Source organism: Lamprobacter modestohalophilus (assembly GCF_016583905.1).
GTDB lineage: Bacteria > Pseudomonadota > Gammaproteobacteria > Chromatiales > Chromatiaceae > Lamprobacter > Lamprobacter modestohalophilus.
This window is the reverse complement of the sequence record NZ_NRRY01000035.1, coordinates 1-54,299: the sequence shown is the minus strand read 5'-3', so window position 1 is coordinate 54,299 and position 54,299 is coordinate 1. Positions and strand designations below refer to the sequence as shown.

Below are 54,299 nucleotides of genomic sequence, written 5' to 3'. Positions count from 1 at the left end.
GCGGCTGGATCACCGACGAGCTGGTCGGCCCGTTCAAGGGCGAGCCGGGGACCGGGCATTGGTAGCCGACCAACGCCGTGCGGAGATCCTCACCTCGCTGACAGCGATCGAGGCAGAAAAGGGGGTATGCATCCTCTTCGCCTGCGAATCCGGCAGCCGCGGTTGGGGCTTTGCCTCGCCGGATAGTGATTACGATGTCCGTTTCCTCTATGTCCATCCCCTGCCCTGGTACTTGCGGGTGCGGCCACAGCGCGACGTCATCGAGCAACCGATCACGGGTGATCTCGACATCAACGGTTGGGAGCTGCGCAAGGCCCTGGGGCTGCTCGGCAAGGGCAACGCGACGCTGATCGAGTGGCTGGACTCGCCGATCGTCTACCGTGCTGATGCGGTGTTTCTGCAGCGGTTGCGCGCACTCGCTGAGTCTGTCTATCAGCCAGAGCGGGCGTTTCATCATTATGTGCACATGGCGCGTGACAACTACCGGGACTTTCTGACCCGCGAGCGGGTGCGATTGAAGAAGTACCTCTATGTGCTGCGACCGTTGTTGGCAACGCTCTGGATCGAGCAGGACCGTGGACCCGTGCCGATGCGTTTTGAAACCTTGGTCGAGACCTTGATCGATGCGCCCAAGCTACGCGCAGCCATTGATCAGTTGCTGGTGATCAAGCGCTCGGTTGGGGAAGCGGAGGTCGGCGCACCGCTGCCGCTCCTCAATGCCTTCATCAACCGCGAGCTGACACGGCTGGCGTCCGTGGCACCACCCCTGGCGCGGCCCGTTGATGAGGCGGCGCTGGATCAGTTGCTGTTGGACACCCTGCTTGGGCCAGGCTAGCGCGTTCGTGCACGGACACCCATGAGGACGCGTCTTCAGTCAGCGCCGACTCAGCAGACGTGTTCGGCCCGTAGCTGTTCAGCACCGGGGCTCAGGCTGGGCTTGTGCCGATCGGGCGTCTGCGCGAAGCTGCCCATCATCGCTGACACGACGCCTGCCAACACCGGTTCAGGCGTCGCCACCAAGAGGAGGATCTGAGCGTTGTCGATGCCTTGCCCCTGCGGCTCCGGACACACCCTTGCCGACTGTTGCGAGCCATTCCTGGCTGGCACGACAGTGCCGCCAACCGCTGAGGCGCTGATGCGCTCGCGCTACACGGCCTTCACCCAAGGTGCTGTCGAGTATCTGCGCAGCACCTGGCACGCCAGCACGCGACCCGCCGAGATCGTATTGGACCCGGCGCCGACCTGGATGGGCCTCAAGATCCTAAGCACCAAGGCGGGTGGTGCCGACGACAGCGAAGGCTGGGTGGAGTTCGTCGCGCGCTACAAGATCGGCCGACGTCCGTTGCGGCTGCATGAGCGCAGCCGCTTTCTGCGCGAGGATGGGGTCTGGCGCTATGTCGATGGGGTGTTGGACCCGCTGCGTTAGTCGGTCTCGGCGGTGATGAATGCGGCGATGGCTTGCACACGCTCTTTGGCCGGGCTATTGAGCGTCTTGCCGTAACCTGGAGCATCCCGCTCAAGTTGGCCTGCCCGAGAACTCCAACGATCGGTTTGCTTGGCGCGCAACTAGGCTTGGCAGTGCGGGCCTCAGGCCTCGGCATCAACCGCAACAACGGCATCACCGACGCGCAGCAGCCCACCCTGAATCACCCGCACGCAAAGTCCGCCATGACCACGCATGGCATTGTAGCCGCCTGGCCCCAAGACCTCTTCCATGCGTGAGCAGGGATGCGCAAAGCCGGTGCCCTCCAGCACCACCTCGCCGATCTGAAAGCGCTGCCCCTTGAGCGCAGACAGGTTGATGTCGGACACCAGCAGGTTGCGGCGCAGCGTTGCCGGCGCTATCTCCTCGACTCCGGTCAGCGCGGCGATCACCGGCAGATGCTCGGCCTGCAGCAGGGTGATGCCGCGATTGCCCGTGCGGCCGCTATAGTGATCGCCCTCGAGACCCGCGCCGGTGATGGCCTGCGCGGCCTCGACGCGGATCAACGCCACGCGCTTCGCCGGCCGCAGGCCGATCCAGTCCAGACGGCCAGGCCGTAGAAAGGTCTGCATCAGTGACGCCAATGGGCTGTTCTTGGAGAGGATCATGGCTTCCATCATACAAACGCTGTGGGCACGCAGGCTGAATCTGGCCCTTGTGCTCGGACTCAGCATGGCGAGCACACTGATCAGGGCCGAGCCACTCGATCAGGGCGCCGATCGACCACTCGGAGCGCTTGCCTCGCTGCGCTGGCAATACCGGATCATTTTAGTGGATGCGCAGATCCCGGATGCGGTTGCATGCCTGCGCGCCGAGCAGCCGGCGATCGATGAGCGTGACATCCTCTGGTTTGTGCGCGATCAGGAGCAGTTGCAGACCAACTATCCTGGGCCGCTCGATGCTCGACTCAAGCAGGAGCTTGAGCAGCGATTTTTCAGCCGATCCGATGCCGTTGTCTTCCTGATCGGCAAGGATGGCGGTCTCAAAGCCAGTGCCGGCGAACTGGATCTGCCAGCGCTCTTCGCACGCATCGATGCGATGCCGATGCGTCGTCGGGAGATGGAGAGCGGAGAATGAGCGATACGCTCGTCACACGGTCGCGATCAGTCGCGGCCTGGAACGGCCCGGCGAATCGCCTCATGTTTCAGGCGATCGTACCCCAATCCATTCAACCGTTTACATAGCCCCAGCGCTCGATCATGCCCCAGCCAACCACTTCATCGCTGCACCCGCTCATCGGTCAACAGCCCCCGAGCGTGCTCGGGCTTGGACTCGCCGCTCTGGGTCGTCCCGGTTACATCAACCTCGGCCATGGCGAGGATACCGGCACCGGCCGCAGCATCGAGGCGATGCGCGAACGCGCCTTCGCGGTGCTCGATGCTGCCCGGCGTGCTGGGATAGGCTATTTCGACACCGCCCGCTCCTATGGTCGCGGCGAGGCCTTCCTTGGTGAGTGGCTGCGCTCGCGGGAGGTTCCCGGCGATGGTGTGACGATCGCCTCGAAGTGGGGCTATACCTACACCGCCGATTGGCGGATCGAGGCCGAGCAGCATGAGGTCAAGGACCATTCGCTCGCGGTGCTGCAGCGGCAATGGCAGGAGACCCACAGCAAATTGGGTGGCTACCTGGACCTCTATCAGATCCATTCCGCCACCCTGGACAGCGGGGTGCTCAATGATCGGGCCGTGCACGCCGAGCTTGCGCGACTGAAGGCTACTGGCACGCGGATCGGGCTGACCCTGAGCGGCCCTCAGCAGGCCGTCACGCTGGAGAACGCGCTGACCCTGCAGGTCAATGGCATGCGCTTGTTCGATGCCGTGCAAGCGACCTGGAACCTGCTCGAGCGCTCAGCCGAAGTTGCTTTGGACGCGGCACATCGAGCAGGACTGACCGTCATCATCAAAGAAGCGCTGGCCAATGGGCGCCTGACCGCGCGTAATCAGGCGGCAACCTTCCAGGCCCGGCGGCAGCGGCTCGAGACCCTCGCCGGTCGGTTCAATGCCTCAGTCGACGCCGTGGCGCTGGCTGCAGCCCTCGCCCGGCCCTGGGCTTCGGTCGTGCTCAGCGGGGCGGCGACCGAGGCGCAGCTGCAGTCGAATCTGAACGCTGTGGCCATCGCTTGGGATGATGAGGCTGAGGCGTTGATCGGGGCGCTTGCTGAGGACCCTGCTGCATACTGGCAGACGCGCGCCCAGATGGTCTGGAACTGAATCTCGGTGTGATAGGTCTCGCCCTGTCTGCTTTCGGCTGCCTGCCAGAACCAAGCTTAGCGCTCGGCGAGCCGACCCAGAAAGCCCTGCACCGCAGCCCGATAAGCCGCCGGCGCTTCAACGTGCGCCAGATGCGAGCAGCCATCAAGTAGCGTCCACTCGGCCAGGGGCAGACCCTCAAGCAGGACTTGGTTGATCCTGGGCGTCGACTCGTCGAACTCGCCGGAGATCAGCAAAGCCGGAACCTGAATCTCACTGAGCCGCGCGGTGCGATCCCAGTCCTTGAGATTGCCGGTGATATGAAACTCGCTCGGCCCCCACATGACGCCGTAGGGCTGACCGATCTGCTCGAACGCACGCTGGACGGACGCGGGCCAAGTCTCGAGCCGAATCACGTGGCGGCAGTAGAAGGCCATCATCGCCTCCTGGTAGGCCGCGCTGTCGGTGCTACCGGCGGCTTCGTGCTGATCGAGCACCGCCCGCACCTCAGCGCTGAGCTGCAGGCGCAGGCGCTGGGTCTCCTCGCCCCAGAGCGGCGCGCTCGGGGTGCTGTTGGCGAGGATCAGCCCTTGCAGACCAAGGGGCTGGGTGAGCGCGTACTCGATCGCCAGCATGCCACCCCAGGATTGGCCGAGGATGACGACCCGGTCCAATCCGAGTGCGGATCGCACCGTATCGATCTCGGCGACGAAGCGCGGCAGTTGCCAACGCGCGGGATCATCGGGCTGATCCGAGCGCCCGCAGCCGAGCTGATCGTAGAAGATCACCTGCTGCTGCCGAGAGGCTAAAGCCTCGAGGTTCTCCAGGTAGTCGTGCGGTACGCCGGGACCTCCATGGAGGATCAACAGCGGGGTGCTCTCGGCTGCGGCACCGCCGCCGATGGTGCAGGACCAGACCTGGTCGCCCTGCTCGACGGTGATCTGATGCGATTGTCTCAGCAGTGAGGTTTGGGTGTTGGTGTTTGCCATCGGTTCGGTTGGCCTCTCGATGCAGGCGATGCCTGGTGGTGGCCAAGGATAACCTTGACGGACCGGGGCAAAGAGCGATCGGCTCAGAGGCGGCCCGAGAACCGAGCTGAGACCGGACCATCGGACGCGCCGCCTGGGGGCACTAGCGGTCGCGGATGCGCTCGACGCCCTATTGGGTAAAGCTCACCGCCGGCCCATCGGCGAGTAACTCGCGAATCCGCCAGGGTCGGCCGTCCGCGTCCAACTCCACCAGGCCGATGCCGCTGCCATTGAGCAGCCGCCGACCGCTCGCCGCCCCCTCGGGTTTGCGCGGCAGGATGCGCAGGCGCCGTCGACGGGTGAAGACATTCAGCGGTGAACTGGAGGCAAAGAGCCAATGATCGAGCCGATCGAGCACGGCGAGCAGGCGCTCCGGGAAGGCATTGCGCACGCCGCTACTGGTGATCTGCCAGACCTCCGGTCCTTGGCTGCGTCCGCGCAGCTCGACGTCGTAGACGAAGGAGTAATGCACATCGCCCGAGAGGATGACGAAGTGCTCTGGCGTCTGCGGATGGCGGAAGATGTTCAACAAAGTGTGCGCCGCGCCCGGATGCGCCATCCAGTTCTCGGCATCGACCATCAACGGATAACCGAGCCAGGTAAAGACGCGCTGGATGCTCTCGATCAGCTTGACGCCGAAGATCGGCGCCGGCGAGACCAGCAGCACCGCCGGCAGGCCGCGCAGGCGCTGCTGCAGATCGGTCAGCGCCTCCCAGTCGAGCAGACCCGAGGGCTTGCTCGCCGCCGACTCCGAGCGCCAGCGATGGGTGCGGCTGTCGATCACGACCAGTGGGGGCGTCGTCGGCCAGTCATAATGCCAATCGCCGAAGCGTAACAGGCGCTGCACGCAGGCCTCGTGCTCGGCGCTGCCGGGATCATCGAGGCTGCGTTGCAGGCCTGCGAGCAAGTCATCGCTGAAGGCCTCGGGGCGATTGCCCCAGCCTTGATGGATCAAATAGCCGATCAGGGCATTGCCGATCACCCGCCGCGAGAGCGCATGACCATAGGCCACCTCCTCCCAGGCGCGGCTCAGGTTCCAGTCATCGGTGACGTCGTGATCATCGAAGATCATCGCTACTGGGAGATGGGCGAGCAGCCGACGCACGGCCGGCAGCGCGGCGATGAAGGCGTCGAGCGTGGCACGCTCCTGCGCGAACCGTGCCCGTTGCGCCTTGGTCAGGCTGGCGGGTGGATCAAGATCGAGCCCTTGCCAGGGCGCGGGCGAGAACACCAGCAGGTACATCGCCAGCATCTCGCCGAGGCTGATCAGATGATTGTGGGCATTGGCGCTGGTGAAGATGGGCTTCTCGACGCCACCGAACAGCACCTCGAGCAAGGCCGCGTTGTGACGCTGCCGCGGTAGCAGCCGCTCGCGACGGTAGTAGCCATCTCGGTGCGCATAGAGCGAGCGGGCATCGACGACGCCGCTCTGCGTCAGCTCCGGCAGCGCCTCGTCCGGCAGGCCAAGGCGTTCGATCAGCGCATGGATCGCGCGCAGCTTTGGGCCGGCGACATCGTCCATGTAGACCTGATCGCCGGAGAGCATCAGTAGCGATGGCCAGGCCGGCATGGTATCTGCGTCCTGCGCGCTGGCGGTTGCTTGATTCGGTGTGGTCGGGCTTGGCGACCCAGCCAGCAGATCGGCAAGCAACTGGTCAGCCCGCGCCAGTCCATCCCCGCCGGGATGATGCGGCTTGCGGCAGGAGCCATGCAGCAGCGAGTGGACCTGGGCCGGCACCTTGAAGCCTGGCGAAGACTGGCCCGGATAGCAGAGATCAGGCGCCCAGGCGGCGCTGTCCTGCCAGGGTTGCTCGGGCTCCGCGAGCGGCTGCAGGGCCAAGCTATAGGCAATCCAGTGCTCGGCTGGCAGCGGTTGCGTCAGCCTCAGATCGATGAGGACATAGTACAGCGCGCTGCCGGCGCGCAGCAGTCGGCAGGATGGATCGCCAGGCTCTAGGATGTAGGTCTGTGCTGAAGGCTGGCGATGATTGGGTTCCAGAAGCGATTCCAGTGGTGGTTGTGGCTCCCAAACCAGTTCCAGGCGCACACGCACCGTCTCGCGCACCGCGAGCCAGAGACTGACCCGGTCACGGAGCACACGACGCAGGATGGGGCCGGCCCAAACCAGCGGTAATGCGACAGTATTCGGCATGAGCGGCACGTCATTCGATCGGCGCCCGGCGGATGTGCGTTGGCGCTATCGGAGTCACGAAGAGACAGCATTGGTCGCTGACGGGCGTGCACCGTGCCAACCATCACCGTCCTAAGGCGGAGTCATGCACGCTAGTCTGGAAGACGCCGCCGGATGGGTCAAATGGCCTGATGAACAGTCTCCATGCCAGCTCACACGCGCTTCTGCGTTTGCGTGAGCAACACGGCGAGCGCGGTGGCGGCGATCACTGCCAGCACTGGCACCGCCAAAGGCGGCACCGGCAAGGGCAACAGTAACCCGAATCCAACCAGGAAACCCAAGCCAAGCAGCACCCGCACCGCCAGCCGATGCGCCAACGGGCTCGGATAGTCGAACCCGGCCAGGCGGATGCGCCGGCGGATGAGTCCGTCACCCACCGCGCCGATCAGGACGAAGCCGATGAACGGCCACCAGGCGAACAACACGACCAGGCGCTGAATGGCCAGATAGATCGCGAACCAGATCAGATCGAGCCGGGTCTTGACCCATGGCCAGATCGGCACGGCGGCCAGCTTATTGAGTTCGGGCGTCTCATTGACAACGGCAGCATCCGGCAGCAACAGATCATAGCTGGCATCAACCAGGCCGGAGCGCAAGAAGATCATGCCGTACCAGTGCTGCGCCGAGGCGAAGACGGCGGTTGCCGTGCCCTCCCCCAACTGGCTCGAGACCCAGCGCACCTCCTGATCGCGCATCCGAGTAGACCAATCGGCTGGGATCAGCGCCGAGAGCAGCACGAATTCCATGATCAACAGCATGACAGCGACCGTCATCGCCCAGAGCCAGCTGGTCTTGGTTTGGGTGTCAGTCGCCATCGGTTCGGGCATTCCCTGGACGAGGCTGTGCAGTCTCGGGCTGTGCGGCAGGCGCAACATCATGCCCTGGCAAAGGAGCAGAGACAGACTCAGCTGTTGGCCATGGCAGGCCGCTCTCATCGCTGACCAAGATCGCCTTCCCTAACTCCGGCCGGGTCTGCGTGTCAGCCTCGGCCGCTGGCGGAGTCTCGGCCTTGAGTCCAGCCACAGCGTCCTCGGCCAACACGTCAGGCGCCACCAGGATCGGCAACCGCCCCTTAATCGTCCGTCCCCCAGCCAAGCGACCGATGTACTCCAGATTCGGCAGATGCCCCAGCAGCGCCGGCGGCAGCAGTTCGCCCTCCTCCTCGATCAGGCGCTCACCGGCATTGCCACTGTAGAGCAGCGGATTGTCGGACTGGGTGCTGCTGGCCTGGGTGCGCATCACGGTCTGAAGACGAATCTTCGGCAGGCTGTCGGTGATGTAGGTCTGGGTCTCGGCATCGAGCACCCGCAGCGCAATCAGGTTGTTCAGATTCGCCAGCACCTGGGTGGCCTTATCCTTGCTCCCGGTGCGTGCCGCAAAGTCAGCAAAGCTCTGAGTCGCAACCGTCAGCCGCAGCCCAGCACCACGCCCCTTGTTCAGCAGCTGCACGAAGGGATCGTTCATCACCTCAGCGGCCTCGTCGATGAAGACGCTGACCGGCTTGTTGTTGACGCCATAGTTGTAGCGATCCCCGGCGATCGAGGTCAGCTCGGCGATCAGCAGCGAGCCGATGGCGCTGCCGACCATGCCATCGGAGAGCGAATCCAGGCCGATGTAGGCGACATAGCCATCGTTGATCAGATCGGTCATGCGCATCAGATCGCGCGGGTCGTCCGGGTCGCTCGGATTGGGCGAGAGCAAGGGACCGAGCGGCCCGGAGGTCAGCATCACCAGCACCGGCATCAGGCTCGCGACCATCTTGGAGAAATGCACACGCTCGTGCTCGTGCATGTTGACCAGGCCATCGATCACCGATGAGGGACGCTCGGGGGCGATGCGGCTGCGGTAATGGCGGATCAACGCCTGCACCCGTCCGTGGCTATCACGGGCCTTGCTGAGCAGTGCGTCGCGATCGAAGCCTGGATCGACCTGGGTGCAATAGGTCACCAGCGCGCGCTCGACCAGGGCATCGACACCGCCTTCCAGGTAATGGCGCAGCTTGAGCAGGTTCGGGCGCTCCTCGACCAGCAAGAGGCCCGCAATGATGTGGCTCATCGCCATCTGACCGAAGGCCTTGAACGGATCGGCGCCGGTCTCCGAGGGCATCAGTGCGGCGATGCGGCTGGCCAGCTCGGTGTGGCGGCCAAAGGTGGCCATTGGATCGATGCGGCAGGAGTGTTCCGGGAAGGCGGGATGGAAGGCGGCGAACTTCTCCGGGCGCCCCGCCAGGCTGCAGGCGCGCTCGGCATTGTCGCGCAGCTCGCGATCGCCCTTGGGATCGATGATCAGCACCGATTCACCGCGCAGCACGGCCTGGCTGATCAGCAGATCGAAGAGCCGGGTCTTGCCAGCGCCAGTGGTGCCGACCACCAGCAGGTGGCCTTCCATCGTGGTGAGTGGCACGGCGAGGTCGTCTTCGCGTGGGGCCAGGCCATGCAGCCAGTGTGCGCCGATCGCAGTGGTTGAGATCGGGGTCAGTCGCGAGGGACCCACACGCAGCAGATCATGGGCGAGCTGCGCTTGATCGCGCTCCCACTCAAAGCCGCGACCGAGCCAGAGCTGGCCTTGGAACTGCTCTGTGGTCGCAGCCAGTTCGGCGACCGTGACGAAGGTCTGCACCCGTCCACTCAGATTCGCGTGCAGCGCGCGCAGGCGCAAAGCCCCCGGCAGCCAGCTCAGGGCCATGAGCAGGGCCAACAGGGCGAAGAGCCGAAAGGCACCCGGGTGCAGCTGCCAATGGCCGGCGCTGGCGAAGGCGAAGGCGGCGAGCAGGAGCCATAACACTGCGGCGACCGCCTCATCATTGGCCCGCCAGGGGTTGTGATAGCGCTGCATCAGCGCTGGACCTCGATGCGCTGATGCGCGCCGAGCCGAAAGCGCGGGTCCGTGAGCAGGCGCTGGCGCAGGCTGTAGACGCCGAGACCGTGGCGTTTGGCCAGCGCCTTGAGGGTTGTGCTGTCGAGCACGAGCACTTGGCTGCCATCACCGGGGCCGTGTTGGCGGTCGAGATCGGCGAGGATGGCGGGGATCAGCGGTGGCTTGTCGGCGGGTTCCTCCGGGTTGGCGGGTACGCGCGGATGCTGCTCGGCCGTCCCTTGACCCGAAGCCGTTGCTGGCCGGTTTGGAGATGTCTGGGGACTTGGAGTTATCGGCGCTGGCGCTGGCGTTGATGTTGGTGTCAATGCCGGTGTCGGTGTCGGTGTCGATGACAGCGGCACTGCGGATGGTGCTGAGGTTTCCGAATTGGGCTCGACGGCGGGTTGACTTGAGTTCGCCGCCTCCACCAGCAACCGCAACAGTGCTGAGACCTCGGCGGTCAATACCAGCCAGCGCTCGCCGCCATGCTCGCGCACACGGCGCATCGGGGTTCTAGGGTCAGGCTCGAGGGCGCCTTCGGCACTCAGCACCTCGGCCGCCGCAGTGGGCTCCCAGCCTGCGGCTTTAAACCAGGCTGGGTAAGATAGCCAGAGGAGATCATCACGCCAAGCCAACTGATGTTCATGAGCCGCCGACGGAGTCGCATCGATCAGGTGGGCCTTCAACTGTGCGCTACCAGGGCCGTGATCGGTCAGCCAGGCATCGGCCGCAGCGCAGGCATCGCTATGCGACGGATCCTGCTCTGCGGCCGATGGTGGCCTGATCACTGACGCTGAGGCTAAAGCTGGTGCTGGTGCTGAGCCAGACGCTGGTGCTGATGCACCGAGGACACTGAGCGTGCCGGCTTCGGAATCGCGATGCGGGCGCTGCGCACCGTTTGACAACGTTAGCGGGCTGTCCAAGTCAAACGCATCGTCGTCTCCGCGTTCCAGATCAGACACCCTGCTCCCAGCTTCTGCGGATTCCCCAGCCCTCGCCGCATCAGCCAGATCACCGGCCTCGTCCCTACCAGCCCTATCAGCCTCTGGAGCGATCGCCTCAGAGCGCGACGTCACTCCGACACCCGCCTCGCTTTGCTCATCCCGCGCCACCAAATCCACAGCGGCCGGGGCACCATGCGGAAACAACAGCTCCGGACTCTGTAGCCGCAGCAGGTTGAGCAGGATCGGCTTCGCCCCCGCCGCTGACAGGAGCGCCGGCGCCAACCGCCAGGTCAGCTGCCGACCAACGGCATCGACTCGCGCAATCGCCAGCCCCCGCTCGAGCAGCAGCTCGGCGATGCTCTGCGGATCACGCGGAATCCCAGGGATGCGCTCGGCGGCGAGCAGTTCGGTGATGTCGCGCGCAGCGGCCGGCCAGACCAGATGCAGACCCGCACCACGCAACAGCCAGACCCGCGCGCCGGGCACGTTGACCTGCCAGCGCCCATCGTGCAGCAGCCGACGCATGGCATCGAGCAGATAGCGATCGACCGGCACCCCAACGGCGGTGTCGATCGGCGCGATGCGTTGCTCGCGCAGATCCCGCTCGACGCTGTGGCGGTCGGCCTGGCGTACCAGTTCGACCAGCACACTGCTATGGGGCACGCCGGTCACGGCAGCGACCAGCCCGCTGTAAAGCCCGGGATCGGGTTGCGAGAGCCAGCGTTCGACCCGGCTCGGCAGCAGACGTTTCAGGGCGATCAGGTTGAACACCTCGTGACCGTTGTGGGACCGCTGCTCGCGCCAGCGCAGGAAGTAGCGCTCGAGGCCCTGGCGAGTGGCCCAGTCGGCCAGATCCTCATCGATCGGCGACCAGGTCGTGCGGCCCTCGCGATCGGTGGCGGCGACATCGACCAACGCCTTGCCACTATCGTGCAGCAGACCACCGAGGGCGGCGGCTGCGCGCAGCCGCGGCTCCAGGCGCCGCTGTTCGACACGCGGACGATCGAGTCCGACCATGACGCCGCGACTGGCCCGTGCGGCATGGAAGGCGACCTCTAGGCCATGGCGATAGAGTCCACCGGCGCCGCGATGATGATGCAGCTCGCTGGCTGGGATCAGATGCACGAAGGCGGCATAACGGCGGATCACCGGGGCGATGTAGCTGGACCAGCGTTCGCTGCCGTCGTCTTCATCGTCGCCAAGGGCCAGCTCCCGGCGCAGCCGCGCGATCAGCTCGGCCTGGGTGGCGATCAGTCGCTCGAGTGGCGGCAGCGGCAAGCCTTTGAGGAAGGGTGGATAGCGTGGGATCTCCTCGTCCAGTAACGCTGGCGCTGACGCCGTTGCTGCTGTTGGCATCGGCATCGGCTCCGACTCGACTTGACCTCCGGGCTCGGTCATCGCTGTTGACAGCTCAACAGTCGGCAGCGACTCGATCGTTGCCGACAGCGAGCCAGCAGGGTCCGGGATGCCTGTCATCTGGCGCAAGCGGTGCAACAGACTCATCGTTGGTCGCCAGCGGCATCGACAGCATCGTCCGATGCCTGATCGCCCGAACACTGATCCCCCGGCAGCGGCTGCGTCAACCGCGCCAGCACCTGCTGCAGCCGCAGCTCGGCCTGTTTCATCCAACGCAGGCGCAGTCGAATCTCGCCGAAGGTCCGCTCGGCCTCGAGCGCGATGCGTCGCTCCCAGGGCATGGCCGCGGACAGGGTCGAGCGGGTATAGACGTCGGCCTCACCGCGTGGCAGATACAGGGTCCGACCGGGACCGCGTGCCAGGAACCACTCGATGGTGAAACTGCCGCCGGTGCGCCGGGGTGCTCGGATGCGCACCCCGAGCCGGGCATCGCGCCCACGCTGCATCCGTAAACGCTGCGCCCGCAGCTGCTCCATGGTCTCGATCTCGATCCCCTCGGCGACCAGGCGCAGGCGCTCGCGCTCGGCCTCGAAGCCTAGCCCGATCAGCTCAGGGAGCGGCTCGAGCGACAACAAACCTCCGCATGTCGACCCCCCTGCCCACCACTTATCCAGGTGGGCAGCCCCCTGCGGGGTCACCAGGGGAATTTGGGGTGGATCGGACGGTGTCTGCGTGGGCTTAGCCATGGGCGTCCACCTGGCCCCGCTGCTCGGGGCTGCGCACCAGGCGGCGCTGCCACCGGCTGCGCCCTTGGCTCTGCGAGCGTTTCAAATGATCGATCAATGACTTGAACCCTCTGTTCAGCCGTCGTTCAGACGGCCCTGCTCACCTGGACTTGGGGCACCCGTTGCGCACCTGGCTCAGGCCTGACCGGTGGGCACCTGGGGCTGATTCGGGCATTGACGGCCCTGTCGGCCGCCCGCTGCGCATCAGGCCGTTCAGCCTGGGCCTGCTCATCTGCGAAAGCGAATGCGCAATCAATGGCTTAAGCGACTCTGGTCAGGCTGCTGCGCACCTGGACTCGCTGCACAGTGGTGCGCACCTGCGGCCTCGACTCGGCACAGCCTAGCCTGCGGTTCAGCACCGGCGCAGCAGGGAAAGATGCCGTTTTTCGGCATCTCTGTCGGTTTCGTGCCTGGGTCGGGCACGGCATCCTCGTTGTCGTGCTGTAGTCGTGCTGCAGTCGTGCTGTGGTTCCGGAGCTGCCCCATCGCGGCCGTCTCTGGGACCTCTCATCGGTGCTTGTCGTGCTGTAGTCGTGCTGCAGTCGTGATGGAGGATGCGGGGATGTTGGTGGTCGGTCTCGATATTGGATACAGCAACCTGAAGCTCGCAGCCGGGTGCTGCGGCGAGCCGCCGCTTGAACGGGTCATGCCAGCGGTAGCGGCACCCGAGGCGCATGTCGCGGAACGCCTGGCAGGCGTGCCGTCACGCACGACTGATGGGCTTGCCGATGGCGTGAGGCTCTCGCTGCATGGCCAACCCTGGATCGCCGGCATCAACCCCGCGCGGGTCTCGGGCTGGCAGCGGGCGCTGCATGAGGACTATGCCGCCAGCGAGAGTTATGAGGCCTTGGTTTTGGCCGCCCTGCAGTTGGTCGGGGAGGCGCGGATCGATCGCCTGGTCACTGGACTGCCCGTGGCTCAGGCCAGTGATCCGGCTGCGCGTGAGCAACTGCGCCGACGGCTGCAGGGACGACAGCGGCTGGCCGATGGCTCGGTGGAGGTCGCCGAGGTGCGAGTCATCGCCCAGCCGGTCGGCGCCTTCGTCGACCTGCTGATGCAGGCCGATGCGGCGCTGATCGAGCGCATCGGTGCCGGCACCGTGCTCGTGATCGATGTCGGCTTCTTTTCGGTGGACTGGTCGGTGTTGGTCAACGGTGATCTGCGACGCACACGCTCAGGGACCAGCCTAGAGGCGATGAGTGTGCTGATCGATACGGCGGCGGCGCGCCTGTGTGCCGGACGCGGCGGCAAGGCGCCGGTGGCGGCGATCGAGCAGGCCTTAGCGGCGCAGCACTCAAGGATCGTGCTGCATGGTGACTGGGTGGCGTTGGAGCCCGTGCTGCAGCTTGCAGCACGCGAGGTCGCTCAACGGGCCTTGGAGGCACTGCGTCAGGATCTGCGCCATGAGCAGACCAATCCTGATCTGCTGTTATTGACCGGGGGTGGCGCGGCCTTGTTCGCGCCGGTGGTGCAACGGGTCTTTCCCCGAGTGCCGCTGCATCAGGCGGCGGACCCGGTCGGCGCCAATGCGCGCGGTTATTTCCACTATGGCTGCCGCTGAGCGTCTGCGCATCCAGGTCGGGATCTGCGCGCACCGGCATCCGGAGTTGTTCGCCATCTTGATGCGGGTTTCGCGGCGCGGGCGTGCGGACCGGCTGCGGCAGTTGGCCTTGCTCGGGTTGAGTGGTCCGTCGCGTTCCGACCTTGAGCCGGCTGCGGCAACGGCCGCAACGCCGCGCGAGACGGATGCGCGATCCCCGCCTGCGTCCTCCATCCATTCCGAGCCCGATCCCCAGCTCGTCGCCGATCGGGCGCGCCTGCTGGATGCCCTTCACCTGTCTGATTAAACTTGATCGAGGTCTACTTGCCATGACGACTTTGCTTTCCCCTGAAGCCCTGGTCGAATCGATTCAGCGTCTGAACCGTGCCTATCTGCAGACGGCAAGGGATGGTCTGCGCGCGCAGCCGGCGTTGGCGCGGTCGCTGTTTGGTCTCGAGGCGCCGTTGGCACCCTGGCTGGCAACCGCCGACACGGAGGCTGTTGAGCGTCTCGCGCGACTGCCGGGGACGGTGTTTCAGCCGCGCTTGCCGGCGGAGCCGCAGCGCTTGCTCGCAGCCTGCGCGCGATCGTCGGTGGATGCGGCGCTGCCGGCACTGCATCTGCTGTTGCATCAGCTCGGTGATCCTGAGGCCGATGCCGATCACGATCAGGATCAGGATCACAAAAACGACTCGGCCTTGTCCTGATGTCGGCTCAGCCGATGCTCGAGCGGCACGCCCGCATGCAGGTGGCGCTGGCCTTGATCGTGCGTCGGGCGCGCCTGTCGATCGTGCATTGGGAGACGCGGGTCGCGCGGGATGCGCTACGCGCGCTCTATCGGGAGGTGCATGGTGAGCCGGCGCCATCGGGTCAGTTACCGACGGCCGGTGGGGCGGCGATCACGACCCGCCATTGCCAGCTCTGTGCGTCGGTGTTCGTGATGCTCTATCGGCACTTGCAGCTGGCCTCCAGCGGTGCGAGCGGGCAGGATCGGCGCTCGAGGTCGATTGTGGCTATGATCCAGGCGCATGATCTGGCGCAGAGGGTGCTGGGTGCCGAGCACAGCCTGGATATCACGCTGTGCTGGATGCTGGCGCGTGATCTGCGGATGGGCCGTGCGCGCCTGAGATCCTGTCCACAGTGCCAGATCCAGTATCTGGTCACCGAGCAAGGGCGCTTTGATCAGGGCTGCCCGCTGTGTGCGCGTTATCGTAGTCTGGGCTTGTCGAGCTTGAAGGTCGGGCAGGCAGGCGGCTCATTGTTGCGAGGATGAGCCGTCCATGGTCTCGTCGCCCTGTCCGAGCCTGGATGACAGACCCGTCGTTGACGCTGCGATGACGGCATCGAGCCGCCGTCGGTGATGCTGCCGATGGCGGCTGCGCCTGAGACCTGGTCTCGTCTCGCTGATCAGAACCCGCGGCGCGGCTTGCCCTCCTTCACCACCCGTTTGACCATCTTGCCGAAGGCGCGGTCTTTGGTTCTGCGCTCGGCAAGACTTGCTGAGTTGAAGCGGTCCTCGGCCAGCAGCTTGCGCCAGCGCTGCAGCCGCGCGGGCTCGAGTTGGCCCTGTTCGATCGCCTCGCGGAGTGCGCAGCCGGGCTCGCGCTCGTGTTGGCAGTTCCCGAAGCGGCAGTGCGCCGTGAGGGCCTCAATGTCCTCAAAGGTCTCGGCGATGCCGGAAGCGGCGTCTGCCAATTGCAATTCGCGCATGCCCGGGGTGTCCAGTACCAGGCAGCCGCCGAGGATCAGGTGCAGCTCACGACGGGTGGTGGTATGGCGCCCCTTGGCATCGTCTTCGCGGATGGCCTGGGTCGCGATCGCCTCGGAGCCAGCCAAGGCGTTGGTGAGGGTGGATTTGCCGACCCCGGATGAGCCAAGGAAGGCGACGGTTTGGCCTGGCTGGCACCAGGGCGACAGCCGGTCCTGTGGGTCGTCTCCGCGGGCGTCGAGCGCGACGACCGGGACGCGGTCGGAGACGCTGCGGGCGGCGTCGATCCAGATTGGCAGATCGGTCACCAGGTCGGCCTTGGTCAGCACGATGACCGGCGTGATTCCGGCCTCGAAGGCCAGCGCGACATAGCGTTCCAGCCGGGCCAGGTTGAAGTCCTGATTGCAGGAGGTGACGATGAAGACCGTGTCGATGTTTGCGGCGATCAGTTGTACCTGCCGGTCGGTGCCGGGCGCGCGGCGCTTGATCAGGCTGTTGCGGGACAGGAGGCGGCTCGCCCGGGGCTGTGCGCGATCGAGCAGCAGCCAGTCGCCGACGGTCGCATCGGCGCGCGGTGGGAGGGTCTCGTCGATGCCGACGCCCAGGATCTGCAGGCCGCTGCGATGCACGGCGACGACGCGGGCTGGGGGCGTTGCTGAGAGGGCCTCCGGGCTGGTCTGTTGCGCGAAGCAGGGTTGCCAGCCGAGTGCGGCGAGCGATGCCGGATCATGGCTGGCTGAGTCGGCGTGCTTGCTCTCGTGAACATGGCCAAAGTCGTCGGAGCTCATGCAGATCACATCTACCAATACACGGGATGGTTCAGTGCCTCGACACAGCGCGAGGGTCCTTTGAGCGGCGTCACCGCCCGGTCTGTCAACGACTGCGCCAGCCAGCCTTCGGGCTGCTTCAGCTTGAAGGGGGCTGGTGCATCCGCCTCACTGATCGGCTTGAAGCCGACCTTGGCATAGTAGCCGGGATCGCCGTAAGTCATGACGATATCGACGCCGGCTTTGCGCAGCGCGGCTAAGCCATGGTTCAGCAGGCGTTGCCCGATGCCCTTGCCTTGCTGATCGGTGGCCACGGCAACCGGGGCGAGCACGAAGACGGTCCGCTGATCCTGTTCGTAGGTCAGCCTTGAGAAGAGGATGCCGCCGATGATGGCGCCCTCTTCCTCGGCGATGAAAACGAAGCGATCCGGCTCCGCCGTGCTGGCGAGCAGATTGTGCACCAGATTGCCGATCAGGGCGCCTTCTTCCGCGCCCTCAGAGGCGGTGAAGGTGGCGCGGAACAGCTCGATGATCACGTCTTCTCGGCCTTGGGTATCAGTCGAAAACGGCATGCGATCGTTTCCGTTGAATGGAGCAGTGGACGCTGTCACCGTTGCACGATGTTCGTCGCAGGACCCGATCGACGGGTCGTCTCGGTGAGGCCGGCAGTCGCTTCCTGGCATACCCAAGGCGAATCAGCAGTAGCGGTTGTTCGCCGGCGTTCAAGCCCAGGTGGGCCGCAAGCCGCCTGCGAATCGGCTCGACTTCGCAGGGCATATTGACGTGGGCGTGCGCGATGCCCAGCGAGGTTGCGGTGAGCACGACGCGCTCGAAGCTGCGACCGACATCGACCCAATGGCGTTGGTCATGCTCCCGGGCGATGAAGAGCAGCAGCAGTGAGGACTGACGGATCGCCTTCTCCTGCCGATCGGCCTCGCCTTCTGGCTTCACCAGCCTCGTCATGATCCAGCGGCCGAGCCAGCGCGGCACTGCGGGAAAACCCAAGGCCGCAGCGGCAAGGCCATCTTGGCGGGTCGATACCTCACGCCGGGAAAACCGGATCCATGACACCAGCTCCGCGACGAAGGCCGGATCGCTGAACTGGACGATGTTGGCCTCCCGGACGAAGTCGATGAGCGGCTCGATGTCCGGATCGCCGACGCGGAACGGGCGTATCTGCACGGAATCGCAGCCATTGGCCTCCAGCATCGCTGTCAGATCGGAGGCGTCGATCGCTCGCCCATCGTAGGTTCCGCGGTTCGACTGGCGCTCGGGAATGGCGCGGAACAAGGCGTCGGTGTCCTCATCGGCGCCCTCCGACAGCTGAATCCGCAGACAGGGCTCCGGTTCATCGGCGGGAAAAGACTCGACGCTGGCGGCAAGCCCCTGATGCGCGGCTGCAACGAGAAGATTCTCGAGCGCACAGCCGAGGCTGATGTACAGCGCGTGATCGTCCGGGTCGACGACCGGTAGGCGACGGGTCAGGTCGGGGAAGATCCGGATGCTGTCCTGATTCACCGAGAACTGCCACGGCTGCGTGTTGTGACCGGAGGGTGCGCGCACCGCGAAGGGGATCAGCTGCTCAGCAATGGAGTCCATGGCGCACCCTCGGGATATCATGAGTGAGGTGAACGACGGTCTACCGATCACGCTGATGGCGATCGGACCGGGAAACAAGATCGCGCATGACCATTTGGCGCGCGGACGCTGGCCCATACGACTCATCAGGGCTTTATCATCTCCACCGCGATGAAGATCGGCAACCTCTATGGCATCCCCGAATACGCCCCATTCTTTCGCGCACGCCTCACGCGGGTTGAGTCCTGATCATGGGCTGAGGTCCAGCGCGGCCCGTTCTATCCGGAGCGCATGCCGCTGGTTCCGTGTCGGCCCTCCCAGGACGGCTCCGGGCACCTGGCAGCGCAGTTCGACAGTGTCATGGCCTGAGTATGACCCGGTAGCGCTCGATGAAGGACGGGGCCGGGTCTCGGATCTCGAGGGTACTCGACCGCGAGCAGGACACCCCTGACGGCAGGACTGGAGGTCACGATGGACGCTTTCACCTTACGGCTGCTCGACCAAGCGCTGTTCCTGCTGCACGCGGCCTTGGTGCTGTTCGTCCTCACCGGCTGGATGTGGCCAGGCACCCGGCGCCTGCACCTGCTCGTGGTTGTGCTCACGCTCGGCTCCTGGGTCGGACTCGGCGCCTGGTATGGCTGGGGCTACTGCCCGCTGACCGACTGGCACTGGCAGGTCAAAGCCGCCCTCGGCGAGACCACATTGCCGGCGTCGTACATCAAGTACTACGTCGACGCGCTGACGGGGAAGCCCTGGAATCCGATGCTCATCGACGTTTGGGTCGTCGGCTTGGCGCTGACGGCGCTGGTCGTGTCAGCGGTGTTGAACTGGCGCGACTGGAGGTGGCCACGAGCCAGCAAGCGCCGGTGATCGAGGCGAGTCAGCACAGGGGCGAAGCACCAACCACATCCAAGCGCGGCTTGCTTCGACGCCATCGGCGCCCAACTTCCATGCCATGACCAAGCGCCCTCTTTCAGCCTTGCGCGCGCTGCTTCCAGGGCGCCTCGGCAAGCCTCGCCAGCCGCCTGCGACTGTGGCTCGGGTCGATCTCGATCGGCTGTTGGGAACCTGGTTCGAGGTGGCCAGGCTACCCAATCTCGAGGCGGACGGACCTTGGCAGGACAGCGTCAATGTAGCCGCGACCTATACGAAGCGTCCAGATGGGCGCATCCGCGTCCAAACCGTTGCTCACAACGCGAAGGCGGGGATGCGCCGCAGCGAGGTCAACGGTAGCGTTCATCCCGCCGATCCGAGTGGCTCGAAGCTGATCTTGCGCTTCTTCAAGCTGATCCGAGGCGACCTCTGGGTGATCGGCTTGGACGCTGATTACCGATGGGCGCTGATGGGGACGCCAAGCCGCAGGCGGCTTTGGCTCATCGCCCGCGCCCCGCGCATCGAAGCCGACGACTTTGACCAGGCCATGGCGATCGCTGTCGAGCAAGGCTACGATGCGGCGCGCGTCAGACCAACCCGGCAACAGGTCAAGTCCTGACGGGAGGCTGGCGGTATGGGTGCCTTGCGCGCATCCGATTCTGGTTGCAAACTCAGGATCAGCACAGACTGACAGCTCTCGCTCACAGCGTCGCGACAAAGCCGAATACCGCTTCCGCCGCCTGATCCAGGTTCTGCTCCCAGGTGCGCCCGGATTGCCGGCGCGGCTTGAAGCTGTGGTCCCCGTCCTCGATCCAGGCCAGTCGAATCGACGGCGCGAGCGCATAGCCGGCGACCTCGTCCGGCGTGCCGAAGGGATCGCGGGTGCCCTGACAGATGAGCGTTGGCGTGCGCAGGCCGCGCAGGTGCTCCGTGCGCAGCCGATCCGGTTTTCCCGGCGGATGGAATGGGTAGCCGAGGCAGGCCAGCCCGGCGACGCCGCGTTCGTCAGCGATCAGGCTCGCCATGCGCCCGCCGAGCGACTTGCCGCCGATCAGCAGTCGTCGAGCGTCGGTACCCGCTGCAAGCGCTTGGTCGATGACTCGATTCCAGCGCTCCAGCAGCACCGGCTCCCGGTTTGGCGGTTTGCGCCTGCCGGTGCGCCGGATCTCGGCCATGTACGGGAATTCGAAGCGGATCACCCGCATCCCGGCTCGGCCGAGCGCACGAGCGATGTGCGCCATAAAGGGTGAATCCATGCCCTGTCCCGCACCATGGGCCAGGAGCAGGGTCCAGTGCGCATCCGGTGGGCCGTCGGTCAATAGATCCAACGCGTTTCCGGGGTTGTCAGACATCGCTTAGCGGCCTCATGATCAGTGAACCAGCACATCCGCAGCATCAACCCACACCAGCAGTCGGCAAGACGATGAAGGCGATCGAGATCCGAGCGAACCTCAATCCGGTTTCACGGGCGTTGTTGCTCGCGATGGGTTGATCCTGGGACGCAGCCCAACACACCCGTCCCGTGCTTCGCGTGGCCATTCTCTCCGATACCCACGGCTTTCTGGACGCGCGGGTGGAGGCCTTGGTGGCGACCTGCGACCTGGCGGTTCACGGCGGCGACATCGGTAACGCGGAGGTCTTGCAGCGCCTGCGGCCGCGTCAGGGACGGGTCATCGCCGTCATCGGAAACAACGACCTTCCACGCAAGTGGTTGCCAGAGCAAGCGCAGGTCCTGGATGGCCTGCGAGAGCACGAGGACCTGATGCTACCCGGTGGGACACTGGCGGTCATCCACGGCCACCAGCTCGCCGCCCGGAATCGCCATGAGCGTCTGCGCCGCCGCTTCCCGCAGGCCCGCGCCATTGTCTATGGGCATAGCCACCGTCTGATCGCCGATCGCGATGCGCAGCCCTGGGTGCTCAATCCCGGCGCCGCGGGCCGGGCACGGACCTTTGGCGGACCCTCCTGCATCGTGCTCGACGCCGCTGAGCATCGCTGGGCACTGCGCATCGAGCGCTTCGAACCCTTGAAATGCCATGGACGCTCGTCCTGAAGCTGCCCTGTTGTTGATTGTCGCTGTCCCTCCCACGATGGCCACGCAGGACGCTGGCAGAAGTCGCTACACTCGGAGCAAGCAACCCCTTGGAGACTGTGCATGCGAATCCCTGTCCCGATCATCTCCGTTGTCGTTTCAACAGCAGCGCTACTCGCTTGCGGGCAGCAACAGCCACCTAAGGATGTTGATCCGATGGTGGGCCGCGACTGCTTCGAGTCGCATCTGCCCACCCTGCCGCCCGGCAGCCAGTACGAGGGGATCGCCGAGGCCTCCGATAACCGCATCACCATCCGTGCGATGACCGGCACTCAGGTGGAAACGTTCGATTGCTCACTGGGACCAGACGGCACGGTGACCCAGAGCAGCGACTGAGCTTGAGGTCGTCGCCGAACCCATTGTTCCCGTGGTGAGCGTCACCGTGGCGCCACGACCGCCTCAGGCTGAAGACGACCAAATCCGGGCGGCGGACGACGGTGTTGGGTCGCTTGCTCGTAGGCGTAGGCATATTGGAACAGCTTGTGCTCATCGAACGGCCGCGCCAGCAGTTGCAGGCCCAACGGTAGGCCGCTCTCGGTGAAGCCCATCGGCACCGTGATGGCCGGTTGCCCGGTATGGGGCGCGATCACCGGGCTGTTGTTGCCGTGGGGACTGTCGCTGTCGCCGATGAGGCGCGGCGGATGGCTCCAGCTCGGGTAGATGATCGCATCGATCTGGTGTCGATCCATCGCGGCGACCACGGCATCGAGCAAGGCCTTGCGTCGCGGGTCGCCCTGCACGTCGACGCAGGGCGGCTGCTGTGAGTGCGGATCCGTATCGACAGCCATGGCCCACCGCATCGCCCCGGTGCTCTGGGGCAAGAATTGGTTGCTCGCCACCACCTCGTCCAGGGACTGGATCGGTGCGTTCGGTCCCAGGGTTTGCAGATAGCGATTCAGGTCATAGCGGAAACGGCTGCAGAAACCCGTGGCATCGGTCAAGCGCTCGAGATCGGGAATTCGGAACGGATCGAGGATGACAGCGCCGGCTTGGCGCAGATCCTCAATCGCCTGATCGAAGCGCGCCACGACCTCGGGGTCGGCGATGTCTGTCTCCGCAGCCGCAGCCGCATCTGTCTCTGTGACGACCAGAGCGCGCAGCACGCCCAGTCGAGCGCCCTGCAAGCCATCACGCTTGAGATACCGCCGATAATCCGGCTTGACCCGGCCGATGGCGACCTGGGTAAGCGGGTCCGCCGGATCATGGCCGGCCAGCACCGAGTAGACGATCGCGGTGTCGGTCACGGTTCGCATCAGCGGTCCGCCGACATCGCGGTTCGCCAGCAGGGGCACGATGCCGTCGCGGCTGGTGGCACCGAGGGTCGAGCGGAGGCCGACCAGGGCCAGATGCGAGGCCGGTCCACGGATCGAGTTGCCGGTATCGGTACCCATGCCGATGAGGCCGAGATTGGCGGCGATCGCTGAGGCGGTGCCGCCGCTGGAGCCCGCCGGCACCCGATCGAGGGCGTAGGCGTTACGGGTCTCGCCATGGGTGGAGCTGATGGTCTGGTAGGGGCTGAAGGCCCACTCGCCCATGTTGGACTTGGCCAGGATGATGGCGCCCTCTGCGCGCAGGCGTTGCACCAGGAAGGCGTCATCGGGCGGTACTGAGCCCTTCAGGGCCAAGGAGCCGGCCTCGGTCGGCATGTCGGCGGTATCGAAGTTGTCCTTGAGGATGACCGGGATGCAGTGCAGGCGGCGCATGCGGCTGGTCTCGGCAGACTGGCGGTCGAGCTGCCGCGCTCGCGCTAAGGCGTTGGGGTTGATGGCGATGATGGCATTGAGTCGGTTGGCAGGGGTTGGCGACCTGCTTGCGCTCGGAATCGGAGCTGCGTCGGCCTTGGTGGGTGGGTCGTAGGTCTCGATGCGCCGGAGGTAGCGCCGGGTGAGTTGTGCACAGCTGATCCGCCCGCTGCGCAGGGCCTGGTGCGCCTGGCCGATGCTGAGCTCGATGATATCGATGTCGGGTGTCGGCCCGGTCGATGCGCGATTCACCGGCCCGCAGGCGGTGCAGAGGCCCATCAGCAAGACGATGATCAGGCGCCAGGACATGCGATTGTGCTGATGGCTTTGGGTCATCGCGGTTCACAGGGCTCTCTTGCAGTGGCGTCAGACCTGAGAAGCGGCCTCACTCACGGACATCGCAGCGTCGCGCAGAATCGCGTCGACCTCGGCCTCGATGACTGGCAGCGTCAGCACAGCATAGAGCGGAAACCGCTCGGCGAGCAGCGGAACATACTGCGCCTGCTCTTTGCTGACCAGGACGATGACCCGTGCGTCAGGTGCCTGCTTACTCAGGCTGGCGAGGAACACATCAAGGTTGCAGACATTGGCACCAGCGTAGTTGTTGCCGAAACCGTAGAAGAATTCCGCCACCACCCAGTCAGGCGCGCTGCGCTTAAGCGCCTGCAGGGCCTTGCGCTGGGATGGGAGCTTGATCTGGGTAATCCCCAAGCGCTGGTAGAGCGCGTCGAGCCGGGGATGACTGGGAGATTCGATGATGGAGAACAGGGTCGTCATGTCGTCATGGAAGTCGAACGCGTACTCTGGACCAACCGCTGGATGGGATGCAGCCTATCAGGCCTGGCCGGCGCGATCCTGTTCAGCACCCAGGGTCGCCGATACACCACCGCCATGCCTGCGGGCGAACCGCCATGGATGTCGTCTAGGCTTCCGGACGATCAGGGGTCCCGATCAACGCCGCTCTAGAACTGAAATCACTCCGCATCGGACAGGGTTTGTGCAAGAGGCCTCACCATGGGACATCTGCTGAACGACAAATCGGCCCTGGTGCCGCTGATCGACCGCCTCAACCGCTACCCGGTGGGCCTGGTCGACAGTCCGCGCCTGCGCCAGATCCTCGCGCTGCTGTTCGATCCGCGTGAGGCCGAGGTGGCGGCACGTTTTCCGCTGACCGAGGCCACCCGAGCTGAGCTGGTCGAGCGCACCGGCCTGCCGGCGGCCGAGCTGGATGGGATTCTGGAATCCATGGCCAACAAGGGGCTGGTGATGGATCTGCCAGTAGGGCAGGAGACCTACTATCTGTTGGTGCCGGGGCTGATCGGCTTCATGGAGTTCAGCTTCATGCGCGATCGCGGCGATCTGCCCCAGGCGGAGTTGGCACGACTGATGTCGGCGTACCTGCGCGAACAGGGTAAAGACGGACAGGCCGGCGAGTTCTTCGGCAGCCGCTAGCCGTTGACGCGGGCGCTGGTCTATGAGGATCAGATTCCGGTGCAGTCACGCATCACCCCTTGGGAAGATGCCCGTCAGATCATCCAGGATGCCGAGTTTCACGCGGTGACGCTGTGCTTCTGCCGGCACAAGAAGGCGCATGAGGTTAAGACCTGCCAACAAGGCGCACCGGTGGAGGAGATCTGCATGGTGCTTGGCGAGGGCGCACGCTTCCTGGTGCGCCGTGGCATGGCCGAGCCGCGCAGTGCTGATGAGATGCTGGCGATCCTCGACCGGGCGCGGGCGCTTGGGCTGACCCACATCACCGATAACATTCGTGAGCAGCCGTCGTTTCTCTGTAACTGCTGCCGCTGCTGCTGCGAGTTGTTGGCTGGCGTGCAGATGGGCTTTCACGAGGGCATCGCCAAGACGCCCTTTCTCGCCGAGGTCGATCCCGCGCGTTGCGACTACTGCGGGGCCTGTCTGCGTGCCTGCAATGCCAAGTGCATCGGCCTGGCCGACGATGCCCGTGCCCTGCCCAAGGAACAGCGCTGGGCGCAGGTGGACGCTGAGGTCTGTCTCGGCTGCGGTGCCTGCCTGCAGGCTTGCGAGCAAGGCGCATTGATCCTGGTGCCACGCGCGAAGCGCCCACGCCCGCCGCGCGATCGCAATGCCCTGTTCGCGCGCATCCTCTGGGACAAGGGTCGGCTGATGCCGTTCATCGCCGAAGGGCTGCGTCGGGGTGTTGAGCGCCTGTATCGGCGGCGTTGATCGGCCTAGGGTCCAAGCGGTCCGGCTCGAGCCACTCGCCCGCGCCCAAGGTCTGATGCCGCACCAATCGCCCGGTTTAGATCGGTGCTGTCACGCGTTTATCGATGAGGTAGACCTGACCGTCGATCTCCTCGCAGCGCAGGGGCTCGAGTCGCTCGCCGGAGCAGAGCACGCTCAAGGATTCGCCTGAGGTCGGATCGAAGACGATGCCATGCATGGAACAGCGCAGGTGCCCTTGCTGTTCATCGAAGACGGCGTCGTGGATGCAGTCCAGGCGCCGCACCATGTGCACGCATTGGTTCAGGTAGGCGTAGACCTGGCCGGCGTAGCGCAGCACGATCGCGGTCTGCGGGTGCTTCTTGAACAGCAGGGGCACGATGTGATGCTGGCGATCCGCCAGTTCAGCGCTGTCACAGACCAGCAGCTTGCGTCGGTCGCGTGTTGTCGTGTTGAGGGTCGATGGCGTGTTCATCGCTCAGTCACCTGGCTCACTCGGCCCTGCTTCGCCTGTGCGGGGTCATAATGCCGGCGCCAAGCCCTGCCGTTGTGTTTTGCTCTGTTCTGTTCGACAGCCTGCTGCGTAGCGACCTCCTGCTGCGGCTCCATGTCCAGATCCAGCTCCAACGCATCGGCAAGCACCTGCGCCAGATGGCGAGGGCGTTGCGCCGTATGGGCGCGAATCTGCTGCCGACAGGAGAAGCCGTTGGCGATGACGGGCGCGTTCGGGTTGGCGCGCAGTTGCGGCAGCAAGGCCAGCTCGGCCATCTGTCGGGACAGGTCGGCGTGCTCCTGTTCCAGGCCGAAGGTGCCGGCCATGCCGCAGCAGCCGGCATCGATGATCTCCGGCGTCAGTCCTGGTAACACCTTCAGCACCTTGCGCATCGACTTCATCGCGCCTACCGCCTTCTGGTGACAATGGCCGTGCACCAACGTGGTGCTGCTGTCGTGCGCTTGCGCATCGGTGAAGGGAAGCTTGAGGCGCTTGGCCATGAGCTCTTTGGCCAAGAACTCTTCTAGCAACAGGCTACGCTCAGCCACGACCTGCGCTGCGTCACCAAGCCCGAGCGCGAGGTGGTCGTCGCGCAGGCTCAACAGGCAGGAGGGCTCGAGTCCGATGATCCAATGCCCGGCGCGGGCATGGGGCAGCAGTGCGCTCAACAGGCGCCTGGCCTCATCGGCGGCCTCTTGCACCAGGCCTTGGGCCAGATAGGTACGCCCGCAGCACAGCGGGCGTCTCGGGTTCGGGTCCGATTCGGCAGGCTCGGCGATGTGGACGCGGTAGCCGGCGGCCTTGAGCACGCGGAGTGCCGCGCGCGGGATCTCGGGCTCGAAATGGCGACCGAAGCAGTCGACCAGGAGCACGACCTCCGATAATGAGGGTGGCGCGGCCTCGGTCAGTGTCGATGCGGGTGCGGCGACGGGTTCAGGGTCGGCCGCAAAGGGCGCTCGAGTGGGCGCCGGCAAGGGGACCTCGGCGGTGATACCAAGCAACCGCTGACCTAGCTGCGCCAGCCAAGGGTGACGGTTGCGCACCCCGATCAGCCAGCGCACGGCAGGTCGATAGCGCGACAGCCAGTGAGGCAGTGCGGCGAAGAGGCGGGCACGCCAGCGGAGACCGTCACGCCGCACCCGCTGCGCCAGGTATTCGCTCTTGATCAACGCCATGTCGACGTTGCTCTCGCACTCGCGCTTGCAGCCCTTGCAGGCGACGCAAAGATCCATCGCGCGAGCGAGGGTTGGGTCGGCGAGGGCCACATCGAGCAGGCTGGCCTCGCTTTGGGTCGCATCAGCCGAGTGTGCATCGGCTGATGCGCCATTGAGGGCGGCCTTCAAGAGCCGCACTCGCCCACCGGTGGACAGGGCCGGGTCGCCAGTGACGCGAAAGCTCGGACACATGATGCCCTTGCTGGTCTCAGCCTCGCACTGGCGGCTGTTGATGCAGACCGCGACGGCCTTGGCGAAGTCGCCACCGTGCTTCGGGATGTCCGCATAGGCATCGCCCATGCCGGCATCCTGGTAGGCGGACCAGTCCAGCGCTGTCTTCATGAGATGAACAACTCCGACCGAAAGGATGGGCAGCGCACAGCGATACCCAGAGCGAGACTAGGCGGGTACCGGCGCTTCGCAGACCTCGAGCAATAGCGGGAGGACTTCGTCGAGCCAGGCGTCGATGCGCGCGTCGGTCAGCAATGACTGCAAATGTTGATCCAATGCCAGGCCGACGAAGCGTCCATCAACGACGGCCCGCGAACGCTTGAACTCGAAGCCGCCGGTGTCGATTCCGCCGACCATCTGGGCACCTGCCTTGGCGAACAGGCTGTGCAGGTCCATCATGGCGTCGCAGAAGTGGGTCGGATATTTCTCCTGATCACCGAGCCCGAACAGGGCAATCCGGATGCCACTGAAGTCCTTGCCGTCGAGCTGTGGCAGGAACTCCAGCCAGGCGGCCTCATCGGTGTCGTTGGCCTTGCCGGGGAGCACGCCTTCACCATAGGTGGGTGTGCCGAGCATCAGCGCCTGGAAGGCCAGCAGGTCATCAGCGCTAGCGCGATTGACGTTCAGCGGTTTGGCGACCATGTCCTCTCCGAGGCGCGCCTTGATCGCCTTTGCGATCTTCTTCGCGATCAGTCGGGTGGTGCCGGAGTCCGTTCCGAAGAAGATGCCGATCTGACGCATGCTGCCCCCGTCGAGTGCGTGTCGCTCCGCTGGGAGCCTTGGTGAGCGTCTTGATGATAAGCCCATCGATTTGAGAAAATTCAGCAAGACCCGCGCCAATCAACGGCGTGCCGGCCGGCATCCCGAAGACAGGAGCGACCAAAGGGTTCAAGTGGCTGAAGCGAAGGCGGATCCTGATCGATGGAGCAGCGGCATCTCGGTTGTTGAGCGGCCGGATGTCATCGCCATCGTTAGCCGCATGTCGCCACTCAACTTACCTGAGCCTGTGGCGAAGCCGACAACGGTCTCGGTCTTGGCTGGGTCGTGACAGTGAGCACTGAGGCGCAACACCGCGCAGGGGCGTTGGCTCACTGATCGGGTTCAACGACCTCGACCATGACCTCGTTGCGACGCAGGAACGGCAGCGAGAACGGCGAGTTGTAGCGGGCGTAGAGGGGCTCGCCAACCGGTGTCAGACCAGCGGCACGGACCGCATCGAGCAGCTGCGTCTCATGGTTCCGATACTTGGATTCGCCCCAGCCGCCAGCGTAACGCAGCACGGCCATGAGACGACCGGGTTCTTCGCGGAGGGTAACGCGCGGATCGTTGGGACGCGGCACGGTCTCGAGCGTGAAGCGCTCCGGCATCACGAAGCTGATGATGAAGCTGTCGCCGTCGGTCTGTGCGGGGCGTTGCGTCACCGGGGCGGTCATCTCGATCCGGGTTCCGGCTTGGTCATCGTCGCTGGCCGACGGGCGCTGCGTGACGGGGGCGGTCATCGCGATCTTCTCGGCGGCTTGGTTGTTGCCGAAGATGTAGTCGGCAAGGATGCGAAAGGCCTTGCCGCCGACCTTGTCGAAGCGACCCTGCACCTCGGTCTCCGCGAGCAGTTGCGGCTGATAGCGGCGGAGCTCGAAAACCGGGCCTTCACGGACGACCTCGTAAGGCGGTTCTTCGGTGGCCATTGCTTGCCCTCCCCAAACTGTCAGTAGCATCGTCAACGCGATACGCGTCAAGCGTTGGGTGTGCCTGTTCATCATCAATGTCCTCGTGCGGCTGTCGTGTTGGCGAGACGGGTTTGGTGGTGACGAACCACGCTTCATGCAAAGCAAGCCCGCGCGCCACCGTGACCCATCGGGCAGATGGCATCAGGATACTCAAAGGTCGCGTGCGGGAACGTCGCTAGCCACAAGTCGCTATTCAGATCGCGAGCGCCACAACACACTGTCAGCGATGGCTGCTTTCAACGGGAATGCAAAGGGGCCAGCAGCGGCCTCCAAGCCATGCTAAAGTGCTTCTTAGACAAGTGCTTAAACCACGTTCCCTGTCCATGATGAACAGGGAGGAAGCATCAACGTGCCAGTATCCATCCGAACCCAACCAGACCAACCGCCCGCCGCGACCCAGTCTCTGGGTCGGCGTCTGGCTGACGCGGCCTTGGCTCTAATCGCAACTGGAGCGCTGTTCACGGCCTTGGCGCCCTTATCCTCACTATTGGTGCATCTGACGGCTTGGTCAGTGTTCATCATGGTGCTTGTCATCAGCTCATGGATGGACCGCGCACGGTCTGCCAACGAAGCGCCGGGGGAGCACCTCCCTACCGCGAACTCGGTCACTTCCCCTGAGACGCTAGAGCGACGTTACCCGGGCGCGAGTTTCCCGTCGTCGCTGGGTGCCTTCAATACGCAGGATGGACTTGATCTCAACGTTTCGCCGGAATCGACACCGCTCCTGATCAGTCTTGATCATGGCTCAACCTCCAGTCACTGTGACGACCCCTGGGAAGGCCCAGACTTCGATACGTTCACCTCATTCCCGACGTCGGACCCGTTCGAGTCCATCCATCACTGAGGACCAGGCCACCGTCGCCCGGTTCCCCGCCACACCTTCGTAGTAGCTGTGGTTGCTGGCATCCGCCGGCAGCCCCGCCCAGATGCGCGAGAGATTGTGCGCAAAGGTGTCGTTCGGCAGCCGACCCGCCTCCCAAGCCGTCAATCCCGCATCACGCGCGAGGGTCATTGCCATCCGATCCTGTAGTTCCGGGGTGAAACGTTCCTGTCCACTGAGGCCCATGCGCGTCATCAGGTCATCGAGCGTGTCATCGATGATCTGATAGCGCCCGACGGGTGAACCGCCGCGCTCGGCGACCAAGCGCTGTTGCAGTGCCTGGACCTCATTTAACGTCAACGTGCTCAGGTTCAACGCCGACTGATCGGCATCGCGATAGAGCGCATTGTAGTTTCCCAGTGACTCGGGTCCGGCGACCAGATCGAGGATCTGCCCGGCAACGCCACCGGTAACGGCATGATGGATCAGTCCCTGGCTAGTCGAGGCGGATTCCAGTGTTTTTTTTTCCGACGCATCGACGACAGACTGCGCCCGGTTGTAGGCGATGATGCCAGTCAGCTTGCTGTTGTCGAGGCTGTGCGCGGCGCCAGTGAGTTGACCGGCAATCGCCTGGCCGAGTTCTGGTCCATGCTCATCGATCAGCCGGTCGAGCTGCGCCTCATGCGAGGCTGTTGTGATCTCCAGACCGCTGAAGGCGGTATGGCCCATCCAGGCCCAATCGACCCGGCTGCGGTAGAACGCCTCCTGGGCCTCCGTCAGCGCCTGCGGTGGCAGCGTCTGCAGCTGATAATCGGCCAGGGTGCCAATCGCATCGCCGTAGCGCTCGCGGGCCTGAGCCACGGCGCCTTGCCAGTCCTCTCCGCTCTGCAGACCGCTGAGCAGGCCGTTGAAGGCTTCGATCGCGCGATCGCCTTTGATCATGCCGCGTCGCAACAGGTTCTCGATGCCGCCGGCGATGGCATCGGTGCTCGCCTCCGCAGGCGAGCTGTACGTCTTCGATTCTGTGATGATCTGTCGCTCCCAGTGGGCCGCGCGCGCTGCCGCGACCCGCTGTGCCTGCCCTTGTTCGACGCCTGCGAAACGGGCCTGCGCTCCAGTATGGAAGGCCTCAACGGACGCCGCGCCAGTGGCTGGATGGATAGCCGCTCCAGCCCCATCGCCCAGACCAGCCGCCGCCGCACGCGGATCAAACAGGCCCGCGCCCATCACCTGATCGCGTGTCGACCCAAACGTCCCAACTCCGCCGAAACCGCCAATCCCTCCGACTGGCTCAGGATCAGCTCCAGTACCCCCAGGCCCCTGGAAGGCTTCGCCGAGAATGCCAAACGCCGTTTCACGCGCCTGCAAGCGCTCACCATCGCTAAGTGCCCGTTCCGGCTGCGCGTAGCCGGCCAGCAGGTGCATCGCCGCTGCGGCACGCGCCTGCTCGGGGTTGGCGAACACACCCATGGCGTTGTACCAGCTCGCGACCCGTTCGTGATCGCCGGTCAGACCAAGACGATCGATCGCCCCATAGGCCTGCTGGGCCAACGCAGGCTGACTGGCCAGGCGTTGGCCCACCTCGGCCGCGCGATAGCTGCCGGAGGCCGCAGCCGACTGCGACAGTCGCTCGGCACGCTGATGGGCGCGACTGTCTTGGACCACATCGGAGGCGCTCTTTTGCAGCTGGGCACTGTCCTGGCGGCTGAGTCCTTCGGTGAACACACTGCGGTTGCCCTGCTGCGCATCTTGCCTGACGGACTCGGCGAGGCTCGACTGGAAACCTGTATCCGACGTCACCCGTTGTGTGAGTTCATCGGAGAGTTGCTGCGCGACTTGCTCAGTCACCTCATACTTGTTCTGCAGGCGGCCATTGAGTTCGGCGCTGATTTGGCGCGAAGACTGCCCCTGACCTTGCAACCCGAGCCCAGTCGCCAGCAGACCGGTCAGTTGATCGCTCGAAAGCCCAGTCTCCGAATACTGCCGCGCCAGACTACTGCCCTCGCTGTAGAGCGTGCGATCCGTGGCACTGGTACTGGCCGAATACTCAAAGCCAAGCGCCCGCTGCTCGAACGATTCACCGCTCTGCGAGGCCGAGCGCGTCGCCGTCTGCCCCAGGCTCTGCATGAACTGCTGCGACGACTGCATCAGCGCCTGCTCGGTGCGCGCCGCCTCACGATTGGCCTGCGTGCCCATATCGAAACGCGGCAGCACGTTCTCTGCGCCCATCGCCGTGGTGCCGGCATAGGGCGTGCTCTGAAACCCGGCGCTGATCGCCAGTGCCGGCGCCGTGGTCATGACCGGCGGAGCCAGGTTGCCTTCAGCAATATGGTCACTACCCTGCAGCCGCCCAGCCAGATGGGTCGCCGTGATCGCACTGCCATAGATCAGCATCAACGCAATCGCCGGTGTCGCGGCCGCCAGCATGCCGCCAGTGGCCAGATAATCCTGCAGGATCTGATCGAGCTGCATCAGCCCGTAGAAGGAGAACGGGTCCAGATTCGCCGTGTTGGCCAAGGCATCCAGATCCCGCCCCGCCGCCATCAGCAGATACAGGTTGGTGATCGCCAGCACCGGCAGCCAGAGCTGGGTCCAGAGCGCGAAGAGCAGCCACTTGCCGGCCAGACTGATACCAAAAGGACCAAGCGCAATGGCAAAGCCCATCAAGGGTGCCACCGCATAGATGAAGCCCTCGAAGAAGGTCAGCATCGGGCGGACGATGTTCAGGAACAGCGCCTGCTCGGCGGCCCACTGTGCATTGCGCTGAGCGATCGCCTGCTGCACCGTGGTCGCAGCTGACCACTGCAACCGGTTCTCATGCGTCAGTACGATGCCCTTCTCCAGCCAGCCGAGTGCGGCTGACATCAGCATCAACTGCTGCGCATCGCGCCCGGCCCCGGCCAGGGCATCGAGCGCGTTGTTCAACTTGGCGTCGACATCGGTGACGCTCGCCACCCCAAAGCGCGCCTGCAAGGTCTCTTTCAGCGCCGGGACGAACTGATTGGGCAGCAAGGTCTCGATCCGCCGCCAAGCCTGATCGCAAGGCAGCGTCACCGCCCGCCCCGCCTCGATGAACACCGTCGTGAAGGCCACGTTACTACTGGCCAGCGCCGTATTCAGATCCGGCGCCTTCATCACCTGATCCAGGGTCCGGCGCTGGGTATCGACATCCGCCAGCACACAGTCGGCGACATAGCTGACCAGGGAGCGTTCCACGTCCGAGCCCGGAACCGGCTCATTGGCCGCGCCCAGCGTAGCGCGGGACAGGGTCGCCTTGCGCACGCTGGTCAGGGTCTGCAGCGCATCGGCAAAGCCATGCTCGGTCATCGCCGGGGTGGCGAAGGCCTGCTCCATCAGCCGCGTGACGCCATAGCCGACATTCGACAACGCCGAGCCGACGGCGGCGGGTCCGACCGGGACATTGTCCACAACGCGCACCGCCCCACTATAGCCATCCTCGATGGTGACCGAGACTGAAGCCCCGAAAGCGAGCAGATAGACCAACAGCGCGATGAAGAAGCGCCCGATCTGCAGGGTTTGTTGGACCAGTCCCTGGAACAGGCCGATGATCACACCGACCGCCAGACCGACGGCGATCAGCTGCCGGAAATCCCCGGTCCCGGTCAATGCAGCGACCGCATTGAGGATCTGGGTCAGAAAGGCAGCATCGCCGATGGAGTAGATCTCGAACATCGCGTGCCTCCTAGTTTTCTGGCGTCAGCCGACCGCCTCGGGCCTGCTCGACGCTGAGGTAGGGGGTCGCCTTGGCTGAGCGCAGCAGGTCGGTGTAATAGGCCAGCTGCTCGTGGGCCGAGCCGTATTGGGCACTGACCACTTCGACCTCGGTGCGCAGCTCGGTCCGCGCCTCCGCGATCTGCTCGCGCAGCAACCGGGCATAGGCGTTGTCGGTCATCGTCGTCGAGACGCTGACCGCGCGCGCCATGTCATGCAGCATCAGCTGAACGAGTTCCAAGGCGATCACCGGCGCCGCCTGCTCGGCAAACAGCACCGCGGTGCCCTCGTCGGTCCTGGCCAGATTGGCCACGGCCCCACCCAATCCATTCGGCGCCTGCTGCATGAAGGCGCGCTCATCGGCAGAGAAGTCATCGGTGCCGAGGCGGAACTTGGCGATCAGGCCGGGACGACTGGCATCGCCGATCAGCAGGTTCCGCACCCGGCTGATCATGCCCTCCAGGCTGAGCGTCTGGATGGTCGGCGCCAAACAACCATCGGCATCGCGGCTGGGTGCGCAGCGGTAGATGCGCACGTCCGAACTGTCGGTGGTGCCGTGCAGCAGATCGCGCAGGGTCAGGACCGCTGGCAATGGTGTGATGCGGTTGTTGCTGCCCCGCCCATCCGGGCTCGGCTCCAATGGGCCGACGATGACACTGCCAGTGACTGACATCAGCGCCTCGAGCAGGGCATCATCGCCGCTACCGAACCAGCCAGCGACGCCTTCGGTCTTCAGTGCGCGCCAGACCAGGTTGCCCTGCAACACGGTACGGGCGTACTCAGGATCAGCCCGCTGGACCTGGGCGATGGGGTCCTCACCCGTCACGCTGGACCAGCTCTCGAAGACATCGCCCAGTCCTCGGACCAGCGAGGCCTCGGAATGCTTGATCTTGTGCTGGGTATCGAAGGCATCGACCACATCGTTGACCACGCCTTGGCCCAACTGACAGGAGTTGGCGAACAGACTGTTCAGGGCCTGGATCTTCTTCTGCAGTGAGTCCATGACCTGGCCGCAGTTCTGGCACATCGAGTCCAGGGCCAGCTTGAAGGCGTAGGTCGCCGCATTCGAGGCAATGGAGCGAAACAGCTGTGTCAGCTGATCACGGGAGATGAACGAGAAGCTGCCGGCGAACAGATCGATGCCACCACAGCCGGCCTCGAAGCTCGGCGGCACGACGTTGACCAGGTTGGTGTTCATCAGTCGGTTGCGGGCGACCACCGAGCCACCGGAGAGCACCCCACGGCGCTGGCCCAGATGGGCGGTCGGATCGGTGACGTTGACCAGGCTGTTGAATAGCGTATCCAACTCGTCGGCGAGGTCAGCCTTGGCCGGGATCGGGATGCTCAGGATCAGGCTGGTGAGCAACGAGGAGACGAGAAGCGGGGCTGAACGCATCAGGGGGTTCCAGAAGTCGGAGTCAGAGGCGGAAGCGATGGCAGGACGGCGCGCGAGCGCAAGCGCTCGAGCAGCTGATCGGGGTCGTCGCCAGCAAGATCGGAAGTCGGTAGCGGCGTGCCGTCGAGACGCAGGTCGGTCACCCGCGCGCGAGTGCGTTCACGCCAGTGTTCAGGAATCCAACCGGCCTCGGTGGCGGCATTGACCAGGCGTTCCTGCAGCTCAGCGAGCGAGAGCACGCCTTGGGCGATCGGGACCACGCCAGCGGGGGGCCGGGCCAGGAACAGCGCCGGTGTTGAGACGACGCCGAGGGTCTTGGCTTGACCGGCATCGGTAGCGAAGGTTGGGAAGAAGCCTCCTGGCAGTGGACGTCCATCCAGTGCAATCGCCCGCACCGCCAGCTCATAGCGCGTTGTCAACAGGTCGAGCAGCGGCGCCTGGGCTTCGCAGTAGGGACAGTCGGCGCGGTAGAAGAACCAGAGCCCGGCCTGCTCGGCGATCAGCTTGAGCGCCGCGTCTCGAGCAGCACCGGCCTCGCGGTTGGCCAGGTTGGCGGCAAAGGTGGCGAGTGGTCGCCGCGTGGTCTCATCGAGCAGCGGATCGGCCCAGACTGCGCGTTGGGTGGCTTCGGCGAAGCGCTCGGCTTTATCGAGCACCAGGCGCTGCAGATAGAGATACAGGGCGACGTTGGTCGGCGAGGGATCGTCGATGGCCTGGTCGCGGTAGCGCTCGAGGTTCTCGCGCAGCCAGGCGGCGGAGAGGGGTGCCGGGCCGCTGGTGGCACTGGGTGCTGGATCAGCTGTTGGTGATGGCTGGGCCAGCGGTGGCGCTGGCTCAGGGGTCGGCGCCGGCTCTGGTTCCGGTTCCGGCTCAGGGATCTCAGGCTCAGGCGGCTCATCGGCATACCAGAACCAGCCTTCGGCACTGCGCTCATAGAAGCGCGCGACCTCAAAGGCTGAGGCCGGCGGCGAGGACGCAACAAGCCCGATGGCGAGCCCAAGCGCCAAGGCCAGGGTCAATCCTGCCCCAACCCGGGAGAGGTCCCCCAGGACTGGGCGCGATGCGCAATGGAAGCGGAATTCGATCATGTCTCCATGATCCGATCCAACCAGGATTTCGGCGACAGCGAAAGGGTGGCGTTTTCACCCCTCTTTCCTGACCCGCCCCCGCACAAGCCCAAATGATGCCGTTTTTCCGCATCTTTCCCTGCTGCGCCGACAGAGCGCGGCCCAGAGAATGGCTCTGCGGCTCAGGCATCCGCGCACCTGAGCGATAACTTGGAGCGCAAGCGCTCTGGCTGCCATCGACCATGCCTGCAACGCAGCAGGATGCGACCCGCGGATGGATTTTCGGTCCGTGGCTGCTTCAGCCACGACCTGACGAGACCGACGACGCCATGAGTCTCGCCCCTCAGGGGTCTGCAAACGCGTCCACTGAGTCGCCCGTCGCCACCGAGGTGACGGTCACCCATCCACCGCGCGAGGCCGCGCCTCGACACGCCGGCGCGGCCTCCCAGCTTCCAGGAGAGCCCCGATGCCCGCGCATCCCTCCCCATCCCGCGCACGCCATCCACTAATGCGCTTCCAACGCCGCCTCATCCGGCGGCTGAAGGTGCTGTTCTGGCAACTGCGCGATCGTCTGCAGCCACCCGCCATCGAGCCCTGGCCAGACGAGGACCAGGCCTACGCCGAGTACGAGGCGCCGAGCCATGAGCGTCGGCGCCGACGCGAGCAGGCCTGATCAACCCCACCCGGCAGGCGGCAAGACCGTCGACCTGCCTCTCATCAACAGGAGCGCGACCCATGCTTAACAAAGTCCAATTGATCGGTCACCTTGGCCGTGATCCCGAACAACGCCAGACCAAGGATGGCAACGCCGTCACCACGCTGTCGCTGGCCACCAGCGAGCGCTGGAAAGACCAGGCCGGCCAGCGCCAGGAGCGCACCGAATGGCATCGCATCGTGCTGTTCAACCGCAGCGCGGAGGTCGCCGGCCAGTACCTGACCAAGGGCTCGCGGGTGTATCTCGAAGGTCGTCTGCAGACCCGCCAATGGCAGGATCAGGCTGGCCAGGAGCGCACCACCACCGAGATCATCGCCGAGCGGATGACGATGCTCGGTAACAAAGGAGCGAAGGACGCCGGGTCTTCCCCGAACGGCGCAGCACCCTTCGACGATGAGCTGCCGTTCTGAACGCCGCTCAGCATCGGTCTGGGCGCGCTGCGAGCTGAGGGCGATGGCCCGTGCCCTGCGCAAGCGTGCGCGGATGATGCGCCGCTGCAGTCTGCGCAGTCTGGATACCCATCGGCGCCATGCCGAGCGCCTGGAGCAGCGTGCGCAGCGCCTTGAGCGTCTGACCCGCTGAGCCAACACCGCTACCCTACTCACCCACGCCGGGCATCGGTCCCCTGCGGGGCCGGTCCCGGCCTGTCGCATCCTGGAGGACCCTGATGCCATCGACGCAAACACCGCTCGCAAAGGCGGATCAGCCGCGCATCCCGATGCCGGCGCTCGATCCCGCCTTGAACCTCAGCCCCAGCACCTGGAAGGTGCTGACCGAGTCGATCTTCCCCTCGGCCAAGACCGCTGAAGGGATTCTGCTCGCCGTGCACTACTGCGCGGCGCGCAACCTGGACATCATGAAACGCCCGGTGCACGTCGTGCCGATGTACTCCAAGGCGCAGGGCCGGGAGATCGAGACGGTCTGGCCCGGCATCGCCGAGCTGCAGACCACGGCAGCGCGCACCGGCCAGTGGGCCGGCATCGATCCGCCGCGCTTCGGCCCCTTGTGCGAGCGCACCTTCAGCGCCCGCATCAAACGCAACGGCACCTGGCAGGATCTGGAGAGCAGCGTCACCTTCCCCGAGTGGTGTGAGGTGACCGTCTATCGCATCGTCGCCGGTCAGCGTTGTGCCTTCACCGAACCGGTGTTCTGGCTTGAGACCTATGCCCGCTATGGCGGTGCCTACTCCGAGCTGCCGGCCGATATGTGGCTGAAGCGCCCGCGCGGACAGCTGATGAAATGCGCCAAGGCCGCCTCACTGCGCGCGGCCTTTCCCGAAGAGGCGACCTATACCGCCGAGGAGATGGAGGGCAAGGTGATCGAGAGCGATACGCCCTTGTCGATGGCGGGTGCTGCGCAGGAGATCGGGTCGACCTCTCAGGCGTCTCAATCGAGGCCAACGGAGGTGAAGACCAATGACACCGCCACCGCGGCGTCCGAGACGTCCGCGCATGCCTCACCAACGCCAGAGACGGTCGCTGTTGCGGAGACGCTGGCCAGCGATGTCGAGCCCGACGCAACGATGAAACAGCGCATCGACAAGGTCATTGCGCGCGCAGCCGAGAACGCCGCCTGGACCCAGGCCGAGCAGTACCTGCGCGATCGCTGCAGTGGCTCCGATCTGGCCTATGCCCTGCAGGTACTGGCTGTGGCCCAGACCCAGCCGCAACCGCAGACCGACAGGCTGTCCCAAGCCGACGCCGACCAACGCCAGGCCGCCTGAACCGGCCTGCTGTCATTCCCCTGCCGGGAGCACCTCCCGGTCGGGATCGGTGCGCCCGGCTCACCGAGGACCCCCGATGAAGATCATCGATATCGCCCAACGCACACCCGCCTGGCAGCAGTGGCGCGGCCAGGGCATCACCGCCTCCGAAGCGGCGATCATTCTCGATCGCTCACCCTACAAGACGCGCTGGCGGCTCTGGGCCGAGCGCACCGGACTCGCCCGTGCGGCGGATCTGTCACGCAACCCGCAGGTGCAGCGCGGCAACCAACTCGAGGATGCCGCCCGCCAGTGGTTCGAGCACGCCTATGACACCCTGCTGATGCCCTTGTGCGCAGAAGCCGAGGCGGAGCCGATCCTGCGTGCGTCCTTCGATGGCATCAACGATGCCGGCGAGCCGGTGGAGCTGAAGGTACCGAGCGCGAAGACCTATCGTGCCGTTTGCGCGCAGGGACGTGAAGCCGAGGCCTATCGGCTGTATCTACCGCAGGTGCAGCATCAGCTCTATGTCGCTGGCGCTGAGAAAGGCTACCTGGTGTTCCATCAGGATGCGCAGACCAATACCGTCTTCGAGATCGCCCGCGATGCGGATCTGATCGAGACCCTGGTCGAACAGGCGCTGGCCTTTTGGGAGCTGATCCAGCAACGCCAGGAGCCGGCCAAGGACCCAGTGCGGGATCTCTACCTGCCGCCGCCTGAGCAAGCGGAGGACTGGAACGCGCTCGCTGGTCGTTATCGTGACGCCTGGCGTGAAGCCCAAGTGCATGAAGCCGAGGTCAAACGCTGCAAAACCGAGCTGGATCAGCTGCAGACCGATCTGGTGGCGATGATGGGCGAGGCCCTGATCGCCGAATCGGCCGGACTGCGCATCACTCGCTTCTGTGCCAACGGCAGCGTCGATTACCCGGCGCTGGTGAAGGCCCTGTTGCCGCCGCTGCCGAGCGAGACGCTGGAGCAGTTCCGACGCAAGTCGAGTGAGCGGGTGCGCGTCACGGTTCAGGAGGACTCGGCCAAGGCGGCGATCGACTTCGATGCCGAGGCGGTTGCGCAAGCGGCGAAACAGGCCGTGGCGAAGGACTTCTACTTCTGAGTCGCGACCGCTGACACCCGCCCTTTGAGATCGCTTCGCGCTGGCTGTCCCATCGGCCAGTGCAAGGCCCTTCAAACCCCAGACCGTCCTGCCCGCGGGCAGGCGGTCTGCCCCAGGATCTGGCAGCCGTTCAGTTCCTGCGGCAGACCGCTGTGCTTTGCCGTGCGCTTGTCGGAGCGCCTCACAAGTCCCGACCGATTCAGCCGGCTGCCCTCTGGCAGCCTTGATCCACCCCGAGGGGAGCCTAACTCCCTGCCGGGGACGTCGGTCTCTCCTCACCCAGGAGAGAGAACCCCATGTCCACCACCCAACGCTTCGATGTCGCCACCACCTTTGCGATCCAGGCCCCGCGCGGACTGGAGATCGACGGCTTCGCCGATGAAGACCATCCGCAGATCCCTACGCGGCAGCCCTATGTGTTTCGTCAGGGTCTGAACGCGGTGCTCGCCTTTCTGCGGGCGCCGGAGGGCGATGCGCTGTTGCTGAGCGGCCCGACCGGCTGCGGCAAGACCTCGCTGATCCGTCAGGTCGCCGCCCGGCTCAACTGGCCGGTGCAGGAGGTGACCTGTCATGGGCGCATGGAGTTGAGCGATCTGCTCGGCAGCTTCCAGCTGAGCAACGCCAGTACGCGGTTCGTCTACGGTCCGCTGGCGCTGGCCGCGCGCGAGGGTCATCTGCTGATCCTCAACGAGCTCGATCTGATGGACCCGTCCGAACTGGCCGGACTCAACGATATCGTCGAAGGGGCACCGCTGGTCATCGCTCAGAATGGTGGTGAGCTGATCCGCCCGCATCGGCTGTTTCGCGTCATCGCCACCGGCAACAGTGTCGGCGCCGGTGATCAGACCGGGCTCTATCAGGGCGTGCTGCGCCAGAACCTGGCGTTCCTGGACCGGTTTCGCGTGCTACGGGTGAGCTATCCGGAGCCCGAGGTCGAGCAATCGCTGCTCGCTGAGCTGGTTCCGTCCTTACCAAGAGAGATCGCTGAAAAGCTGGTCGTCGTTGCCAATGAGGTGCGACGGCTGTTCATGGGCGAGAGCCTCGATCCCGTGACCAGCAACCCGAGCGATCGTGCCGGGCAAAGTGAGCTGACCCTGACGCTGTCGACCCGCGCCCTGGTGCGCTGGGCGCGACTGACGGTGACCTTCAAGGGGGCACCGAATCCGCTGGCCTATGCGCTGGATCAGGCCCTGACTGCCCGTGCGGTGGCTGAGGAGCGTGAAGCGATCCACCGCATCGCCGCCGATGTGCTCGGCGGACTCTGGAGCGGGGCGCAATGAGCGACCCGGACCCGACACCCTGGCAGCTGTTTCGCTATCGACATGCGCACGGGGGTTCGAAGGACTGGGCCTATCGGCGCCGCGCGGACGGCGACCTCGATGTCTGCTGGGGGCGCACCGATCAGGTGAGCCAGCAGCGCCGTTATCCAGCCACTGAGGGACTGTCGATCCTGCGGCGAGCTGCTGAGAAGCAGTCCAAGGGTTATGTGCTGCTGGGCCGTGCGGTGCTGAAGGATCAGCGCCTTGAGCTGTTCTCGACGCCCTTGTCCGAGTCTTCGGCGCCAACGCCCGAGCCGTCCCCGCCTCCCCCACAAGCCTTGCCAACCGCACAGGCCGTCGATCTGTCGCGGATTGCGGTTGGTGAGGACGACTTTTGGTTCTGAGCGCCGTCCTCTTTCCATCATTGCCGCGCGGTCGTCCTCGTGACGCCGCGCGAGGAGCAGACCTATGAATACAACGTCCATCCCGGCGCCCGCACCTGAGGTGCTGCGCCTGACCGATCAGACGACCCTGTTTCTGATCGACTACCACATCTGGTCCGGGCGCAAGAAGCTGCGCCCGGAAGACCTGCGCATGGGCCAGGATCGGCCGCCCGATGAGCTGATCTCCCTGGGCAGCAAGAAGGTCTGCGACCCGCAGGCGCTGCGGGTCTTTCACCGCAAACGCCGTCAGGTCGAGCGCGAATTGCTGGCTGTCGGCACGCGTTTTCTGGGCGGCTATCTGGTGCCGAACAGCCATGCCGCAGCCGTGTTGGTCGAGGCCAACCGGCTGACCGGCGAGGCGCGTGCGGCCGCCGAGGCCTTTCTGGCCGATTATGACCGCCATATCGATGCCTGGTGTGCGGCCTATCCGCGCTGGGAGCCGGCCATCCTCAAGGCCATCGATCCGGTCGAGGTGGTGCGTGCGCAGCTGCGCTTTCGGGTGCAGGCGTTGCGCATCGAGACCTCCTTGGCGGTGGCGGAGGATACCCTGGCTGAAGACCTCGAGGCGGTGGGCGAGACCATCTTCTCGGAGGTTGAGCGCATGGCTCGGCATCTGGAACAGTCGTTCCTGGGCAAGGATGAGTTGTCACAGCGCGTGCTCGGCACCTTCCGCCGGATCGCTGACAAGCTCGATGCGTTGAGCTTTGCCGATTATCGCATCGATCCGGTGGTGCGCTCGCTGCGTGCCTGGCTGGCACGTCTGCCGGCGACCGGATCGATCACCGGCGGGCTGTTCCTGGAAGGCTGGGCGTTGATGCGGCTGGTTGGCGATGCCGAGGCGATGGCGCGCCATGGGGCGGGTCTGCTCGCCTTGGCGGAGTTGATGCCACGGGATGCGATAGGCCAAGCCTTGGCCGGTCGCTCTGATGACACTGTCGATGCCGATGAGACGGCTGGCAGTGCCGATGCCGATGCCGATGCCGATGCCGACAGTGATGCCGTTTCAGGGATGGATGCGCAGACGGATTCAGACGCATTCGCACCCGTGAGCAACGACACGCAGACCAAGCCTGCCGAGGCATCATCGACGCGCGCGGAGCCAATCGCAGACTTCGATGCGTTGTTCAATGACGATCCTGTCGACGGCCAGGACGCGTCCCAGGAGATCGAGTCGACGAACGCGTCCCCGGCGCTGGTCCCATCGACGACACCCGAACCCATCAGCGCTCAGGACTTCTGGTTCTGAGCTTCCACTCAGGCCGTCACTGGCTCCGATTGGAGCCTTGACGACCGTCGTCCATCACCCCTGCGGGGCAGCCGGCCCCAAGGGGCCGGCTGTCCCCGATTGAATCGTTTCGGAGACACCTGATGATCACACCCACCACCACCCTCCACCGGGCCATGCCGATCGTCGCGGCGGCGCTGGGACGCAAGTTCGGCGTCGCTGTCCGCGTCGGCGGCCATGAGGCACTGACCGATGGCCAAACTATCGTCGTGCCGGCCCTGCCCAGCGATTCGGCGTTGTTGCCGGTCGCTTGGGGCTATCTGGCGCATGAGGCGGGGCATCTGCGCTATACCGACTTCGCCGTCTATCGGCGTGCGGCTCAGGACGGCGATGCCCTGAGTGGGCAGATCCTGAATATCCTCGAGGATGTGCGCATCGAGCGCGCGCTGGCTGGCCCTTATCCCGGCACCCGTGAGACCCTGCAGGCGGTCTGTGCGCATCTGCTGGACGCCGGTGCGATGACAGCGCCGCCCTTGGATGCGCATCCGGCGCGGATCCTGAGCAGCTATCTGCTGCTCTCGCTGCGCCATCGCGTGCTGGGTTATGCGCTGCTGGCTGCGGAAGCGCAGCGTGCCGAGTCCCGCTTGCGGGCGGTCTTTCCGGCCCGCACCGTGCATCGACTGCAGGGGCTGCTGACGGAGGTGGCACAGTTGCAGAGTACCGAGGCGGTGGCTGAGTTGACAGGACGCGTGCGGGCTCTGCTGGAGGCAGAGAACGAGAGCGCACAGGCTTTGCAAGAGGCCTCTCAGTCACCCGAAGCGACCCAGCCGGAACAGGCTTCGCCGGAAGCAGCGCAGGATGACCCGCATCAAGGCGATGGCGCAGCGGGAGCCTGCACTCAGCCGTCTTCAGGAGCCGGAACCGATGGCGCTGACGATCGCGCAAGCGATCCGATCGGCACCGCCGATCAGGGCCAGCGACCCGAGCCCGCAGAGGACGATGATGCCGACCCACCCGGCGCGAGTACGGATGCTGAAGACAGTGCGTCCATGGACTCGGATTCGAATTCGGACTCGGACTCGGACTCGGACTCGGACTCGGACTCGGATTCGGATTCGGATTCGAGCATCGATCGAGCCTCAGCTGCAAAGCAAGCGAAACCCGACGATGCATCCGTCACGCCCGAAGCCACGGCTGCGCAACTTAGCGCACTGACCCAAGCGCTGCAGGCCACCGATGCGGACCTGCCGGCTGATCCGTTCGAGATCCTCCGTGGTCTGCTCGCGGCGGCGGGCAGCGGCCAGAGTCGCTGTGTCCTGCCCCACGGTGAGCGCTTCTTGGGCGATGCCCAGGCCGGTTTTGAGCGCCTGGCACAGGTCCAGCAGACCTCCCGAGCGCTGATGGCCCGGCTGCATGGACTGGTGCAGGCCTCGCGCCTGGATCGGTCACAGGCCCATCGCCATGGCCCACGGTTGCTGTCGAAACGGCTCTACCGTTCGGCGATCGGCGATCCCCGGATCTTCGCCCGCAAACGCGAGCGGATCGCGGTGGAGACGGCGCTGCATCTGCTGATCGATCTGTCCGGATCGATGATGGCCAGCGTGCGTTGCGATGCCGACGGCTCCGTGAAACGACGCCTCGACATCGCTTTGGAGTCGGCGCTGGCCCTCGCGCTAGCACTCGACCAGCTCAACGGGGTGTCGGTGGCCGTTTCGGCATTTCCCGGCCAGGATGGCGAGGCGCAGACGGCGACCGTCATGGTTCGCCATGGCGAGCGCCCTCGCGCGCGTGCCGGCGCCTTTGTGCAGGAGGCTCGCGGGACCACACCGATGGCCGGTGCGCTCTGGTTCGCCGCCGCCGATCTACTCGCCCGACCAGAGTCGCGGCGCATCGTCCTGGTGCTGACCGATGGCAAACCGGATGCGCATGATGACACGCGGGATATTCTGCGCCTGTGCGAGGCCAGTGGACTGGAAACGGTCGGTATTGGCATCGGCGTCGATGTCTCGGCGCTGTTTCCGATCGCACTTCGCGTCCAGGCGGTGACGGAGCTCAAGCAGGCCCTGTTCGGGGTCGCTGAGCAGCTGTTGATCGCTGCTTGAATCGTTTGACCTGACTTGACCCGACCCGATCGGCGATCCCGTGGAGTTGCTCTGCGGGGTCGCCGGTCGCTTGTTCCGGCGTCGCCCCCCGGACAGTGCCGGTGCAGGTGCTCGACCATCTCCATGGCGCGGTCGCGGTCATCAATGGCAATGACAAAGGCGGCTGCGTGCTTGATGTCCGGCGCCGGCAACCAAGAGCCGATGAGCCGTGCCCTTGGAGCTGTAAGCGAAACCATACTCCAAGACCAGATCCTGCCATTCCGATGACCTCATGGGCCAGCAGTCGTCCCTGCTCGCGCTCGGTGTCGATCTGAAAGCTCGGATACTCGGCGTAGAGATCGACCAGGGTCACGCCCTCGACGCCGGCGGTAGCCTAGATCAAGGCGCGGTTGACCTCCGAGCGGTCGAGGCAAGGGGGAGCGAACAGGACGAGGATGCGCCGGGGTCGCCTCATGGTTGCGTTCGCGTTTGGATCGGTTGATGAACGGGGCATCCAGTCGGCCTTGGCTGATTGATTGATGGCGGTAGCAGCGCAGGGTGCGCGCTGCGGTTCCGATCAGTGACGATCCAGAACGATCCGGTAGCGCGCCTTGCCGGCGCGCAGATGCTCCATGGCGTCGTTGACTTGCTCCATTCTGAAGTGCTCTGTGACGGGAGCAATCTGGTGCCGTGCTGCAAACTCGAGCATACGGCGAATGGCAAGCGGACTGCCCACCGGCGAACTGCTCACCGAGAGCTGCCCCATCAGCATCGGAAACTGAGACAGCTCGAGCGGTTCCACCTGCACACCGAGCAGGTGCAGCCGCCCACGCGGCTTCAGGGTCGCGAGATAGGCACTCCAGTCCAACGGCACATTGACCGTCGACAGTAACAGGTCGAAACGCCGCGCCGCGCCGGCAATGGCATTCGGATCGCGGGAGTTGAGGGTGTCATGGGCGCCCATCGCCAGTGCCTGCTGGGTCTTGGATTCGCTGGAGGTGAAGGCGGTCACCTCGCAGCCCCAAGCGCGTGCGAACTGGAGCGCCAGATGGCCAAGCCCACCGATGCCGATGATGCCGACGCGGCCCGTCGGCGGCAGACCGAACTGCATCATCGGGTTGAACACAGTGATGCCGCCGCACAGCAGCGGCCCGGCTTCGCCCGCATCGATGCCCGCTGGCAATTTGAACACGCTGGCGGCGCGCGCACGGACGCGGTCGGCGAAGCCACCATGCCGGCCGACGATGGTCTGCTCCGCCTTGGAGCACATGTTGTGGTGCCCGCCTAGACACTCGTCGCAGGTCATGCAGTAGCCCGCATGCCAGCCCAGTCCAACGCGGTCGCCGACCTGGACATGGGTCACCATCTCGCCCACCGCGCTGACCCGGCCGCTGACCTCGTGCCCAGGCACGAAGGGGTAGGCGGAGATCCCCCAGGCATTCTCAAGCATGCTCAGATCACTGTGGCAGATGCCGCAGGAGTCGACGCTGATGTCAACGTCCTCGGGACCGATTGGCCCCAACTGGTATTCGAACGGCTCCAGCGAACCATTGGGGGCGGTGGCAGCATAGGCGTGGACGGTGGTCATTGGCATGTCCTCTGGGGGGCTGGATTGGAGCCTTCGGCTCGTGGGAGTGCGGGATTGGAGATCCCTTCGTCCCTGATCTGCAAAATCTTCGACAAAACGGCAAAGACTTGAAAGTGCATTTCGAACCAGGCTGGGTTGTACACCATATTCGCGGATGACCAGGGCGGTGACGATGACGCGCCGGCCGAGCGTGGTGAAGCGATCATTGTAGCTGTGGGCGACCTGCTTGATCAGGCCATGAGTGCGCAGGCGCTTGATCAGATCGGAGCTGCGCCCCGGTGTGAGACCGGGAATGTGCTGGCGCAAATCGCCGGCGCGCACACCGAAGATGGCCCACTCGCCGCGAGCGAGCGTCAGGAACAGACGGTAGTCAGGGTCGAGGAACAGGTCGAAGCTACGATAGGAGCGGCCCTTGACCTTGGTCGGTGCGGTCATTTTGGCCAGTGCCTTCTGCCCGGCGTCGGGATTGTCGAGACACGCCATGAAGGCGAGGTAGCGCTCGTTGGCGGCGTGCATCAGTTGGCGCAGGTCGCCGAGGCTGTCGATCGATTTGAGCAGTGGAGCGAGCTTGAACAAAGGCTCGCCGTTGCGCTGTTCCACATGACGGCGGTGCTTGAAGAAGGAGAACAGTCTTCGCAGCAACAAGCCGTTCCTTGCGCTCCCGCCTGGTGATCGTCGCCTCCCGTTGGTCACCCAAGGCAGTCCGCAAACCCTCCTCACATCGGCTGTGCTCAAGGCAGGACAGGCCCGTCACAAATCCTCCGCACCGCGCTGATCTTTCCGCCTATCGCTGACCGCAACCGTTGCGGCAAGCTAGTGAAGCCCGCTGCAACGGACCACCGCATCCAGGCGATCCGGTAACCCGCTCCGGGGCTCCTTCTCCAGCGCACACGAGACCAAACCCGCGTGCAGTGGACAGGGGGCCGTTTCCTCAGGTGATCGGCGTTGTGCTGATCACCGCCTTTGGCGACCGAAGACGCACTGAGTCGCCACCCCACGCTGGGGGTTTCAATCGCGTCCCTGCAACCTCGCTGCCCATCGGCAGCGCTATCCACCCCATGGGGAGAGATCCTCCCCAGCGGAGCTGTCTCCCCGCGTTTGATGAGGAGACATCCCATGCGTCTGAATGCCGATCTCTGGAACAGCCTCGATACCTTCCTGGACACCGCCAGCGACGCGGAACTGGCCCGGGCCAAGACCACCGTCTTCAACCTGCTTGCCAGCGCCAGCGATCGCGACACCCGCAGCCTGGTGAAGTCGGTCTACCGACTGATCATCGATGAAGCACGCACCCGCGCGTTGCTCGCCCAGCGCGCTCAGCGCTCGATCTCCAGGCCAGCCTTGGCCTGAGCGATTTCCCCTCGGCAGTGGTCGTGCGCCTTTCTGGGCGCATGGCACTGCTCGAGGCGGCCGTCTTCCCCATGAGACCCTGCTGACTGGAGTGTTCTGAGATGTCGCTTTCATCCATTGTTTTCACGGGGCCTCAGCGCAGACGCCTTGAGGCCGCCGAGATACAGGCTTCCGTGCAACGCACGGGTTGGCTGTTCGTCCTTTCGGCGCTGGCGGGTGATCGGCTGGGACCGGCGCTTAAGCGTCCCGGACGACATGGTCCCTGCCCGGTGCATAACGGTCGTCATGGCGATGGCTTTCGTCTGTTCGCCGATGTTGATACGACCGGGGGTGGCATTTGTGCGACCTGCGGCGCCTTTTCAGATGGACTGGCGTTGCTGCAGTGGCTATTCGGCTGGTCGTTCCCGGAGGTCTTAAGGCAGATCGCAGCGGTGCTTGGATACCTGCCGGATGCGGTGCCGGCCCGCGCGGTCAGGATGCCACCTGGACATCGTCTCACCGTCAGAGACACCACCGATGCGGATGCACAGCGTGCCCGATCCCAGCTGCATCGTGTCTGGTCCGAGGCGCTGTCGCCAGATCATCCCGAGGCCGAACCGCTGCGACGCTATCTGGCGTGGCGCGGTTTGGAGAGCGTCGCACTGGATGCGCGGGTCGTCCGGTTGCATCCGGCACTGGCCTATTGGCACGGGGATGCCGAGGGGCATCAACGCTGTCTCGGGCGCTTTCCGGCCCTGCTCGCACGGGTCTGTGCCGCCGATGGCCGGGCACTGACGCTGCATCGCACCTATCTGCGCGCCGATGGCCAAGGCAAGGCCGAGGTGCCCTGCCCCCGAAAGCTGATGCCCGCTGCGGCATCAGGCGCGTTGGCCGGCGGTGCGATCCGCCTGGCGGCACCAGACCGGATGCTCGGTATCGCCGAAGGGCTCGAGACGGCACTGGCCGCCGCCGCGCTGAGTGGCATGCCGGTCTGGTCCTGTGTGTCGGCAACGCTGCTCGAGCGTTTTCAGCCACCAGCTGGCATTGAGCAGCTGACGGTTTGGGCCGATCGCGACCGGTCCGGCGCGGGTCTGCGCGCGGCTGAGAGGCTGCGTATCCGGCTGTCCGGCAGCATCGTTGTGCGACTGGCCCTGCCACCCGGACCGATTCCTGACGGGGCCAAGAGTCTCGATTGGGCGGATGTCTGGCGGCAACGCCAGGACCGATCCCTATCTCGCGCCGCCTGAGGCGGTGCTGCGCGCTGCGGCTTGCGCCTTTCGCGCTGCGCTGTAGGCGCTTCTTCATGTCAACCCACGCATCGTGCTGCGCTTTTCCGAGCAGTTGGCGCGATGCCTTCTCTTTACCATCGGAGCCGATCTGATGAACGCATCCACGTCCACGTCCATTCGGCGCGAGCCTCGCTCGCCTGCTTCCCAACAGACCGCGGCCGATGACCGCTTCGCCCCACTGACCGCGACCGATCTGAGCGCTCCTGAGCGCGACAGCGTCATCGCACTGGCCCTGCAGGTGCTGGAGCCCTCGGCGGCCTATGTCACCCTGACCGACCCGGAGGTCAGTCTGCGCTATTTCCGCCTAGCGCTTGCGCGCGAACCGCGTGAGTGTTTTGTCTGCGCCTTCCTTGATTCACGCCACCGCATCATCGAGATCCGCGATCTGTTCCAGGGCACCCTCGACGGCTGCAATGTGTATCCGCGCGTGGTGGCGCAGATGGCCTTATCGCTGAATGCCGCCGCCTGTCTGATCGCGCATAACCATCCCAGCGGTGACCCAACCCCGAGCGGTGCGGATATCGCCATCACCAAGCGTCTGCGTGAGTGTCTTGAGCTGTTCGATATCCGCCTGCTCGATCACCTGGTGGTGGGGCGCGAGGGTGGCTGCTCGATGGCACAGCGAGGGTTGCTCTGAGATGGCCCAAATCATCGTGGTGTCTGAGTCCCTCGAGCGCCTGCAGGGGTTCCTGATCGGCATCGAGTGGACCAATGACAGTGCCCTTTCCCTGATCAGGGTGGACGCGCAGCAGCGCACCGCACTGTTGTGCGATCAGGATGCCGATGAAGACCGCCATTGGCGGCTGGGTCCCTGTGGACTCGAGGCCATGGTGGACGAGCGCGGCCTCTGAGACACCCTTGAACCGGCTGACGGCACCTGCGTGGTGCCATCAGCCCTGAGCGTTTGTGCACAGGCCATCCCGGCGTTGTCGGGGTGGCCTGTTGTTGTGTCAGTCTCGACGCTCTAGTGAACTGGCCAGCGATAGCGGGCTTTCAGGGCCAGCACACGGGCACAGGCGGCGTTGATCCGCGAGAGACGCAGCCGCCCGTCCACGATCGCCTGGCGCAGGATGGCCAGCGTCTTCGGCACCCGATCCGGGTCGTAGGGACGGTGGTTGGCGATGAGCAGGAGATCGACACCGGCGTTGAGGGCGCCGATCAGGGCCTCGCTGGGGCTGTTGTGTTGGGCGATGGCGTCCATCTGCAGATCGTCGCTGATCACCACACCGCGAAAGCCGAGCCGCTGGCGCAGCAGGCCGGTGAGGGTCGGCCAGGAGAGCGTGGCCGGATGCCGGGGGTCGATGCGCGCGTTGCGGATGTGGGCGGTCATGATCAGATCGCGATAGCCGGCCTGGATCAGTTGGGCATAGGGGATGAGTTCTTGGGCTGACCAGCTGTGGGTGACATCGACGACCTCGGTATGCGAATCGGCCCAAGCGCTGCCATGGCCCGGGAAGTGCTTCAGCGTACTGATGATGCCTCGGCGTTGCTGCGCCCTGACCACGGCAGCCGCATGGCGCACGACCTGGTGCGGATCGGCCGAGAAGCTGCGTTCGAGACGACCGATGATCGGGTTGTCGGGGTGGCTGTTGAGATCAACGACGGGGGCGAAGTTGAGGTTCAGGCCGTTGTCCGCCAGCGTCTGGGCGATGGCGTCAGCCGCGCGTTCGGTCTGTACCGGATCATCGCGTTGGCCGAGCGATTGGGCGGAGACGGTGTTTGGAAAGCCGTCACGCGGCTTCAGGCGGGAGATGCGCCCACCTTCCTGATCGACACCGATGAGCAGCGGTGTTGGACTGAGTGCCGAGAGGGGTCGGGTCAGGGCGCGCAGTTGCTGCGGCGAGCGGATGTTGCGGCCATCGCGATCGAACAGCACGACTCCACCAAGGCGATGCACCAGGAGATCGCGCACGATGGGATCGTCAGCACGGAGGTCGGCACCGCGAAACCCGACCATGAGCAGTTGCGCCAGGCGCTGCTCGAGCGGCCAGTGCCACCAGGGCAGGTCTTGCGCCTGTAGGGATCGCCAAGGGGCGATGGCGGTGAGTCCAAGCGCGGCTTGGAGGAACTGTCGGCGCGGGTGCATGGAGGAAGCCTGACAGAGGGTGCCGATGCTTGCCTGGGCTGCGGGTCATCTATCGCGGAGCGTTTGGGCCTGCTCCGGTGGCCGTGGCTAGGTTCGAATCCAGGCTCGGATGCTCGTTGCGCTTAGCCTGCGCGGCGGCGGTGGCTGGGCCAGTTCAAGGACACTTGGCGTGTTCCCGCCTCGTGGAGCCGCTCGATGATCCGTGGGCCGAGCGTCTGTTCCAGCCTCGACGCCGGTAGATCGCCGATCAGGATGGTCGCGCGTTGCTGCGCGTAACGGGCATCGAGCACCTCGAACAGCAGTCCAGAGCGCGTCTCGTCCTGAGCATCGACCACATCATCAAGCACCAGCAGGTCTGGCGCGCTGAGCTGTGCGAAGGCCTCGGTCTCGGAGCCCTGGGATCGCGATGAGCGGGCGTCACGCAGACTGCGCAGTGCGCTGGGCAGCGAGACATACCAGCCGCGCTGTCCGGCACGCACCAGGGTCGCGAGGATGGCGCAAGCCAGGTGGGTCTTGCCGGTGCCTGGGCCGCCGAGGAGCAGCAGCGTTTCGCCGGGTCGTTGTCCAGCACTGAGGGCGCAGGCAAAGTCTTGGCAGATCGATCGCGCCAGCACCTGCTCGGCGCTGTCGGCCTGATAGTCGGCGAAGCCTTTGCCGCGAAAGCGCTCAGGGATGCCGCTCGCAGCCAGGTGTCGCTGCCATTGACGCTCGAGGGCCTGGCGCCGCGTGGCCAGGAGGCTGCGCACTTCCTGCCGACCCCGCTCGGCGAGGTCTTCGGCGGACAGCAGGGGGAGCCCCAGGCGTGATCCGGCCCGTGATCCCACAGGCCGAACGCCATTCGGCTGCGCTGAATCGCGCGAGATCGGAAGGTGTTTGTCCATGGGCTGACCTCTGCGGCTGGGCGTGGGCAATGGCGGTCACGGGCTGGCGATCCGTGCTCGGCACAAGGTTTTCATTCCATTCGCGCGGCAGGGTTGAGCACATTCATTGCGCCGGACTCATCAACCGCCAGCCATTCACGACAGCAAGCACTATAACCGGGTTTTCATCGGTTGCCTAGTCGATGAATGGCAAAGGTCATCGCAACGCGAATGGCGATGCAACCGATGCATCGACGGCCACCGAGCGAATCGATGAGGCCATGCTCGTCGCGCGCGAATCCCATCAACGTCAACAACAACAGAAACTAAGAAAGATAAAGACGTTGTTGTTGTAGACGTTGTAGAAGCGCGCGACGCTGAATCCACCTCACCGGCCTCAAGCGGCCTGTTTTCGCTCCGCATTGAGCGGTCAAGCCGAGGCGCATGATCAAGGCGATTTCACATCTCCAGTCAATCACTTAGATGAAAACATCGTCATGACCAATAGGAATAATGAGCGCGAATCAGACTTGTCAATACAGGATTTCACTTAGGAACTCAGTTCCCTAGTTCAGCCACCATCTAGGGAACTCAGTTCCCTACTTCAGCCCAATCTAGGGAACTCAGTTCCCTACTCCAGCCGCCATCTAGGGAACTCAGTTCCCTAGTTCAGCCCAATCTAGGGAACTCAGTTCCCTACTTCAGCCGCCATCTAGGGAACTCAGTTCCCTAGTTCAGCCCAATCTAGGGAACTCAGTTCCCTACTTCAGCCGCCATCTAGGGAACTCAGTTCCCTACTCCAGCCGTCATCTAGGGAACTCAGTTCCCTACTTCAGCCGCCATCTAGGGAACTCAGTTCCCTACTTCAGCCCAATCTAGGGAACTCAGTTCCCTACTTCAGCTGCCATCTAGGGAACTCAGTTCCCTACTTCAGCCGCTATCTAGGGAACTCAGTTCCCTACTTCAGCCGCTATCTAGGGAACTCAGTTCCCTACTCAGCACCATTCATCAGCCGTTCTTGATGACAAGATTCGACCTGGGACAAGTGAGGCGTTGCCGGTCACCAGCGCGTTTCAGCGCGGTGCTCGTCTGCCCGAGAGGCGCGGCTTCATCTCAACCGCGATCGCCTGCGCAGACGCTGATCCGTTCTCCAAGGATCGGTCAGTCAGCGGGCTGTTCCGGGTGTTGAGTGCGATCGTCCGCGCCGTTCAAGCGCCGGCTCGCGTGTCCGACCAGACTCAAAGCCGCCTTGCTCTTAAGCAGTCAAACGACGGGCGCCAGGGCGCTCGAGCCAGCGATCAGAACAGCGCGTTGTCTCACCTGATCGAGCGTCTCTCAGCCGATGCTCAGTGGGGTAACCAACAGGTTCAGGTCGATCTGAGATCGCACGCCTGCGACGGCTGGCGTCCTCGTGATCCCCTTTCGAGCGCACGAGTTCAGACTCCAAGTGCGACTGCACCCTCTGGTTTCGTGCACTGTGCTCGGTATGGCAGCGAGGAACGGCATCGGCCGGAGCCTGTAAACCGGCGGGTTGAGACGGCCTGTCGGCGAGCCTCAGTCGCCCGTCGCGGGCCGATAGGGTTCTTCGCGTGGCAGGTGACTGACCAACAGCTTGAGGTAGAACACGGGCAAGAACCAGTCGAGGCCCGGCGGTGTAGGAAGCAGCCATAGGCCAACCACCAAACCGCCAAGGTAGAGGATCAAGGTCGTGGGGCGTTGCAGATAAACCGGCACCATCAGGATCAGGGCTGCGGCGGCGAGCAGATAACCGCCTGCGATCGCAGCCCAGGTCCAGTCGTTGTCCAGGTAGAGCCAGGCCACGAGGAGCAGATGCAACAGGTGCGCGGCCGTGAAGCCGACGTGCTGAGCAAACCCCTGACCGTTGCGGTGGTACCAGCGCTTTGCACTCGAGGTCGCATTGGTGACCACGCCGCCGACCAGATCGAAGGCCAGCACCATGCAGAGCAGGTAGTGCACCCAGGACCAGCTTTGACCCATCGTCGCAGCATAGAGCGGGGCCGCTATGGCTGCGACCGACGGGACCAGGATCTGAAGCAGGCGTTCAGCGCGGGTGGCCCCGGGGCCGATGAACCTGTCAAGCGCGCCCGCGAGCCCAGCGCGCGGCTGCGGATAGGTCCAGTCGATGGGGGGATGATCTTGGAACACGGTGACGTCTCTCCTCGAGTCTGACTTGAGCTGACCAGGCGCGATGCCGGGCAGGATGCAGGGACGGAATCCGAGTGCCGCTGCGCGTCCAGCGAGATCTATCTTGAGCATCACAGGGCTATCGAGGATCGGTCAAGGGACCCTGGAAGGATTGCTGTGTTCACGCTCGTCCGAGGATGATTCGCATCGGAGAGCTCCGGGCGCAAGCACTGTCGATAGGACAGAAGCCCGGCCCGCATGGAAAATCGTTGTCTCCAGGCGGCCCCGCCCAGGGACATCAGCGTCGATCGAAGCCCTTCAACAGTAATGGAATGGTCCGCCCCGCTCCTCCAACACACCCCGAGCGGGCACAATAAGCGATGATGAGAACCCATCGTCAACCAAGGTAGCGGAGCAGACCAATGACAGAGACTCACAAAGACCGGGCCATCACG

The 54,299-nt window shown here is 64.9% G+C and carries 52 protein-coding genes; 28 read left to right on the top strand and 24 right to left on the bottom strand.

Annotated elements, in window-relative coordinates:
- The coding region (locus CKO42_RS17895; RefSeq protein WP_338034943.1) for a nucleotidyltransferase domain-containing protein at positions 1–835 on the top strand (835 nt) is incomplete at its 5' end.
- 207 nt (positions 836–1,042) lie between these two features.
- A complete protein-coding gene (locus CKO42_RS17890; protein ID WP_200246981.1) occupies positions 1,043–1,426 on the top strand; it encodes a YchJ family protein in 384 nt (127 codons plus the stop codon).
- A gap of 161 nt (positions 1,427–1,587) precedes the next feature.
- On the opposite strand, the gene CKO42_RS17885 is transcribed toward CKO42_RS17890, so the two are convergent.
- Positions 1,588–2,091, bottom strand: a complete 504-nt coding sequence (locus tag CKO42_RS17885; RefSeq protein ID WP_242479496.1) for an MOSC domain-containing protein — start codon at positions 2,089–2,091, stop codon at positions 1,588–1,590.
- On the opposite strand from CKO42_RS17885, the gene CKO42_RS17880 reads away from it, so the two are divergent.
- Positions 2,090–2,560: a DUF4174 domain-containing protein gene (locus CKO42_RS17880; RefSeq protein ID WP_200246979.1), complete on the top strand. Its 471-nt coding sequence runs from the start codon at positions 2,090–2,092 to the stop codon at positions 2,558–2,560. The two genes, CKO42_RS17885 and CKO42_RS17880, sit on opposite strands and share 2 nt — an antisense overlap.
- A 122-nt stretch (positions 2,561–2,682) precedes the next feature.
- On the top strand, positions 2,683–3,693 hold the full coding sequence (locus CKO42_RS17875; RefSeq protein WP_200246977.1) for an aldo/keto reductase: 1,011 nt from the start codon (positions 2,683–2,685) through the stop codon (positions 3,691–3,693).
- Between the two features lie 56 nt (positions 3,694–3,749).
- On the opposite strand, the gene CKO42_RS17870 is transcribed toward CKO42_RS17875, so the two are convergent.
- The 6 genes from CKO42_RS17870 to mobI all read right to left on the bottom strand — a co-directional run bounded on the left by CKO42_RS17870 (position 3,750) and on the right by mobI (position 12,679).
- On the bottom strand, positions 3,750–4,661 hold the full coding sequence (locus CKO42_RS17870; protein ID WP_200246975.1) for a proline iminopeptidase-family hydrolase: 912 nt from the start codon (positions 4,659–4,661) through the stop codon (positions 3,750–3,752).
- Positions 4,662–4,830: 169 nt separating this feature from the next.
- Positions 4,831–6,852, bottom strand: coding sequence for an alkaline phosphatase D family protein (locus tag CKO42_RS17865; RefSeq protein WP_200246974.1), 2,022 nt, complete (start codon positions 6,850–6,852; stop codon positions 4,831–4,833).
- Between the two features lie 191 nt (positions 6,853–7,043).
- Positions 7,044–7,706 carry an IncC plasmid conjugative DNA transfer DtrJ family protein gene (locus tag CKO42_RS17860; protein ID WP_200246972.1) on the bottom strand — a complete coding sequence of 221 codons (663 nt, stop codon included), beginning with the start codon at positions 7,704–7,706 and terminating at the stop codon, positions 7,044–7,046.
- Complete coding sequence (traD, locus tag CKO42_RS17855; protein ID WP_476737475.1) at positions 7,696–9,726, bottom strand: conjugative transfer system coupling protein TraD; 2,031 nt, start codon at positions 9,724–9,726, stop codon at positions 7,696–7,698. Before traD ends, CKO42_RS17860 begins: the two co-directional genes overlap by 11 nt.
- Positions 9,726–12,194: a MobH family relaxase gene (gene mobH / locus CKO42_RS17850; RefSeq protein ID WP_242479495.1), complete on the bottom strand. Its 2,469-nt coding sequence runs from the start codon at positions 12,192–12,194 to the stop codon at positions 9,726–9,728. Before mobH ends, traD begins: the two co-directional genes overlap by 1 nt.
- Complete coding sequence (gene mobI / locus CKO42_RS17845; protein WP_200246970.1) at positions 12,191–12,679, bottom strand: conjugative transfer protein MobI(A/C); 489 nt, start codon at positions 12,677–12,679, stop codon at positions 12,191–12,193. Before mobI ends, mobH begins: the two co-directional genes overlap by 4 nt.
- 715 nt (positions 12,680–13,394) lie before the next feature.
- Here mobI and CKO42_RS17840 point away from each other — a divergent pair.
- The 4 genes from CKO42_RS17840 to CKO42_RS17825 are packed head-to-tail and all read left to right on the top strand — an operon-like array spanning position 13,395 to position 15,645.
- A complete protein-coding gene (locus CKO42_RS17840; RefSeq protein WP_200246968.1) occupies positions 13,395–14,393 on the top strand; it encodes a ParM/StbA family protein in 999 nt (332 codons plus the stop codon).
- The gene (locus CKO42_RS17835) at positions 14,380–14,679 is read left to right on the top strand and encodes a hypothetical protein (RefSeq protein WP_200246966.1); all 300 of its coding nucleotides are present in this window, start codon (positions 14,380–14,382) and stop codon (positions 14,677–14,679) included. Before CKO42_RS17840 ends, CKO42_RS17835 begins: the two co-directional genes overlap by 14 nt.
- A gap of 22 nt (positions 14,680–14,701) precedes the next feature.
- Positions 14,702–15,079: a hypothetical protein gene (locus CKO42_RS17830; protein ID WP_200246964.1), complete on the top strand. Its 378-nt coding sequence runs from the start codon at positions 14,702–14,704 to the stop codon at positions 15,077–15,079.
- Positions 15,080–15,093: 14 nt separating this feature from the next.
- Positions 15,094–15,645, top strand: a complete 552-nt coding sequence (locus CKO42_RS17825) for a FlhC family transcriptional regulator (protein ID WP_207148767.1) — start codon at positions 15,094–15,096, stop codon at positions 15,643–15,645.
- Positions 15,646–15,779: 134 nt separating this feature from the next.
- Here the strand turns inward: CKO42_RS17825 and rsgA are convergent, their stop codons facing one another.
- Genes rsgA through CKO42_RS17810 form a run of 3 tightly spaced genes read right to left on the bottom strand, consistent with a single transcriptional unit; the run spans position 15,780 to position 18,446 of the window.
- Entirely contained in the window at positions 15,780–16,868 is a 1,089-nt protein-coding gene (gene rsgA / locus CKO42_RS17820; protein WP_200246960.1) for a ribosome small subunit-dependent GTPase A, read from the bottom strand.
- 11 nt (positions 16,869–16,879) lie between these two features.
- Positions 16,880–17,419, bottom strand: a complete 540-nt coding sequence (locus tag CKO42_RS17815) for a GNAT family N-acetyltransferase (protein ID WP_200246958.1) — start codon at positions 17,417–17,419, stop codon at positions 16,880–16,882.
- A complete protein-coding gene (locus CKO42_RS17810) occupies positions 17,403–18,446 on the bottom strand; it encodes an Acg family FMN-binding oxidoreductase (RefSeq protein ID WP_200246956.1) in 1,044 nt (347 codons plus the stop codon). The genes CKO42_RS17815 and CKO42_RS17810 overlap by 17 nt, the downstream gene beginning before the upstream one ends.
- A 450-nt stretch (positions 18,447–18,896) precedes the next feature.
- Here CKO42_RS17810 and CKO42_RS17805 point away from each other — a divergent pair, with 450 nt between their 5' ends.
- A complete protein-coding gene (locus CKO42_RS17805) occupies positions 18,897–19,295 on the top strand; it encodes a DUF2784 domain-containing protein (protein WP_200246951.1) in 399 nt (132 codons plus the stop codon).
- A gap of 85 nt (positions 19,296–19,380) precedes the next feature.
- Positions 19,381–19,917 (top strand): lipocalin family protein, encoded by a 537-nt coding sequence (locus CKO42_RS17800; protein WP_200246949.1) that lies wholly within the window; start codon positions 19,381–19,383, stop codon positions 19,915–19,917.
- Between the two features lie 82 nt (positions 19,918–19,999).
- On the opposite strand, the gene CKO42_RS17795 is transcribed toward CKO42_RS17800, so the two are convergent.
- A complete protein-coding gene (locus CKO42_RS17795; RefSeq protein ID WP_200246947.1) occupies positions 20,000–20,650 on the bottom strand; it encodes an alpha/beta family hydrolase in 651 nt (216 codons plus the stop codon).
- A gap of 179 nt (positions 20,651–20,829) precedes the next feature.
- On the opposite strand from CKO42_RS17795, the gene CKO42_RS17790 reads away from it, so the two are divergent.
- Together CKO42_RS17790 and CKO42_RS17785 are read left to right on the top strand one after the other, a co-directional pair.
- Positions 20,830–21,351, top strand: coding sequence for a metallophosphoesterase family protein (locus CKO42_RS17790; protein WP_338034942.1), 522 nt, complete (start codon positions 20,830–20,832; stop codon positions 21,349–21,351).
- A 102-nt stretch (positions 21,352–21,453) separates the two neighbouring features.
- Positions 21,454–21,726 carry a hypothetical protein gene (locus CKO42_RS17785; protein ID WP_200246943.1) on the top strand — a complete coding sequence of 91 codons (273 nt, stop codon included), beginning with the start codon at positions 21,454–21,456 and terminating at the stop codon, positions 21,724–21,726.
- 41 nt (positions 21,727–21,767) lie between these two features.
- Here the strand turns inward: CKO42_RS17785 and CKO42_RS17780 are convergent, their stop codons facing one another.
- On the bottom strand, positions 21,768–23,441 hold the full coding sequence (locus CKO42_RS17780; protein ID WP_242479494.1) for an amidase family protein: 1,674 nt from the start codon (positions 23,439–23,441) through the stop codon (positions 21,768–21,770).
- 57 nt (positions 23,442–23,498) lie between these two features.
- Positions 23,499–23,909: a hypothetical protein gene (locus CKO42_RS17775; RefSeq protein WP_200246941.1), complete on the bottom strand. Its 411-nt coding sequence runs from the start codon at positions 23,907–23,909 to the stop codon at positions 23,499–23,501.
- Positions 23,910–24,146: 237 nt separating this feature from the next.
- Between CKO42_RS17775 and CKO42_RS27470 the strand changes: the two genes are divergently transcribed.
- Together CKO42_RS27470 and CKO42_RS27465 are read left to right on the top strand one after the other, a co-directional pair.
- Positions 24,147–24,584 (top strand): hypothetical protein, encoded by a 438-nt coding sequence (locus CKO42_RS27470; protein WP_242479493.1) that lies wholly within the window; start codon positions 24,147–24,149, stop codon positions 24,582–24,584.
- 3 nt (positions 24,585–24,587) lie between these two features.
- Positions 24,588–25,334 carry a 4Fe-4S dicluster domain-containing protein gene (locus CKO42_RS27465; RefSeq protein ID WP_242479492.1) on the top strand — a complete coding sequence of 249 codons (747 nt, stop codon included), beginning with the start codon at positions 24,588–24,590 and terminating at the stop codon, positions 25,332–25,334.
- 76 nt (positions 25,335–25,410) lie between these two features.
- Here the strand turns inward: CKO42_RS27465 and CKO42_RS17765 are convergent, their stop codons facing one another.
- From CKO42_RS17765 to CKO42_RS17735, 7 genes are all read right to left on the bottom strand, one after another.
- On the bottom strand, positions 25,411–25,806 hold the full coding sequence (locus CKO42_RS17765; RefSeq protein WP_200246939.1) for a Rieske (2Fe-2S) protein: 396 nt from the start codon (positions 25,804–25,806) through the stop codon (positions 25,411–25,413).
- Positions 25,803–27,380 carry a (Fe-S)-binding protein gene (locus CKO42_RS17760; protein ID WP_200246937.1) on the bottom strand — a complete coding sequence of 526 codons (1,578 nt, stop codon included), beginning with the start codon at positions 27,378–27,380 and terminating at the stop codon, positions 25,803–25,805. Before CKO42_RS17760 ends, CKO42_RS17765 begins: the two co-directional genes overlap by 4 nt.
- A 57-nt stretch (positions 27,381–27,437) precedes the next feature.
- Positions 27,438–28,010 carry a flavodoxin gene (locus tag CKO42_RS17755; RefSeq protein WP_200246935.1) on the bottom strand — a complete coding sequence of 191 codons (573 nt, stop codon included), beginning with the start codon at positions 28,008–28,010 and terminating at the stop codon, positions 27,438–27,440.
- 347 nt (positions 28,011–28,357) lie between these two features.
- Positions 28,358–28,954 carry an SOUL family heme-binding protein gene (locus tag CKO42_RS17750; protein ID WP_200246933.1) on the bottom strand — a complete coding sequence of 199 codons (597 nt, stop codon included), beginning with the start codon at positions 28,952–28,954 and terminating at the stop codon, positions 28,358–28,360.
- A gap of 844 nt (positions 28,955–29,798) precedes the next feature.
- Positions 29,799–33,509 (bottom strand): conjugal transfer protein TraG N-terminal domain-containing protein, encoded by a 3,711-nt coding sequence (locus CKO42_RS17745; protein ID WP_200246931.1) that lies wholly within the window; start codon positions 33,507–33,509, stop codon positions 29,799–29,801.
- A 10-nt stretch (positions 33,510–33,519) separates the two neighbouring features.
- On the bottom strand, positions 33,520–34,944 hold the full coding sequence (locus CKO42_RS17740) for a conjugal transfer protein TraH (protein ID WP_200246928.1): 1,425 nt from the start codon (positions 34,942–34,944) through the stop codon (positions 33,520–33,522).
- Positions 34,944–36,032 carry a conjugal transfer protein TraF gene (locus tag CKO42_RS17735; protein WP_200246924.1) on the bottom strand — a complete coding sequence of 363 codons (1,089 nt, stop codon included), beginning with the start codon at positions 36,030–36,032 and terminating at the stop codon, positions 34,944–34,946. The genes CKO42_RS17740 and CKO42_RS17735 overlap by 1 nt, the downstream gene beginning before the upstream one ends.
- Before the next feature lie 445 nt (positions 36,033–36,477).
- Between CKO42_RS17735 and CKO42_RS17730 the strand changes: the two genes are divergently transcribed.
- The 9 genes from CKO42_RS17730 to CKO42_RS17690 all read left to right on the top strand — a co-directional run bounded on the left by CKO42_RS17730 (position 36,478) and on the right by CKO42_RS17690 (position 44,568).
- Positions 36,478–36,684, top strand: coding sequence for a hypothetical protein (locus CKO42_RS17730; protein WP_200246922.1), 207 nt, complete (start codon positions 36,478–36,480; stop codon positions 36,682–36,684).
- A gap of 62 nt (positions 36,685–36,746) precedes the next feature.
- Positions 36,747–37,136, top strand: a complete 390-nt coding sequence (locus CKO42_RS17725) for a single-stranded DNA-binding protein (protein WP_200246920.1) — start codon at positions 36,747–36,749, stop codon at positions 37,134–37,136.
- Positions 37,120–37,308, top strand: a complete 189-nt coding sequence (locus CKO42_RS17720) for a hypothetical protein (RefSeq protein WP_200247019.1) — start codon at positions 37,120–37,122, stop codon at positions 37,306–37,308. The genes CKO42_RS17725 and CKO42_RS17720 overlap by 17 nt, the downstream gene beginning before the upstream one ends.
- A gap of 85 nt (positions 37,309–37,393) precedes the next feature.
- The gene (locus CKO42_RS17715; protein WP_200246919.1) at positions 37,394–38,449 is read left to right on the top strand and encodes a recombinase RecT; all 1,056 of its coding nucleotides are present in this window, start codon (positions 37,394–37,396) and stop codon (positions 38,447–38,449) included.
- A gap of 76 nt (positions 38,450–38,525) precedes the next feature.
- Positions 38,526–39,539 carry a YqaJ viral recombinase family nuclease gene (locus CKO42_RS17710; protein WP_200246917.1) on the top strand — a complete coding sequence of 338 codons (1,014 nt, stop codon included), beginning with the start codon at positions 38,526–38,528 and terminating at the stop codon, positions 39,537–39,539.
- Positions 39,540–39,835: 296 nt separating this feature from the next.
- Positions 39,836–40,819, top strand: a complete 984-nt coding sequence (locus tag CKO42_RS17705; protein WP_200246915.1) for an AAA family ATPase — start codon at positions 39,836–39,838, stop codon at positions 40,817–40,819.
- A complete protein-coding gene (locus CKO42_RS17700; protein ID WP_200246913.1) occupies positions 40,816–41,202 on the top strand; it encodes a hypothetical protein in 387 nt (128 codons plus the stop codon). The genes CKO42_RS17705 and CKO42_RS17700 overlap by 4 nt, the downstream gene beginning before the upstream one ends.
- A gap of 64 nt (positions 41,203–41,266) precedes the next feature.
- Entirely contained in the window at positions 41,267–42,487 is a 1,221-nt protein-coding gene (locus tag CKO42_RS17695; protein ID WP_242479491.1) for a DUF3150 domain-containing protein, read from the top strand.
- A gap of 122 nt (positions 42,488–42,609) precedes the next feature.
- On the top strand, positions 42,610–44,568 hold the full coding sequence (locus CKO42_RS17690) for a VWA domain-containing protein (RefSeq protein ID WP_200246911.1): 1,959 nt from the start codon (positions 42,610–42,612) through the stop codon (positions 44,566–44,568).
- Between the two features lie 556 nt (positions 44,569–45,124).
- On the opposite strand, the gene ahr is transcribed toward CKO42_RS17690, so the two are convergent.
- Positions 45,125–46,651: an NADPH-dependent aldehyde reductase Ahr gene (ahr, locus tag CKO42_RS17685; RefSeq protein WP_242479490.1), complete on the bottom strand. Its 1,527-nt coding sequence runs from the start codon at positions 46,649–46,651 to the stop codon at positions 45,125–45,127.
- Positions 46,652–46,654: 3 nt separating this feature from the next.
- Between ahr and CKO42_RS17680 the strand changes: the two genes are divergently transcribed.
- The 5 genes from CKO42_RS17680 (at position 46,655) to CKO42_RS17660 (ending at position 49,604) form a co-directional block, all read left to right on the top strand.
- Complete coding sequence (locus tag CKO42_RS17680) at positions 46,655–46,807, top strand: hypothetical protein (protein ID WP_200246909.1); 153 nt, start codon at positions 46,655–46,657, stop codon at positions 46,805–46,807.
- Between the two features lie 444 nt (positions 46,808–47,251).
- The gene (locus CKO42_RS17675; RefSeq protein ID WP_200246906.1) at positions 47,252–47,485 is read left to right on the top strand and encodes a hypothetical protein; all 234 of its coding nucleotides are present in this window, start codon (positions 47,252–47,254) and stop codon (positions 47,483–47,485) included.
- A 173-nt stretch (positions 47,486–47,658) separates the two neighbouring features.
- A complete protein-coding gene (locus CKO42_RS17670; protein ID WP_338034941.1) occupies positions 47,659–48,711 on the top strand; it encodes a DUF7146 domain-containing protein in 1,053 nt (350 codons plus the stop codon).
- A 133-nt stretch (positions 48,712–48,844) separates the two neighbouring features.
- A complete protein-coding gene (locus CKO42_RS17665; protein ID WP_200246899.1) occupies positions 48,845–49,390 on the top strand; it encodes a JAB domain-containing protein in 546 nt (181 codons plus the stop codon).
- A gap of 1 nt (position 49,391) precedes the next feature.
- Entirely contained in the window at positions 49,392–49,604 is a 213-nt protein-coding gene (locus tag CKO42_RS17660; RefSeq protein WP_200246896.1) for a hypothetical protein, read from the top strand.
- A 113-nt stretch (positions 49,605–49,717) separates the two neighbouring features.
- Here CKO42_RS17660 and nagZ read toward each other — a convergent pair whose 3' ends face one another.
- The 3 genes from nagZ to CKO42_RS17645 all read right to left on the bottom strand — a co-directional run bounded on the left by nagZ (position 49,718) and on the right by CKO42_RS17645 (position 53,976).
- Positions 49,718–50,839 (bottom strand): beta-N-acetylhexosaminidase, encoded by a 1,122-nt coding sequence (gene nagZ, locus CKO42_RS17655; RefSeq protein WP_200246893.1) that lies wholly within the window; start codon positions 50,837–50,839, stop codon positions 49,718–49,720.
- Between the two features lie 122 nt (positions 50,840–50,961).
- Positions 50,962–51,720 (bottom strand): ATP-binding protein, encoded by a 759-nt coding sequence (locus tag CKO42_RS17650; RefSeq protein ID WP_242479489.1) that lies wholly within the window; start codon positions 51,718–51,720, stop codon positions 50,962–50,964.
- 1,533 nt (positions 51,721–53,253) lie between these two features.
- Entirely contained in the window at positions 53,254–53,976 is a 723-nt protein-coding gene (locus CKO42_RS17645; protein ID WP_200246889.1) for a hypothetical protein, read from the bottom strand.
- Positions 53,977–54,299: the final 323 nt, after the last annotated feature.

Coding starts and splice junctions, on each gene's coding strand:
- CKO42_RS17760 (WP_200246937.1), bottom strand. CDS start 27,380: ATGAAGACAGCGCTGGACTGGTCCGCCTACCAGGATGCCGGCATGGGC.
- CKO42_RS17725 (WP_200246920.1), top strand. CDS start 36,747: ATGCTTAACAAAGTCCAATTGATCGGTCACCTTGGCCGTGATCCCGAA.
- CKO42_RS17830 (WP_200246964.1), top strand. CDS start 14,702: ATGACGACTTTGCTTTCCCCTGAAGCCCTGGTCGAATCGATTCAGCGT.
- mobH (WP_242479495.1), bottom strand. CDS start 12,194: ATGAGTCTGTTGCACCGCTTGCGCCAGATGACAGGCATCCCGGACCCT.
- CKO42_RS17720 (WP_200247019.1), top strand. CDS start 37,120: ATGAGCTGCCGTTCTGAACGCCGCTCAGCATCGGTCTGGGCGCGCTGC.
- CKO42_RS17735 (WP_200246924.1), bottom strand. CDS start 36,032: ATGATCGAATTCCGCTTCCATTGCGCATCGCGCCCAGTCCTGGGGGAC.
- CKO42_RS17740 (WP_200246928.1), bottom strand. CDS start 34,944: ATGCGTTCAGCCCCGCTTCTCGTCTCCTCGTTGCTCACCAGCCTGATC.
- CKO42_RS17750 (WP_200246933.1), bottom strand. CDS start 28,954: ATGGCCACCGAAGAACCGCCTTACGAGGTCGTCCGTGAAGGCCCGGTT.
- CKO42_RS17775 (WP_200246941.1), bottom strand. CDS start 23,909: ATGACGACCCTGTTCTCCATCATCGAATCTCCCAGTCATCCCCGGCTC.
- CKO42_RS17710 (WP_200246917.1), top strand. CDS start 38,526: ATGAAGATCATCGATATCGCCCAACGCACACCCGCCTGGCAGCAGTGG.
- CKO42_RS17765 (WP_200246939.1), bottom strand. CDS start 25,806: ATGAACACGCCATCGACCCTCAACACGACAACACGCGACCGACGCAAG.
- ahr (WP_242479490.1), bottom strand. CDS start 46,651: ATGCACGCCGCCAACGAGCGCTACCTCGCCTTCATGGCGTGTCTCGAC.
- CKO42_RS17890 (WP_200246981.1), top strand. CDS start 1,043: ATGCCTTGCCCCTGCGGCTCCGGACACACCCTTGCCGACTGTTGCGAG.
- CKO42_RS17815 (WP_200246958.1), bottom strand. CDS start 17,419: ATGCCGTTTTCGACTGATACCCAAGGCCGAGAAGACGTGATCATCGAG.
- CKO42_RS17800 (WP_200246949.1), top strand. CDS start 19,381: ATGACCAAGCGCCCTCTTTCAGCCTTGCGCGCGCTGCTTCCAGGGCGC.
- CKO42_RS17660 (WP_200246896.1), top strand. CDS start 49,392: ATGGCCCAAATCATCGTGGTGTCTGAGTCCCTCGAGCGCCTGCAGGGG.
- CKO42_RS17785 (WP_200246943.1), top strand. CDS start 21,454: ATGCGAATCCCTGTCCCGATCATCTCCGTTGTCGTTTCAACAGCAGCG.
- CKO42_RS17730 (WP_200246922.1), top strand. CDS start 36,478: ATGCCCGCGCATCCCTCCCCATCCCGCGCACGCCATCCACTAATGCGC.
- CKO42_RS27470 (WP_242479493.1), top strand. CDS start 24,147: ATGGGACATCTGCTGAACGACAAATCGGCCCTGGTGCCGCTGATCGAC.
- rsgA (WP_200246960.1), bottom strand. CDS start 16,868: ATGAGCTCCGACGACTTTGGCCATGTTCACGAGAGCAAGCACGCCGAC.
- CKO42_RS17705 (WP_200246915.1), top strand. CDS start 39,836: ATGTCCACCACCCAACGCTTCGATGTCGCCACCACCTTTGCGATCCAG.
- CKO42_RS17805 (WP_200246951.1), top strand. CDS start 18,897: ATGGACGCTTTCACCTTACGGCTGCTCGACCAAGCGCTGTTCCTGCTG.
- CKO42_RS17840 (WP_200246968.1), top strand. CDS start 13,395: ATGTTGGTGGTCGGTCTCGATATTGGATACAGCAACCTGAAGCTCGCA.
- CKO42_RS17700 (WP_200246913.1), top strand. CDS start 40,816: ATGAGCGACCCGGACCCGACACCCTGGCAGCTGTTTCGCTATCGACAT.
- traD (WP_476737475.1), bottom strand. CDS start 9,726: ATGCAGCGCTATCACAACCCCTGGCGGGCCAATGATGAGGCGGTCGCC.
- CKO42_RS17675 (WP_200246906.1), top strand. CDS start 47,252: ATGCGTCTGAATGCCGATCTCTGGAACAGCCTCGATACCTTCCTGGAC.
- CKO42_RS17870 (WP_200246975.1), bottom strand. CDS start 4,661: ATGGCAAACACCAACACCCAAACCTCACTGCTGAGACAATCGCATCAG.
- CKO42_RS17745 (WP_200246931.1), bottom strand. CDS start 33,509: ATGTTCGAGATCTACTCCATCGGCGATGCTGCCTTTCTGACCCAGATC.
- CKO42_RS17695 (WP_242479491.1), top strand. CDS start 41,267: ATGAATACAACGTCCATCCCGGCGCCCGCACCTGAGGTGCTGCGCCTG.
- CKO42_RS17690 (WP_200246911.1), top strand. CDS start 42,610: ATGATCACACCCACCACCACCCTCCACCGGGCCATGCCGATCGTCGCG.
- CKO42_RS17755 (WP_200246935.1), bottom strand. CDS start 28,010: ATGCGTCAGATCGGCATCTTCTTCGGAACGGACTCCGGCACCACCCGA.
- CKO42_RS17880 (WP_200246979.1), top strand. CDS start 2,090: ATGGCTTCCATCATACAAACGCTGTGGGCACGCAGGCTGAATCTGGCC.
- CKO42_RS17665 (WP_200246899.1), top strand. CDS start 48,845: ATGAACGCATCCACGTCCACGTCCATTCGGCGCGAGCCTCGCTCGCCT.
- CKO42_RS17650 (WP_242479489.1), bottom strand. CDS start 51,720: ATGGACAAACACCTTCCGATCTCGCGCGATTCAGCGCAGCCGAATGGC.
- CKO42_RS17795 (WP_200246947.1), bottom strand. CDS start 20,650: ATGTCTGACAACCCCGGAAACGCGTTGGATCTATTGACCGACGGCCCA.
- CKO42_RS17780 (WP_242479494.1), bottom strand. CDS start 23,441: ATGTCCTGGCGCCTGATCATCGTCTTGCTGATGGGCCTCTGCACCGCC.
- CKO42_RS17715 (WP_200246919.1), top strand. CDS start 37,394: ATGCCATCGACGCAAACACCGCTCGCAAAGGCGGATCAGCCGCGCATC.
- nagZ (WP_200246893.1), bottom strand. CDS start 50,839: ATGCACCCGCGCCGACAGTTCCTCCAAGCCGCGCTTGGACTCACCGCC.
- CKO42_RS17875 (WP_200246977.1), top strand. CDS start 2,683: ATGCCCCAGCCAACCACTTCATCGCTGCACCCGCTCATCGGTCAACAG.
- CKO42_RS17865 (WP_200246974.1), bottom strand. CDS start 6,852: ATGCCGAATACTGTCGCATTACCGCTGGTTTGGGCCGGCCCCATCCTG.
- CKO42_RS17860 (WP_200246972.1), bottom strand. CDS start 7,706: ATGGCGACTGACACCCAAACCAAGACCAGCTGGCTCTGGGCGATGACG.
- CKO42_RS17835 (WP_200246966.1), top strand. CDS start 14,380: ATGGCTGCCGCTGAGCGTCTGCGCATCCAGGTCGGGATCTGCGCGCAC.
- CKO42_RS17810 (WP_200246956.1), bottom strand. CDS start 18,446: ATGGACTCCATTGCTGAGCAGCTGATCCCCTTCGCGGTGCGCGCACCC.
- CKO42_RS17885 (WP_242479496.1), bottom strand. CDS start 2,091: ATGATCCTCTCCAAGAACAGCCCATTGGCGTCACTGATGCAGACCTTT.
- CKO42_RS17825 (WP_207148767.1), top strand. CDS start 15,094: ATGCTCGAGCGGCACGCCCGCATGCAGGTGGCGCTGGCCTTGATCGTG.
- CKO42_RS17645 (WP_200246889.1), bottom strand. CDS start 53,976: ATGCTCAAGATAGATCTCGCTGGACGCGCAGCGGCACTCGGATTCCGT.